Here is a 55,512-nt window from a genome sequence, read left to right on the forward strand (position 1 = left end):
AGACAGGCATTAGGGATGGTTACACCCTGATCCCTGCTTGAAGAGCACTCCCTATAACTAATTTACTAGACTCTTTGAGGGTTGTTTTTCGTACACGTCTGAATGCAATGGTTCTTATGTGCTAGAATCCGCTTAGAAAATCACACTCGACGTGGAAGTCTCTAGGGCGGAACGATGCCAGCGATTAAGAACGCGCCTCTTGTAGAAGCCATTTTTGAAATACGGTGGGGAAGCAAGGGGCAAAATAGCTTTGAGTTTTCTCAAGATGAGCAATCCCTGCTGCCAGGAAAAGTAGACGCCTTTGCTGCTGAAGCAGGTTTTCCTCTATCCGAGTCCATTGGATCCCCCGCCGGCCCAAACAATATTGGTCTACCACAAAGGATTTCTTACCGCTTCCGTCCTGGAGAAAACCAGTACCCATGTCTTCAGTTGGGAATGGGCATATTCACTGTGAATCAGTTGGAAGCCAGCTACAGCTGGAATAGTTTTTTATCTAGTATCAAAGACGGCGTTAAAATTCTTCTCAAAGCGAATCCTGGCCGCTTGGCTAGATTGCCAGACTCTGCCTGCCTAGCTCTTAGATATCAGGATGCGTTTTATCCCTCAGACGAAGGATGCACCTCTCAGGCATTTATCCGTAAGCACTTCAACGTCGACGCATCGCTGCCAGATAATTTTCTTGGCGATAATCGGCTTAATCCTTCAAAATCTGATTTAAGCTTTAAGATCTCTACGGATATTAAAGAGCCTGAAGGTCGCATAACAGTCTTCATCACCGACGCAATCATATCTGGAAAGCGGGGCTTGCTTATGGAGACCATTGTAGAAAGCCCAATTGGTAGCTTTTCACTTAATAGTATTTCGGAAGATCATTTATCCGATTGGTGCGAAAAGGCTCACCAGCTTCAAAAGCATGCATTTGAAACATTAATCAAGCCTTCAGCCTACAAGCATTAAGGAAGCGTCATGGAATACGCTATCGACCACAATGCGTATATAAGCACTGCGACGGCAGACATTCAGCGCATGTATGACACCCAAAGCTTTCAGCCAGAAAGCAAGTTAGAACAAGGGGTAGTCTTAGCCTTTAATTATCCCGATGACGAATTTAACTCGATCATCACTGTAAAGCCATCATCTTTCGACTATAAGATGCTTACAGAGAAATATGGCTGGGTAGAAGAGCTGTTTTCAAAATATGGTTCCCTTTCATCTGTAGCTAGCACAGCTCCGTTTTACAAAGAAATTACAAAACTGTTGATTGCTACAAACTTCTCTGATGTGGATGCCCTAATCCGATGTGTCGCCCCTCAAGAGTGTTCCGACCTTTTCTTGATCGGGTTGGCTAGGCTTACCCTCGGATATAAAGATGATCTGCCCAGTTGGAAGGGATACGTTCAGGATGTGGTTCGGGAAGCAACGAACCGGAAAATCGATCAAAGGGCACTCTCTGGTTTGGTTTAATGCACTTAGACTGCACTCATTACTCACAGTTTGAAGATATTGAGATATTGGCTGTAGCTATCTCTCGACCTCGACCAAGCCGCAAGCAACAACATGCAGGCATTATCTTTAGGGATGCCACTGGAGAGCTGAAGTTATTAGATCTCCAGTGGCATTATTCTCTGAGCCTTGCCCCTCCATCCGACTCCTTTATTTGGGTGGATGTCCCACTGGATGATATTTCAAAAACACACTTGGCCACCGTTTGCCAGGTAATCGCCGACCTCAATCAAGAAGAGGGCATTCCGTATTCGATCTCAACTGAGGGCGCATCAATCCTGCATACAGGAGAGTTTTTTGGCGAACACCTCCACTCAGGATTTACCTGTGCCACTTTCGTCCTCGCTATCTTTGAATCTCAAGGCTTTAAAGTTGTTGACTATAGGAACTGGATATCTCGGCCAAGCGACAAAAAATGGCAATTTCAAATAATCCAGAACCTCCAACGGTCTGGTGCAACTCCAGAGTACATCGCTGGACAGGTAAAGCAGCTCTCTGCGGGAGCGGACCGATTTAGGCCAGAAGAAGTCTGTGCTGCAATCAGCGTAGGTTCTTGGCCGGCAGGGTACGAAGAAACAAAAGAGCCAGCAGCAAAAGTGCTTGAGTATACAATCCAACACGCCACCAATACACACGCCTAGCCCTTGCAATCTTACAACTTCATATTCGAAATTTGAGCAAATAAAGCCCTATTTACGCATCGCCGGTTTTACGTCACAAAGAGAGGCAACAACACCCAAACAGGGGTATATCTGGGGGCATAAAAAAGCACACAGAATGAATTATTTATGACAAAAATATGTTAACAGCGCAACAAAATTGGACGCCGTCGACACCAAACGCTCTAAAAAAAGCCCCTGATTTCAGGGGCTTTTTTATGTCAGGATTTCTCCCCCCGCTCCTCCCCATCACTCACCACCTTCTGCACCTCTGCCACCTCACCGGTCACCGAGCGCACCAGGCGGCCCATGTAACGCAGGGTGAAGAAGTTCAGCGCGCTCAGGGCGATGGCGATCTCCAGGTGGTGGTAGGCGACGGCCACGCCGATGGCGCCGGTGTTCCAGATGCTGGCGGCGGTGGCGGTGCCGATGACGCGGCTATTGTCTTTGAGGATCGCGCCGCCGCCGATGAACCCGATGCCGGTGATGATGCCCTGCAGCACCCGGCCCTGTTCACCGGGGGAGTCGATCACGGCACGGCCTACGAGCATGAAGCCGCAGGAGACAACGGCCACCAGTGGGAAGGTTCTCAGGCCGATCCGCGGGCCCTGTTCCTCGCGGTCGAAGCCAATGGGGAACGCCAGCAAATAGGCGATGGCCATCAGTACCAGATGGTTGAGGGTGAGCATCCAGTCGACATCGAAATGGTTTTCCATCGGCGCTCCGGGGGTGGTGGAATGTGGTTTGCGTTGTCCGGAGACTAGACGGAGTCGCGGCTCACATCAACGTTTCCTGCTCCGGGTAAGGCCGACCGCCCCTGTCCTCCGGCCGCCAGAGATGGTAATTTCTGCCGATGCGCAACGGCGACGACCCAACCACCATGATCCAGCTTCTTGACCGCATCCGCGAATCCAGCGCGGGTGAGGAGCAGATGTCCGTGCGCGAGATTCTGGAAGCGGTCGGGGAACGTTCGTTCGGGCCGGTGGTGCTGCTGGCGGGTCTGATCACCCTGGCGCCGTTGATTGGCGACATTCCGGGTGTGCCGACCATCCTCGGGCTGGTGGTGCTGCTCACGCTGGGTCAGTTGCTGTTCCGCCGGCGTTCGATCTGGCTGCCGGACTGGATTGCCGGGCGGCGGATGCCGCAAGAGAAGCTGGTGAAAGGACTGGACTGGCTGCAGAAACCGGCGCGGTTTCTGGACCGGATAACCCGTCCGCGGCTGACGTTTCTGGTGCACGGCCCGGGGCTTTATGTGATGGCGCTGCTCTGCATGCTGGTGGCCGCGGCGATGCCGGCCATGGAGGTGGTGCCGTTCAGCGCCAACGGTGGCGGCGCTGCCCTGATGGCCTTCGGGCTGGCCATCATCGCCCGCGACGGGCTGGTGGCGTTGCTGGCCACCAGTGTCACCGGGCTGACCTTCTGGTTCATTCTCAACAATCTGCTATCCTGACCAGCCCTTCAGTTCTCAGAAGCCAGGCTGTCCTGCAGATCGCGGAAAAACTGTTCGGTTCGCTGGCGGATTTCCTGCAGTTTGGCGGCCCACTCCTGGCGGTTCCGCTCGAAGCTCTCGCTGCCGGTTTGTGCCAGCCGTTCACCGGCCTGCGCCAGGGACCGTGAGGCCTCGGCCAGTGTTTCCAGCGTCGGCTCGGCCAGCGCCTCGCTGCCGCGTTCCAGGTCGGCGGCGGCCTGCTCCAGAATTTCCCGATCCTCCGGCGGCGCCTGCTGGTTGTCCTCCAGCGCGCGGTCGACGGATTCCTCCAGCTCCTGCATGTAGTCTTGCAGAATCTCGCCGAAGTCGTTGATCGCCTCGTCCGCCCGGCGGGCCATCTCGTCGGAATAGGCCTCCAGCTCCCGTGCCATGTCGTTCAGGCGCTGCTCCATGTCACTGGAGGACGAGGAAAAGCGAGCGGTCAGCCGTTCACCCAGGTCACTTAGCTGATTCACCAGGCCGCTGAACGGCGACGGGTTAATCACCGCCTCGCCGGTGCGGGCGTAGTCCACCAGCCACTGACCGTCCCGCTCCACCAGGTAGGTGATGACCTCGAGGCGTTCGCTGGTGGCGCCATTTTCCGCCGGCAGGCGAGTCACGATGGTGGCCTCGGCGCTGTCGATCACCACCCGGCCGAAAGAGGGCACCACGTCGGCCCACTCGCGCTGGAAGCGGTCAACGTCGTCAGTGCGGGTCAGGGTGGAGTATTCAACCACATCGCCGGCGTCGTTCTCGGCCATGGCCTGCCAGAAGGCAGCGGCGACTTCCTGGGGGGTGTCGGGCCGGCTGCAGGCGGAGAGCGCCATCGCCAGGGAGACCCAAACAAGCACGTTCAATGCAGAGCGCAGCATGCAACCGTTCCTCTGATAACCGATGGGTTGCCGATCATACACCGGTTACAGGTTGCAGGTCAGCTCCGCCAGTTCCTCGTCAAACACCCGCCGGTTCTCGCTGTAATCCACCGGCACATCCACCAGATGTACGCCGCCGGCAGCCAGTGTCGCTTCAAGAACGGGCTTCAGATCCTCCGTCCGGGTCACCCGGTGGCCGGCTGCACCGTAGGATTCGGCGTATTGGACGAAATCCGGGTTGCGGTAATCCAGGCCGAACTCGGCAAACCCTTCCTGAGCCTGTTTCCATTTGATCATGCCGTAGGCGCTGTCGTTGATGATCAGCACCACCAGGTTCAGTTGCAGGCGCACGGCGGTTTCCAGCTCCTGGCTGTTCATCATGAAGCCGCCGTCGCCGCACACCGCCATCACCTTCTGGCGGGGATACAGCATGGCCGCCATCATCGCGCTGGGCAGGCCGGCTCCCATGGACGCCAGGGCGTTGTCCAGCAACACGGTGTTGTTGTCGTATGCGGGGTAGTTGCGGGCAAACCAGAGTTTGTACATGCCGTTGTCGAGCGCAATGATGCCGTCCTCCGGCATCACCTGGCGCACGTCGTGGACAATCCGCTGGGGGATCAGCGGAAACCGAGGGTCCTCGCTGCAGGAGGCAAGGTGCTCGTCCACCGACGCCTTCACTTCCATAAACCGGCTGAAATCGTGGTTCGGGCAGGGGCCACAGTGCTCCGCCAGGTATTCCACGCTGTTGGCGATATCGCCGACCACCTCGTGCTGGGGAAAGTACACCGGGTCCACGTCGGCGCCGCTGAAATTCACGTGGATCACCTGCTTGCCGCCGGGGTGCATGAAAAACGGCGGCTTCTCCACCACGTCGTGGCCCACGTTGATCACCAGATCGGCGTGATCAATGGCGCAATGGACAAAATCGCCGGCGGACAGAGCGGCATTGCCCAGATAGCGCGCGTGTCGCTCGTCCACCACGCCCTTGCCCATCTGGGTGGTAAAGAACGGAATCTTGCTGGTGTTCACCAGATGAATCAGCGCCTGGGATACCCGCTTACGGTTGGCGCCGGCACCAATCATGATCAGTGGGTGGCGGGCGCTGCGGATCATCTCGCAGGCTTTCTCCAGGCTCTTGTTGCTGGCGGTGGGGCGGCGGGCATCACTGGGCTCGAAGATATGGGTATCGGCAGCCGTATGTTCAGCCGCAATGTCCTCGGGCAGCTCCAGGTGGACCGCCCCGGGGCGCTCCTCGGAGGCCAGTCGAAAGGCTTCCCGCACTTTCGCCGGCACCGTGTTGGCGTTGCTGATCTGGCGAGTGTACTTGGTCAGCGGGCGCATGAGGTCCACCACATCCAGAATCTGGAACAGCCCCTGCTTCGACGACTTGATCGGTTTCTGGCCGGAGATCATCATCATCGGCATGCCGCCGAGCTGGGCGTAGGCGGCGGCCGTCACCGAGTTGGTGGCGCCTGGCCCGAGCGTGGACAAACATACCCCTACCCGACCGGTCAGCCGGCCATAGGTAGCGGCCATAAACCCGGCGGCCTGTTCATGGCGGTTCAGCACCAGCTTAATGCGGGATTGCCGCAGGGCCTCCAGAAAAGCGAGGTTTTCCTCTCCCGGAACCGCGAAAATGTATTCAACGCCCTCACTTTCCAGTGCCCGTACAAAGATTTCGGCACCGTTGAAACCGGTGCCTTCGTTGCTGTCTGCGCCGGACATACCCTCTCCTGATTCAGTAGAACGTTTACTATCGGTTACGCGTCGGACGGTGGCGGCTCAGCCTGCAACGAGGTGTTGGCGGGTACCCGGTCCCGTCCCCAGCTGTTATGTATTCGATCGATAACCCGTTGCAGTTCATCCTGATCCACGTCGGCCGGCTCGCCACGCTCAAGGGGGTCGTAGTGGTAGATGTACAGGCGCGAGGCAAACTGCTCAAACGGCAGCGACGCTTCCCCGAAGCGTTCGCCGTTGCGCGCAGTGCTGACCACAATGTCGCCACCCCAGTTCTGGCCGCTGTCGTTGTTGGGGTTGAAGAAATACACCCGCATCACGTCTTCCGGGTCCAGCGCCGCCCGCAGGATGGTGATGGCGTGCCAGCCGATGAACCGGGCCGCGCTGTCGGTCACTGCCACGCCGGCTGGCTGGGGATGAATCAGCGGCTGGTTGCCGTTGTAGAAGGGGTGGTAACTGGCATAGAAGTGGCGCAGAAAGCCTTCCGCATCCTGCAGGTTGCCGGTTTCCACATCCACGTTGATGGCAAAGCCGCGGCCGGCGGACCAGCCATGGAACTCCGGGTTGACCCACTTGTGAGGGTCACCAGGGCGGTCGGCACACAACCGACCCATCTCCGCATAAATACGGTCCAGATGCGGCACCACCACCAGGGATACCGGATCCAGATCGAGGGTGATTTCCGATGCAACGCCGCCCTCACTGCGGGCGGAGGACACCGGCTTGCCCTCGAAATGCATGATGATTTCGTTGTCCCGGGCGGCCCAGGCCACCATTTGCAGCAGGTAATCGGGATCGTTGTAGGCCCACATGGACAGCGCCCGGGCCGATTGGCAGGTGGGGTTGTTACCCTGGCCGACGCCCAGTGGCTGGCCGAGCATGTTCATCACGCCCTGGATCAACCAGGCGTTTGGCGCCGGCGAATACCCATAGGCCAGCTGGATCCGTTCACGGGCCGCGGGGCAGGTCGTCAGCAACACCTGACGCCACAGCGCCGGCGCCACCGGCGGCTGATAGAGAATGCCCCGTTCCAGCAACAGCGCGAGGCCGTAGAGCCCCTGCGCGGTTTCGGGGAATACGCCGGCGCTGATCAGCGCATGCACCAGCTCCTTGTAACAGAGCAGGCAATCCCGCCCGGTGCTGGACAGCCCCAGTGCTTCGGTCAGCAGACTGTCCTGCTTCTCGAGAATGTGGCGCACAAATGCCGCGTGGTAGGGCGACACCAGCCCGGTGTCGTGCATGGCGCGGGCAAAGCCGGTGGCCTCGCTCTGCAGCGCCATGGTGTCCATGGATAGCAACCGGTCTTCATACACCGCAATGCCCGGGTCCTCGCGGCAGGCCTGGGTGGGTCCGTACAGGCTGGATATCAAGCGCTCTGCGCCCTGCCCCGCGCCACCCAGATCAATCGCCGGATCAATACGGCACAGGGCGATCTGAGTGATCATCCGGCGCACGCTGGTGACCTGGATCGGCCGCTGCTGCAGGATGCGCCAGATCTCATCGATCAGCCGGTCGATCACATGTTCGTAGCCAATTTCCTGGGCGATATGCTGGATCACGCCGCGGCTGATCAACGCCAGCTTGCCCTGTTCGCGCTCAGCCTCCCCGCCCTCACCGAACAGCAGGCTCAGGTTGATGGCCAGCACCTGGGTCAGGTAGTGGTGGGCCTGTTCTGCTGACATGGAGGGGTGCAGAAATTCGCCCCTCGCAATCGCCAGCAGCCGCAGTTCGCTGATGGATTCGATCACCACGGTATCGGCGTTGGGGCTTTGCAGGGCGCTGGTGGTGAGAAACGGCAACAGAATGGACGGTTCCGCCCAGTCTGTGCCGATAAAAACCCCCGCCATTTCCAGCTGTTCCGCCCGCGCCTGGACAGCCGCAAAGCCTTCCGGCTGCAGCATCACGCGGCGCGCGGTATCGAACAGCCGCGGCAGCTTGCCCGCCTTGGCGAACGGGCGGCTGTCCGCCAGCGCCGCTATCGCTTCATCCAGTCGCTGTACCAGCTTGTCGAAATTGACCGCCGGTACGGCGCCGCCAGCGTCGGAGTCGCTCAAACTGTCTTCCTCAGGGCCTGGGCCAGGCCCGTGTTAGTGATTCCTGACGGAATTATACATAGAAATCCAGTTCTTCCTGATGCTTGAGAAGGTCCCTCATCACGTAAGGGTCTTCCCCGAAGAAGTAGATCAGGCCCCAGTGCGTGCCGAACGCCGTGCGTTTGGTGACGGTTTCCTCCACCGGCGGCGTCAGCTCGTGGCTCTCGAAGTACTCGTGGTTTTCGGTTTCCTCGGGCATCTCCAGTTTGCTGACCACCCGGCGGCGCGGGTAAACGCCGAAACAGCCAGCGTAGCCTTTCGCGTCCACCACCTCTTTCGGGAAGAACGCTTTGATCTCCTCCGCGGTGGTTTTCGGGTCGAACGACAGAATCAGGCCCTGATAGGCGTTGAAGCCATAGGCGCGCTCCAGCAGCTCGAACACCTTGAAGCCCGGCGGCCGATACGCCACTTCACCAAAGTACATGGTGCCGTCGCTGGTCACGAAGTACTCCGGGTGCACGAAGCCGAATTCAATGTCGAAGGTCTTGATCAGTTTTTCGATCTCGGCGGTGATCTGCGGCCGGTATTTCTCGAGGTCCGGCGTGGCCGGGACAAAGACCGAGTAACCCAGGGTGACGTATTCCGAGATGTTCAGGAACGCGATCTTGCCGTTGTGGACCCATGCCTCCACCGCGAACTCCCAGCCGTCCAGGTGGGATTCCATCAACACCGGGAATTCCTCCTCGGGAATGGTGTCCACTTCGTCGGGCGTGCGGATGACCCGGTGGCCCAGGCAGCCGGCTTTGTCGAAGGCCTTGAGATGGATAGGGTCGTTGGGGTCACCGTCCAGCTTCAGCAGCGTCTGGTTGACCCGTTTCAGGAAGCGCACCACGTCTTCCTTGTCGTGGGCTTCCTCGAAAATGCCCACGCGAATGCCGCCCAGCTGCGCCCGGCGTTTCATCAGTGCCTTGTCGCGCAGCAGCATGGCCTGACCGAACAGCCGCGGGCTGTCCATCAGTACCGAGTTGATGGCGCCGGCCCACTCTACGGTTTCTTCGAACAACGGAATGGAAACGTCCACCCCCATGTCTTTCAGGGTCTGGGCAATTTCGAAGGAGCGGTCGTTCAGGCGTTCGAAATTCCAGGGAACGTAGGGAATGTCGTGTTCTTTGCAGTAGGCTTCCGCCCAGTCGGGGGCCACGACCACGTAGCGGCGGTCGAACTTGTCGGCTGCCTCAATGGCATTGAGGCTCCATCCCAACAGAGCGATATATCCTTTGTCCGTATTGAACGTTTGCTCAGTCACAGCAGAACTCCTTTCAGGGGATGTCACTTCTAACCTATAGAGTTTGGTGCAAATCGCAAATATTCCGAGGCACAAGGCATAAAAAAACACCATGAACACAAGCGGTAAGGCCAGTACTCATGGTGCTTCCGGGGTTTTTATATCAATTTGAACTATGAGCCGAGTTTCAGGGTGCTCAGTGTTCGTTCGCGTACGCTCCGGAGCAATTGCTCATCGTCAACCAGGGACTGGCCGTAGGACGGCACCATCTCTTTCATGCGCTCCTGCCACTGGGGCGTGCTGATCTTGTCCGCGAAGCAGCGCTCGATGACATCGATCATCGCGTGAGCCGCTGTCGAGGCGCCTGGCGAGGCGCCCAGCAGGGCGGCCAGGGTGCCATCCTGCGCGGCAACGATCTCGGTACCGAACTCCAGTTTGCCGCCGCCTTCCGGGGTCTGCTTGATGATCTGTACCCGCTGACCGGCACTTTGCAGCTTCCAGTCTTCCTCCTGCGCGTCCGGAAAGAAGTTGCGCAGTGACGCCACCCGCTCGGCGTGACTCTGGAACACTTCCCCGATCAGATAACGGGTCAGGTCCATGTTGCTCTTGCTGACCGACAGCATCGGGCGCAGGTTGGTCGGTTTGACGGAGCCAAACAGATCAAACACCGAGCCCTGCTTCAGGAAGCGCGTGGTGAACCCGGCGAACGGGCCAAACAGCAGCGCCGGCTCGCCATTGATGATGCGGGTGTCCAGGTGCGGCACCGACATGGGGGGCGCGCCAATGGGCGCCTTGCCGTATACCTTGGAGTAATGCTGCTCGACAATTTCCGGCTTCTGGCACACCAGCCACTGGCCGCTGACCGGGAAGCCGCCATAACCGCGGGCCTCGTCAATGTTGGATTTCTGCAACATCGGCAGCGCACCGCCGCCGGCGCCGAGAAACACGAAACCGGCTTCCAGTTTTTTCACCACGCCGGTTTTCTGGTCCTTTACCCGCACCTTCCAGCGGCCGTTGTCGCGCTTCGCCAGATAGTGCACCGGGCTGCTAAGCATCAACTCGAAATTGGGGGTGCTTTCAAGATACTCGACCATGCTGCGGGTCAGCGAACCGAAGTCCACGTCGGAACCGTGGCGGATCCGCGTGGCGGCCACCGGCTGCATGGGATCACGGTGTTTGATCACCAGCGGCATCCACTCGGCCAGGTCGTCCGGCGATTCGGTGTATTCCATTTCCCGGAACAGGTGATGGGCACTGAGTTTCTGATACCGGCGCTTGAGGTACGCCACATCCTTCTCACCCCAGACAAAGCTCTGGTGCGGGGTGCGGTTGATGAAGGTCTTGGGTTCGGGCAACTTGCCCTGCTCCACCAGCCACGACCAGAACTGCAGAGAGACCTCGAACGAGGCATTGATCTTCAGCGCCCGATCGATGGTGACATCGCCATCCTCGGTTTCCGGGGTATAGTTCAGTTCGCAGTAGCCGGCGTGCCCGGTGCCTGCGTTGTTCCACCCATCGGTGCTTTCATGGGCAACGTGATCGAGACGTTCCACCATGACGATGTCCAGTGATGGGTCCAGCTGCCTGAGCATCATGCCGAGGGTAGCGCTCATGACGCCCCCGCCGACCAGCACTACATCTGCCTGTCTTACGGCCATAGGTTTTCACCCTGCTTGGTTTTGAGCCTGTTACCTCTCCACGATCAGCAGAAAGGCCTTTGGGAAGCCTGCAGAGCAAGTGAGGTTGAGGGCCCGGCAGTGGCTTCCTGTCCGAATGTGTGGCGCGATTATCCTTTTTTTTGCCTCAGGAATAAATTGCGATAGTCAACGGGTTGGTTTTGCGCCCCGTCTGCGGTATCGAAAACCCGTAACTGAACCTACGAGCGGTGGCTCTCGGCGGGTCAAAGGTCTAAAATCCGCCGGCAATAAAACCACCACCCGTTTTCAGGATGCCCTATGCTCAGTCTCGAGCCTGTGTTGATTATTCTGGCCCTGCTGGCGCTGCTCGGCGTGATTTTCGAGGAAGTCCTTCACGTCAACAAAGCGAAGATCACGCTGTTTTTCGGCACCCTGTGCTGGATTCTGCTGTTCCTGTTCAGCAACGATGCGGCACAGACCTCGGCGATCAATGCCGGCTTGTCCGAGAGCATTGCCGAGATTGCCGGCTTATGGCTGTTCCTGGTCGCGGCCATGACCTTTGTCGCCTACCTGAACAAGAAGGGTATGATCGAGAATGTGGTGTACCTGATCATGCCGAAGCAGGTAAGCGAGCGGAAATTACTGTTTCTGACTGGCCTTTTCTGTTTCATCTTCTCGTCTTTGGCGGACAATATCACCGCCACTTTAGTCTCATGTTCGCTGATCCTGTCGCTTGACCTTGAGCTGAAAAAACGCATTCAGTTCATCACCCTGGTGGTATTTGCGGTGAACTCGGGCGGGGTCTCGCTGATCACCGGCGACGTCACCACCCTGATGATTTTCCTGGCCGACAAAGTGGAAATCCTCACGCTGCTGACCCTCGCCATCCCCGCGTCCATCACCGTGTTCATCCTCGCGGTGCTGCTGTCCCGCGGGCTCGATGGCACGGTCACCCTGAAATCGACGGTGACTGAGGTCAGGCCGGTGGACGCCGTGATCGGCGTGCTGTTTCTGCTTACCATCATCGCCACCATCAGCGGCAACGCCCTGTTCAGTATCCCGCCAGTGCTGACCTTCCTGTTCGGCCTGTCGATCATGTTCCTGGTGTCGCGCTTCATGAGCGATGACACCGATCTGGATCCGATTCTGGAGTACATCCGCGTCATCGAGTTCGAAACGCTGCTGTTTTTCCTCGGCATCCTGCTGCTGGTGGGTATGCTCAAGGAAATTCAGGCGCTGCAGTCGCTGGTAGCCATCTACGACGTGCTGCCTCCGGTGACGGCCAATTACCTGATGGGGATCTTCTCGGCAGTCATCGATAACGTGCCCCTGACGGCGGCGTTACTGAAGTCCGGTATTGAAATGAGCGGCGGCGAATGGATGGGGCTGACCTACGCCGTTGGCGTGGGCGGCTCCCTGCTGGTGATCGGCTCCGCGGCGGGCATTGTCGCCATGAGCAAAATCCCCGGGCTGACCTTTGCCAAGTATATGCGTTATCTTGGCCACCTTTTACTGGCATACACCCTGGGCTACGCCGGGGTGATCATGCTGGGTCGTTTCATTCATTGAGGACATTCTATGTTGATGGCTATTACCGCCATTATTGCCGGGCTGGTATTGCTGGTCTGGAGTGCCGACCGCTTTATTGAGGGCGCCGCCGCGACCGCCAAACATCTGGGCATGCCTTCGCTGCTGATCGGCATGGTGATCATCGGTTTCGGCACCTCGGCGCCGGAACTGGCGGTGTCGGCCATGGCCGCGGCCGACGGCAATCCCGGGCTGGCGCTGGGCAACGGCTACGGCTCCAACATCACCAACATTGCGCTGATCGTCGGCCTGACCGCGCTGATTGCGCCGATCGCCGTGCACTCCCAGGTTATTCGCAAGGAACTGCCGCTGCTGCTGGTGCTGACCGCCATCGCCGGCGCGCAGCTTATCGATGGCGAACTGTCGCGGCTGGATGGCTGGGTGTTGCTGGGCGTATTCGCCGCAGTGATGGGCTGGTCGATTGTGCAGGGCATCCGCGGCAAGGGCGACAGCCTGGTCGGCGACACCGAGGCGGAACTGGTGGCACACCCCATGCCCCTGAAAACGGCGCTGGTCTGGCTGGTGGTGGGGCTGGTACTACTAATCGTCAGCTCCCGCATGCTGGTGTGGGGCGCGGTCACCATTGCCCAGAGCCTCGGCGTCAGTGACCTGATCATCGGGCTGACCATTGTCGCCATCGGCACGTCGCTGCCGGAGCTGGCGTCGGCGCTGGCGGCGGTCAAAAAGAACGAGCACGACCTGATTCTGGGTAACATCGTCGGATCGGGCATCTTCAACACCCTGGCGGTGGTGGGCCTGGCCGCCGCCATTGAGCCGCTGGCGGTGGACCCGGAAGTGCTGTACCGCGACTGGACCCTGATGGCCGCGCTGACACTGGGGCTGCTGCTGATGGCGGTGGGGATCACCGGCAAACGCAAGGTGGTCAGCCGGCGCGATGGCGCCCTTCTGGTGCTGGTGTACGCCGGCTACACCGGATATCTGGCATCCACGATCGTGGGTTGATGGCGCTTAGACGGGCCACTCGCAGAGTGATGCAGAGTGATTATGCGTCGGTGAAGCCGCCGATCAGGCGGCTTCACCATCCCCCAGCAGGTCTTCAAGCCGCAGGCGCACCTGCGCCATTACATCGGCAAGATCGTCCTTGGTTTTTCCGGCGGTCTCGATGGGCGTGCCCACCCGCACATCCACCGGCTGGCCCAGATTAATCTGCCAGGTGCGCGCCGGCAGCACCCGGTGGATACCGCGAACCGCCACCGGAACGATCACCGCCTGGGTATCCAGGGCCAGGTGAAAACAGCCCTTCTTGAACGGCAGCAATTTGCCATCCGGCGACCGCGTGCCCTCCGGGGCGGCCCACAGCACGATACCGCTTTCCATCATCGCCCGCGCCCTGGCCAGGTCCTGCACCGCGCGCTGGCGATTGGCCCGGTCGATGGCGGGAAATTCCGCCGCTTTCATGGCCTGCCCCAGCAGCGGAATACCAAACAGCTCTTTTTTCGCCAGCATTCTTACCGAACCGGGCATGGACACGAAGGTCACCGGGATATCGTAATGACTGGCGTGGGTACACATGATGATGTAGCGCCGGCCGTCACCGAAATCGGGCACCGCACCGCGCACGGTCAGGCTCACCCGCACCAGTCGCAGCAGGGCGGCCGACCACTCGCGGCAGTACTTGTCGACAATGGTCCGGTTCAACCGCCCGAACAAAGCCCGCAACAACACCAGCAGCGAAAACAGCGCCGTCAGACCAACCGACCCGAGCACCACGCCGGCCCGTCGCAACAGCGTGGCGGATTCGGTTAACGGGTTCATCTTCAGTCGAATCATGTGGCTTTCACTCCCAATCCCAACCTCAACCCAGCTTGATCAATTTTTAACCAGGCTCTATAAGTAATAAAGATATAACCCGGACATTCCCGGGGACCTGCGCACGCCCGCATCATGCAGCCAAGGAGACGGATCATGACCCTCACACCTCACATACAGCGCGGCCCGAATGACCCCGGGCTCGAGAACCCCGATCGCCGCCGCCTGCTCCTCGGCAGCGCTGGCGCCATGGCCGCCGTTAGTGTACTGGGCTTTACGCCACTGGCGAAGGCCGAAGAACCAAAATCCCTGCCCGACTTTGCTGCCTGGAAAGAACGCAATGCCCTGATCATCCACAGCGCCAACACCATGGAAACTGAACGGGGCGCGATTGGCAGCGGCGTGGTCACCCCCAGCGACCGGCTGTTCGTGCGCAATAACCTGCCAGCCCCCCCGGAGCAGATCGCAGCCGACCCCGACGCCTGGGAGGTTCGCATCGAGGGCGTTAAAAACCCGAAAACCCTGACCGTCGGTGAGCTCAAGCAGATGGGCATTACCACCGTGGCCTCCGTGTTGCAGTGTTCCGGCAACGGTCGTGCCTTCTTCCCCCACGGCGCCAGTGGCACCCAGTGGAGCGTCGGCGCCGCCGGCTGTGTGCTGTGGACCGGCGTACCGCTAAAAGATGTGGTTGACGCCCTGGGCGGGCCCGCCGAAGGTGCCCGCTATATTACCGGCACCGGCGGTGAAACCCTGCCCGACGGCCTCGACCCGAAAACGGTCATTGTCGAACGCTCGGTGCCTACCCGCGCCATGGACAGTGCCCTGCTGGCCTGGGAGATGAACGACGAACCGCTGCCGGTGACCCACGGTGGTCCGCTGCGCATGGTTGTCCCGGGCTACTACGGCGTCAACAACGTCAAATACGTGAAAAACGTCGCGTTCACCGAAAGCCAGACCGATGCCAAGATCCAGGCCTCCGGCTACCGCATCCGCGATGTCGGCGTCTCCGGCGCGCCAGATCAGCCGTCGATGTGGGAAATGAACGTCAAATCCTGGGTGACCGCGCCGCTGCAGCGTGGGCGCAAAGGCCGCAACATGATCTACGGCGTGGCCTTTGGCGGCACCGTGGCACTGGACAAGGTCGAGGTGTCGGTGGACGGTGGCGAGAGCTGGAAGCAGGCCCGCTTCCTGGGGCCGGATCTCGGCCCTTATGCCTGGCGGCCGTTTGTGCTGGCGGCAGACCTGGACGCCGGTGAGCACCGCATTGTCAGCCGCGCCACGGATGCCGAGGGCAACACCCAGCCGGAGGGCCGCACTGACAACGAACGGGGCTACGGACACAACGGCTGGAAAGACCACGGCGTGACGGTGGCGGTTAGCTGAACATGAAAACAACCGCTCTGCTCGCGTCAACCCTGCTGGCCATCGCTGTTCCGGTGGCCAGCGCCGATGAAGGCAGAATGGCCCAGGGCAAGAAGGTTTTTTCCGAAACCGCCCAACCATCCTGCACCATCTGCCATACCCTGAACGATGCCGGCTCGTCCGGCGCCATTGGCCCCGATCTGGATGAGCTGAAGCCCAGCCAGAAACAGGTTCGCGAGGCAGTGCGTTCGGGTGTTGGCGTGATGCCCGCGTTCGGCGAAAGCCTGTCTGAGGACGATATTGATGCGGTCGCGTTCTATGTCGCCAGCATCACCGGTGGCGCGACGGAGTAACCGGCCGCCACCGCTGCCTCAGCCGTTTTCCCGAAACACCATGGCGATGGAATTCAGGCAGTATCGCTGCCCGGTGGGTGGTGGACCGTCCGGAAACACATGGCCAAGATGACTGTCGCAGCGGGGGCAGCGGATCTCGGTGCGAGTCATGCCCATGCTGCTGTCTTCCAGATACCGGATATGGTCGGTATCGAAGGGCTGGAAGAAACTGGGCCAGCCAGTGCCGGAATCGAATTTGGAGTCGGAACTGAATAACGGCAGGTCGCACAGCCGGCAGTGGTAGACACCGGCTTTCTTGTTGTCGAGCAGCGTGCCGCAGAACGGATGCTCGGTGCCGTGATCCAGCAGAACCCGCCGTTCTTCCTCTGACAGATCGGCCGCCATCTCATCCACCTGGGTCGGTGTCAGCGGGGTCAGATCATATCCTGCTGCAGAAACACTCATGGCAACCTCCTCACGCTGTGTCGTCATTTCGGTATTCGGGTTTGAGATACTCACCATAGGAGGACACCAGCTTGTCCACCTTGGGCGCCGCCACCGCCATGATGTATGGCTGGTACGGGTTCTGTGCGGCGAAATTCTGGTGGTAGGCCTCCGCCGGATAAAAACGGCTCAGCGGTTCCAGCGACGTCACGATCGGGTCCGGGTAGACCCCCGCGCTGTCCAGCTGGCGAATGTACGCTTCCGCAACGCGCTTCTGTTCCGGGGTTTCGTAAAACACCGCGGAACGGTACTGGGTTCCCCGGTCATTGCCCTGGCGATTGAGCTGGGTCGGATCGTGCGCCACCGAGAAGAAAACCTTCAACAGCTGTCCGAAACTGACCTTCGCAGGATCGTAGTGAACGTCCACCACCTCGGCGTGGCCGGTCTGGCCGCCGCACACGGCGTCGTAGTTGGCGGTGTCGGGGCTGCCGCCGGCGTAGCCGGACTCAACCCGGGTGACCCCCTCCATGGCCAGGAACACCGCCTCCACACACCAGAAACAGCCACCGGCCAGCACCACGTGGGCCGTAGCCGACGTATCGTCAAGATCCTGCTGCGGGTCGGGAAAGCGGCTTCGCGGCACTTCAAGCCCCGGCACATTGCATGATTGCGTCATCGTTTGCCCCTACCTGTCAATTTTGCAGTGAATCGATTGCGCAGTGAATCCCTCTAGTGTGGCCATCGCGCCGCCATTTTGCCAACCCGCTTGTCGGCGCAACGGCTGTCAGAACAGCAGCTGGCCGGCCAGCGCACTGGCCGGCGCCAGCAACCACACCGGTACCCGCCACTGCGCCAGGCATACCCACAACAGCAATACCAGCGCACACCAGCGGAAGAATGTACGGCTGACGTCCACACGGGATCATAGAGCGCCGCCAGCAGCAGCCCCACCACCCCGGCGTTAACGCCGGTCAGCGCTGCCCGTACCCGGCTGTGGGAACGCACCCAGGACCACAGGGGAAGACCGGCGAACACCAGCAGAGTTCCCGGCAGAAACACCGCGACCACGGCAACGCCTGCCCCCGACCAGCCGCCCTCGGCGGCGCCCAGAAAAGCGGAGAAGCTGAACAGCGGCCCCGGCATCGCCTGCGCCACCCCGTAGCCGGCCAGAAAGGTGTCCGCCGGCATTGGCCCGGAGGCAACAAACCCTTCCTGCAACCAGGACAACACCACATGCCCGCCACCAAACACCAGCGCTCCGGCGCGGTAGAGTTCTGCGCCGATCCAGCTCAGCGATGGCGCCGCCTGGGGCAAAAACGAGGCCGCCAGCAACACCGCGAATACCGTTGCAAACAGCATCGGCCTGCGGGATTGCACCGGTACTGACAGCGCCTCTGCAGCTGGCTGTGCCGGCAATTTAAGGAGCACACCGGCAAGGCCGGCGGCCACCAGCACCAACACCTGAATCCATACCGCGCCCGCGGTCAGCAGCACCACTGCCACCACAACGGCGATGGACAGCCGCGGCGCATCCGGACACAGGCTCTTGCCCATCTGCCAGACGGCCTGGGCCACCACCGCCACCACAAACAGTTTGAGACCGGCAATCCAGCCTCCGGCGGCGGCCGACGGCCAGACCCGCAGGCCCAGCGCAAACAGCGTCATGATCAGCGCCGACGGCAGCGTAAACCCGAGCCAGGCGGCTGCGGCCCCGCGGTAATGCCCGCGGAGGTACCCCACTGTCAGCCCCACCTGGCTGGACGCGGGCCCCGGCAATAGCTGACACAGCGCTACCACCTCGCCGTAGGCAGAGGCAGAGAGCCAGCGCCGGCGTTTGACGAATTCGTCGTGGAAAAAGCCCAGATGCGCTGCGGGACCACCGAATGAGGTCAGCCCCAGCCGGAGAAACAGCAGGAAAATACGCCAAGGGGAGTCTGGGCTGTCGGCGGGTCGGCCTGAAGTCATCACACAAAGATTCCGTTGGTCCAGTGGGTGAACAATCGCGGTTGCCATGACATGAAACATGAACATAGTGTCAATCCGGTTGCATCACTGCCAGACCCAACCATAATGAAGACAGGGGTTTGCCAACGCGTGCAATGCAGGATCAGTCATGACCGCCAGGGCACATACACCAGAAAGTCAGGACGAGTTGCTGGAGTACCGCCTGAGCCTGAGGCTCGGTCCCGTTCATGCCCGCCAGCGGCTGGGCATCGAACAGGAAGCCGAAGCCCGGCTGTTCGGAAAGGACCACGATTCGTTCCACCTCGAGAACTGGACATCAGCGCCCGGGGTCATCCGCTTTTGCCTGCAACTGGTGGGCCTGTTCCGGCGCGCACAGAATAACAGCCGCCAGCTGACCACCGCCAGCAACCACTTCCACGTACCGAACCTGCCGGCGGCGTTCGAGGGTTTCCGCATTCTGCATCTGACCGACCTGCATGTGGACATGGACGAAGCCAACCTGCAGGCGGTGATCGACCAGATCACCCCGCTGGAATACGACCTGTGCGTGCTGACCGGGGATTACCGGCGCCTGACCTGGGGGCCGGTGGATGCGGCCCTGGACGGCATGGCGACCCTGCGCGATGCCATCCGGGGAGACGCCTACGCAGTACTTGGCAACCACGACAGCATCCGCATGGTGCCCGCCCTGGAAGACATGGGCTATCGCCTGCTGATGAACGAGCACAAAGCCATCACCCGCGGGGGTGACACCCTCTATCTGGCCGGTGTCGACGACGCCCATTTCTACAAGGTTCACAATCTTCACCGGGCCGGAGACGCGATTCCGGTAGGGGCGGTGAGCGTTCTGCTCAGTCATACACCGGAGATCTTCCATGAAGCGGCCCACGCCGGTTACGACCTGTTTCTGTGCGGTCACACCCACGGCGGCCAGATTTGCCTTCCCGGCGGCATTCCGGTAACACTGGATGCCGACTGCCCCCGGGCCATCGGTCGCGGTTACTGGCGCAAGAACGGCATGCAAGGCTATACCTCACCGGGGTCGGGCACCTCGGTGCTCAACGTGCGCCTGAACTGCCCGCCGGAAGTGACCGTTCATACCCTGACCCGGGGACCGGTCTAGCGGTCAGTGGGGCTGCCGCCGGATACCCAGCCGGTAGAGCAGCGGCGACAACAAAATGTTCGACAGGGTGAACAGAACCACCACGCCGAGAGCCTTCCACACCCCCAGAGGCAACCAGAACACCGCCAGGACCATCGGCAGTAGGGCTTCGGGTATCTGGTCCAGTCCCAGAGCCCGCGCGCTGGAAGCCAGCCCCCGCCGCCGCTTGATAAAACTGCTCAGCATGTCGCCGGCCAGTCCCAGCGCCGCGAACAGGCACCCGAACACGAACCCGAGGCCAACCAGCAGCGCGAACAGCCCACAGACCAGGGTACCGCTGACCAGGCCGCGCCAGGTCTTGCTTCTGCCCAGCAGCGGCTGACCATCACGCCACAACCGGCCGCCATCCACGGGCGCCGACCAGCGCGCGCCAAACAGCTTTCGGGCGACCACCGGCGCACCGTTGGCCAGCACCAACATCACAAACAGCTCCAGCGCCAGGATCACCTTGGTCTGCCTCCGCTCAGGAAACGCCACCACGGGTCAGTTTGAGAGGGTCCATCAGCCGTTCCAGGTGATCCCGGTCCAGGCCGCTGCGCTCCTCGGCTACATCGATCACCGGGCGGCCGGTGCGGTAGGCTTCCTTGGCGATGTCCGCCGCCAGTGCGTAGCCGATTTCCGGATTCAGCGCCGTCACCAGCACCGGGTTCTTCCCGACCCCCTGATTCAGATTCTCCGCATTCACCGTGAACCCGCGGATGGCCTTGTCCGCCAGCATACGGGCGGCATTGCTCAGCAGCTCCACCATATCCAGCAGATTGGCCCCCACCAGTGGCAACATCACATTGAGCTGGAAATTTCCGGACTGACCGGCCACGGCCACCGCGCTGTCCAGCCCCATGACCTGGGCGCTGACCATCGCCACCGACTCCGGAATCACCGGATTGACCTTGCCAGGCATGATACTGCTGCCCGGCTGCAGGGCCGGCAGACTGATCTCCGCCAGGCCGTGAATGGGGCCGCTGTTCATCCAGCGCAGATCGTTGGCAATCTTGGTCAGCACAATAGCCACGCCGCGCAGCTGGGCCGACAGCGCCACGGGCGCATCCACCGCACTCTGGCCGACAAACTTGTGTTCCAGCGAGCGGAAGGGATAACCGGTATTGCCACGCAGGAACTTGACGAACTGTTCGGGGAATTCGTGCAGGGCGTTGACCCCGGTGCCCACCGCGGTGCCGCCCTGCGGGAGCGATAGCAGGTCATCGCTGGCACCCTCCACCCGGGCCTGTGCCGCCAGCAGCTGTTCCCGCCAGGTGCGCAGTTCCTGCCCCAGCGTCACCGGCATGGCGTCCATCAGGTGGGTGCGGCCGGTCTTGACCTGCTCCGAGTACATCGCCTCGCGCTCGTAGATCATGCCGCACAGGTGCGACAGCGCCGGCAACAGCCGGCTGTGCACCGCGGTCACCGCACTGACGTGAATGGCGGTGGGAATGACATCGTTGGAGCTCTGGCTCATGTTGACGTGATCGTTGGCGTTCACCTCCACCCCGGCGCGACCTGCCAGGGCGGCAATCACTTCGTTGACGTTCATGTTGGTGCTGGTGCCGGAGCCGGTCTGGTAGCGGTCGACGGGGAACTGGTCCGCGTGCTCACCGTCCACCAGTTGCAGGCAGGCTTCCACGATGGCATCCCGCAGGTCATTGTCGAGCAGACCGAGGCTGGTGTTGGCCTCCGCCGCTGCCTGCTTGACCCGGGCAACGGCCGCGATAAACGCCGGCGGCATGGGCTGGCCACTGACCGGGAAGTTCTCCACCGCCCGCTGGGTCTGTGCGCCCCAGAGCGCGTCCGCCGGCACGTGAACGTCCCCGAGGCTGTCTTTTTCCGTCCTGAATTCACTCATGGCATCCTCCCCTGTGCAGCCGGCCGTTCAACCAGCCACGGTGTTACTGGCTCCCTGCGTGGGATCGTAGCCTTACATGGTCGCAAACACCGGTAACCTGTTCAAAATTAAGGATCAGCGTCTGAACCGTATTGGTGTAGGTGTCGTGCAGATGAAACTTGAAACGACGCTGTTTTTCGCCCTGAAGGTAAGCGTCGTATTCTTTCACCAGTTCCCGCACGTCGCCCCCGGAATCCTGGCTCCAGGTAGCGTTGAACGGCCCCAGCACGGCACCGCCGGCCAGGCAGATGGTCACTTCGTGGTTGGTAAGACTGTTCTCGGTGACACTCATGGCCTCTCTCCCTCTCAGTAGGTCTCAATAAGTGTAGTCGGTACTGCCAAGGCCATCACAAAAGCAGCATCGGGTGATGAACGGAACATCATTTGTAGGAATTTCCTACACGATTCCTTGCCCGCCCTTGCTACGCTGCCCAAAGACCAACTTCAGCAGCAGGACACAGCCACATCATGGCCAGTACCGGAGCACCGGAGGTCATTCTCCGTTACGACCACGAACAGGATCGGGACCAGTTCACCGAACTGTTCGCCAGGGATTTCACCGTGCGGCCCTTTGCCACCGATGCCGCTGCCCTGGCGTTTCTCACCCAGGCCAGCATTGCGCCAGCGGCGATCATTATTTTGCCCCGCCACCCCAACGAGCACGTCGACTCGGCCCTGCTCGCCGAAGCGCGGGACCGGCACCCGCGGCTGCTGAAAATCCTGCTGGGCGAGACCATTGCCCTCAATCTGCTGGTGTCTATGCTGGATACCCAGCTGATTGACCGCTGTTTCGAACAGCCGGCGAATCCGGACCTGATCCGCTCCCACATACTCACCGCAGCGCTCACTCCCACGGCGACACCACCATCCCGCCTTTCACAAACCGTGGTCGGTGACTACAAACCGGCGGTGTTGATCGTCGATGATGAGCCCACTGCCACCCGGTACCTGGCCAGACAACTTGAGCGCCTGCAGGGAGAGTTCCGTGTGCTGTGCGCGGTGAATGCGCAAGACGCGCTCCTGCGCATAAGCGAAGAGGGCGACTCCATTGCCGTGGTGATGACGGATCAACGGATGCCGGGTGTGCAGGGCAAGGAACTGTTGGATGAACTCCGGCAGTCACACCCGGCCATCGTACGCATCCTGACCTCGGCCTGGGGCGAAGTGGACGTGGCACTGGATGCGGTCAATGAAGGCCGCATCTTCCGTTACCAGAAAAAGCCCTGGCAGGCGGGGGACCTGCTGACACTCTTCCGCAAGGCCCTGAACCACCACCACGCTCTGGTGGCAGCCCGTGACAGTTCCCGCTGCGAGGCGGAGAGGCACTTTGCCGAACTGCGGCAGCAGCGCCATGCACGGCTGATCGAGGCGCTCTCGGCCCCGCTGGAGCAGGTTATCCATGGGCCGGTGATGGCGGACTTCCTGGATGCACTGGCACGCATCCGCACCCTGCCCGCCAACGCATCGCATCTGAGGGCCAGCCGGGAAACGCATTTGGAGCAGGAACTGGTGCGCGGTTTTGCAAACACAGTACGCCAGCAGCTGGCGCTCCTGACCATGCCCCCGAACCGCGGTCCCCTGCACCCATCAGAACTGGAGTCCGCTCTGGCAGAGATGGCCACCGATGACCCGGTGGCCAGCGAGGGGGATCAGCCACCCCTGGCGATGTTCTGCCGCTCACTGGCCACCTTGCTTGCTGCCTCGGGATTGGATCACCGTCACCTGGTGCTGGACCGCGCCGATGGCAGCTTGCGGCTCGAAACCACCGCACCGCTGAAGATGTACAGCCACTTGCTGGCACCGCTGACCCGCCTCTCCCGACCGCTGCTGGAGCAACAGACCGCCTTGCTCATGCTCCACCTCACCAGCCGGCTGCTCGCCGGCGAGCTCACTTTGGAAGGCGGCGAGCAAAGCTACTGGGTCACGCTGCAGTTTTCCGCTACCGCGAGCCGGTGGGGCTGACGATGAGTGAATTGCGCCGGGTGCGGCTCTATGTCACCGTCGGTCAGCGCCTGCTGCGTGACAGCCTGCTCTTCCAGATCCTGCTGCACGATGACGTCGAGCTGGTTGGCGAATCGGAAACCGGGGTCGATACCCTGAACCGGCTCAACCTGGCACGGCCAGGGGTTCTGCTGATTGAAGAGAATCTGCGGGACAACGACGGCCTGACGATTGCTGAAAGCGCCCTGAGCGTACATCCTTCGCTGTCGGTGCTGCTGATCTCGGATACGCCGGTCAGCAGTGCGCGCATGGCGATTTACCTGGAAGCCGGCATCAAAGCCGTGGTTTCCAAGGATCAGCCGATCCAGGAACTGATCAAGACGCTGTTCTACATCCGCAACGGTCAGGTGTACGTCGGCAACTGGCAGCAGCCGCCGGCATCCGCCCCCGCGGCACTGGAAGCCTACCAGGGGCTGTCAGGCCGTGAGCGGGAAGTCGCGCAACTGATGGCCAGGCGCGTGCCGGTGCGGGAGATTGCCGGGCAACTTGGCGTGTCCTGCAAGACCGTGCACTCCTACAAGGACAGGATCTTCGTCAAGCTGGGCTTTGAGCGCCTGCCCGAACTCATTCTGTTCATGCAAAGACACCATCACGGAGCCGCCGCTTGAAACTGCTTTCCGGCATCGACCAGATCCGCCAGCTACCGGCGCACCGCCAGCAACGGTTTGAACGATTTTACCAGCTCCAGTATCGCTATCACGTGCTGCCGCTGCTTGCCGACGTGTTCCTGATACTGGCCTTTATCGGCACCCTGCTGTTGCTCGCGGGGCTGGCACTGAATCAGGATGCTCCGGCGGTCCTGGCCACCTACGTACTCTACACCCTGATCCTCACCGCGCTGATTGTCGCCCACCGGCTCACCGCGCTGCGCCGCGCCGCCCCGCTGATTGTCTATCTGGTGTTCTTCAATATGGCGGCATTCAGCTACCTCGGCTACGTCGCCACCGGCGCGACACTTGCCCCCATCGTCGGGCTGTTCTTCTTTATCAGCTCGGTGGGCATCATCACCCTGTCGCTGCTGCACACCTGCGTCATTCTGGCGATCAACCTGGTGCTGCTGGTATTGGCCACCGCGGTGGCGGTACCGCCTCCGGACATGGCAGGCACGCTGGCTGCCATTCTCGGTAACTGGCTGATCCTGATGTGCCTGTTGGTCGCGCCCCTGTCGGCCTGGTTCTTCGCCCGGTTTCTGCGCAATCTGCTGGCCCTGCAGTTCCTGCTGAGGGATCGCAACCGCCAGCTTTCGCGCACCCTGAAAACCCTTGAATCCACCGAACAGCGCCTGGCCCGGGAGCAGAAACATCAGGCCCTCAGCCACATGGCCAAGGGGCTGTTGCACGAGATCATGAACCCTCTGAACTGCGCCAGTCAGGCCATCGATTTTGCCGCGGCCATCAACCGTGACCCGGAGCTGGCGGAAGCCCTCGACGACGCCGGCGTGCACCAGAAGCGCATCGCCGACATCGTCTCCGACCTGATCGAATTCTCCCGGCCGGCGCCGGATCACGACCGCGAGGTGGCCGAGCTTTCCCGGCTGGTAGCAACGGCTACCCGGTTCTGCAAACACCAGCTGCGGGGCATCGACGTCACCGTCGATATTCCCGCCGGTACCTCGCTGGCGTGTTATCCAACAGCGCTGCTTCAGGTTTTCGTGAACCTGTTGCTGAACTCGGCGTCGGCCCTCACCGAGTCGGCCCGGCAAACGCCGGAAATTGTCGTATCAGCCACGCTCCAGGGCACTGACGTTGTTGTGGTGGTTGCGGATAATGGCCGCGGCATTGCACCGGACGACATCAAACGCCTGACCGACCCTTTCTATTCGACCAGTGACACGCCGGACAATCTGGGCCTGGGACTGAGCATCTGCCAGACCATTATGCGTCACCACAACGGCAGTATGACCATCGCCAGCGACCCCGGGGAACGGACCCGGGTGACCCTGACGCTGCCCCGGCAAACGGCGCAGGGACCGGCCGCAGCGGCGGTGAGCTAGAAGCTCAGCACCGCCCGCAGGGTCACGGCGTCGCCATCGGGGTTCGCCATCAGGCTGTTGCCGCTGATATCCGGCCACAGGTAATTCAGCCGTACCTGGAACTGGTCGCCCAGGTAGTAATTCAGCCCCAGCAACATCACCTGCGCCTCCGCCCCGATGCCGCGATCTCTGAGGTCCACGGTGCTGTGGCGGGCCACCACTTCCACCGCCCCGGCCGCGTGCTGCGGCTTGACACCCTTGAACTCCCCACGACCGTAGCGGCGCTGGTCCGGAGTCAGGAACAGGCTGGCCTGCAGGTAGGCACCCTGGAACTGCCACCGCTCGCCATTGCTGCGTTGCACGCTCTGCATCATGGCCTCACCTGCCAGTGTCAGCCGGCCAGCCAGCCAGGCCGCCTCCAGGCCTGCCAGCCAGGCATCTCGGGCATCGAACCGCGGGCTGCGGATGATGTTGTCGGCGCTGAACACCTCGCCCTCATCGCGGATCTGAAAGCGCTGATGGTCCAGATCCCGCCAGGACGCCGCCAGCCCCAGGTGCAGCACACGGGCGTGCGAGCGAACGGGGGCGGCCGTCACGCGCCCGGTGACCGCACGGGTGGAGCCACCGTCGGGTTCCTCAGTGAACACCCCCAACGCCCAGGTGGCCGATTTGCGGAACTGCCCGGCCATGATGCCGGTCGAGCGACCCGGCGCAAACGCGGAGGTCGCCACCGATCGTTCGCTGGTGTTCAGATCGGTATAGCTGGTAAGCCTCTCCAGACCGAATGGCTCCTTGAACCGCCCCGCGGTGACACGGAACCGGCGGGCGCCGTTGAACTGAAGAAACGCATCGCCCAGGTCCAGCTCCTTTTTGTCACCGGCAATCTGGTAGCTGCCATCCAGCTCCGCTTGCCACTGCTCGCCCCAGGCCAGTTCCAGCTGCAGCTTGGCGTTGCGCAGCACCGCGCGGGTGGTGTCCGATTCGCCATCCTGGTCATAGAAGCTGCCGTAATGGTCCACACCGCCCGCCAGATAACCACCCCACTCTCCACCCCACTCTCCACTCCACTCTCCATTCCACTCGGTCTCCGGCGGCGCGGCCAGCACCGTCAGCGGCTGTAACATGAACGCCAGTGTCAGCCCGACGACCAGCAGCGCCCATCGGAGTTCACCGATCATGATGACCCTCCTGGCGGAAATGCATCCGTACCATGGCGGTGTCGCGCAGATAGCTGATGGACACCACATCGACCCGGAACACATCCAGTCCGGTCCGTTGCCGCAGATCCTCGATGAGCGCGCCCTGCTTCTCGTGATGGACGTTCTCGATTTTCTCGTATTCCACCTCTTTCTCGCCGTGGCGGGGCAGCAATACCCGGGTTTCCAGCACCAGCGCCAGCGCAATGATCAGGCCGTTCAGGAGCACCAGTTCCAGATGCTGCATGGTGCCGACGGCGGCCAGCAGCGCCATGGCAATGACCAGGAACAGGTAGGTCATTTCCTTGATACCCAGGGCTTCGGTGCGATAGCGGAGCATGGAGAACACCGCAAACAGACCGAAGGCAAACCCCATGGTCACGGTGACCGAGTGCAGCAAGGCGGTGACCAGGAACACCCCGACACCAAACAGAATGAAAGAGGCGGCGTTCTCCCGGTGCCGGGAATACGCGTAATAACAGCGGATCAACACAAACACCGACAGGGTGTTGATCACCAGACGGGTCGCAAAATGGAAATCAACAGCCGATTCCATGAAGGCTCCTTAACAGCGGTTTGAAACGATTGGTTTTCAGTTGGTGGCCGAACAGCAACCCGGTGCCCACGCAGTATTTGCTGAACGGCACCGGCCGGCAGCCAAGCGCACCGAGGCGCTCGGCAAAGGCCGAGGCTGGCGTCTTGCGGTGGTACTTGATTTCAATAACAGCGACGTCAGGCAGATTCACCGCCTGCTCGCCGTCCGGCGATCGGAAAGACAGCCCGGTATCCAGCGTTATGCGTTCGGTGCCCCGGCGATTCATCAGGGTTACCCGTTGATAGCAGACAAAAAGAGCCGGCAGCATCCGTGCCACCGGTAGGCCCAATTGCTCTTCCAGAAACGCCGGCACCTGCCTGTCCGCACAGGTATGCGGGGTAAGCGGCACGCGATTCTTGACCGTGCGCTGCCGGTTGTTCTTTTTCTTCACCTCCAGAAAGCTCTCGCCGGTTTCCCGGTAATGCCGGATGCGCAGCTTGAAACGGTTGAGCTTGCCGTTGTGATGGTCGAGGTAAAGCCGCCGCTCCGGCGTGTCGAAATACAGGGTGTCGTAGGTGAATCGCCGGCACCCATCCAGCTCCAGTACGGTGTAGTTGCTTTCCAGCCCCCGCAGACAAGGTTCCAGCATCCGAACCGGCACCAGGTACTTGGTGTCCACCCGGTTCATCAGTGGGGCCGCCATCTGATCGGCCAGCGTGTGCCCGCGGAACGCTGCCAGCGGGCTGCCAACCGCCATGTTCATCGCACGTCGGAGCTGTATTCGAGAGTGGCGTCCAGGCTCAGGGCGACGTCGCCGGCACTGGCGCCCGACCCCACGCGGCTGATGGTGATACTGCCCTCGGCACCCAGCGCCAGCGTGCGAACATCACCGGGGAGGCTTTCATCCACCTCGAACAGCAGGGCGTTGGTGGCGAAGCCGTGGAAGCGATGGGTTCCCGGCACATAGTCCGATGCCTCGATAAACAGCTGCAGCACATAAGGCTTGAAGTCGTCGCTCGCATCCACGCCAATCAGCAGCAGGCTGATGACCGGCGGCTTGCTCTCCCGATCCACGGAATACTCCAGGCTGTCGACTTCGAAGGCCGCGAAGGTCAGGCTCGCAGCGACCGCGCGACCGTCGGGCAGGGTAAAGCGGAAAGCGCCGTTATCGGTGCCGTTGCGCGCTTCGATCGAACCCGTGAGGCTGGTGGTGACCGGTGCACTGCAGTCCGGCTCACGATCGGGCAGCAGGTACACCGTGCCCGACGGAACCTCTTCCGCAATCGCCTGTTCTATCGCGGTGCGCCGTGATGGCCGGTAATTCGCCTCACCGGGGGCTCCCCGACCGCTGACGAAGGCTTCCACACTGGCCACCGCAGACGAACCGGTGCCGGTGAGCTGGCGAATCCGCTCCAGTTCTGCCAGCAACGCCGCCTCATCCCACTGGGTGGCGAGCAGATTCTCAAGTTCCGCCTCGTATCGGGCACGGTAGTCGGGCATCTCGAATAACCGGTTGGCGAGGGAGAAGTTGCGGTACAGCACCCCGGTCAGGGGTTTCAGAGGGTGCTCGCCACGAAAGGCGGTGTCCGGGCCCCAGGGTATGAAATGAAACCGGCCATCCTCCGGGTTGCGGTAGATGTGGAAATTGTTGGCGTTACCGGTGGCGGAATCCCAGGCGCCCAGCAGGGTCTCGACCGCCCAGAAACGGATGAATTCGTCCACATCCAGCAACTGCGGCAACACGTTCATCATCTGCTCATCCGGGAGCGCCAGGGCGTCGTTCAATGCCTGCAGATCCGACCGGTCGTTCTCTTCTTCGTTGGTCTTTTTCTCGAAGCGCCGGCTTCGCCAGGTCCCGAAATCGGCGGTCTGGGCCTCGTACTGGTTGCCGTCGTCATCGCCGAACACCCGCGCCAGGAACGGCTTTTTGATGGGCTCAACGTTGGTAAAGATGCCCAGATCCTGTCCGTTCACCGTCACCCTGGCGTAGTTGCATCGGGGGGCGGCGATACCGGCTTTGCGGAACTGATCGTAGGCCAGACACTGGCGGGCGTTGGACGGGTCCTGGCGATTGTTGTTCAGGGTCATCCGGCTCATGTTCTGATAAGTACGCCCCGGCCACAGATCATCGAAGTCCAGCTTCAATGAGGGCACGCTCGGACTGAGCGACCCCATGTAGCCCTTCTTGCGCACGATCACGTTCGCCATCTCGCTGCCATCAATGGTGACGCTGGCCTTGAATTCCGAGTACTCGAATTCGGGCACGCACTCACGGTCGGTACTGGCAAGGGTGCGGGCTTCCGCCTGCAGGGTGCTGAATTCCCCGGCATCCATGGTCAGATCCACTTGCACCACCCGTTCGGGATCGTACAAATTCCCGTTGCCACCGATATTGACCGGTTCGGTCGGCGCGTCGAAGTCGGAAGGGCTGGAAGCGTCGCTGCCGCCCCCACCACAGCCGGTCAGCAAAACCGTCAGTGCTAAGGCTGTACCGATGGAAGCTTTCGACCCGCGAAGGGGCCAGGGCAAGTTTATTGTTGTCATCTGTTACTCCCTCAGATGGTTTTCAGATACCGGAGTCACGCCGGTTACAGGGAGTATCGAGGGCACGGAGCAGAGGTGTATGTAAGACGGTCTTACGCGGCAAGATCACGGGCGGACACGAAAAGGCCCGCCGAAGCGGGCCTGGTGGCTCAGGGGGGCAGATCAGAAGAACCCCAGCGGATTGGTGTCGTAACTTACCAGCATGCACTTGGTTTGCTGGTAATGATCGAGGGTCATCTTGTGGTTCTCACGACCAACCCCGGATTTCTTGTAGCCGCCAAACGCGGCGTGGGCCGGGTACTGGTGGTAACAGTTGGTCCAGACGCGCCCGGCCTGGATGGCCCGCCCCATGCGATAGGCCCGATTGATGTCGCGGGTCCACAGCCCGGCGCCCAGGCCGAACTCGGTGTCGTTGGCAATGGCCAACGCCTCCTCCTCGTCCCTGAAGGTAGTCACGCCCACCACCGGGCCGAAGATTTCCTCCTGGAACACCCGCATGTCGTTCTTGCCCTTCAGCAGCGTGGGCTGGACATAGAAGCCGTTATTGTACTCACCTTCCATTTCCTCACGACCACCCCCGGTGAGGACTTCCGCCCCTTCCTGCTTGCCGATGTCGAGATAGGACATGATCTTGTCGAACTGTTCCTTACTGGCCTGGGCACCCACCTGCACGTCGGTGTCCAGTGGATTGCCACGCTTAATGGCCTTGGTGCGCTCAATGACCTTCGCCATGAACTCATCGTACATGTCTTCCTGCACCAGGGCGCGGGACGGGCAGGTACAGACTTCCCCCTGATTGAAGAAGGCCAGCACCAGCCCTTCCACACACTTGTCGATGAACTCCGGCTCGGCCTGCATCACGTCAGAGAAGTAGATGTTGGGGGACTTGCCGCCAAGCTCCACGGTGGACGGGATGATGTTCTCGGCCGCGCACTTGAGAATGTGGGAGCCCACCGGGGTAGAGCCGGTGAAGGCGATCTTGGCGATGCGTTTACTGGTCGCCAGCGCCTGGCCGGCCTCGTTGCCATAGCCGTTGACAATGTTGATCACCCCCGGCGGCAACAGGTCACCGATCAGGTCCATCAGGATCAGGATGCTGGCCGGCGTCTGTTCGGCGGGTTTCATCACCGTGCAGTTGCCGGCCGCCAGGCAGGGCGCCAGCTTCCACACCGCCATCAGCAGCGGGAAGTTCCAGGGGATGATCTGGCCGACCACCCCCAGGGGCTCGTGGTAGTGGTAGGCCACGGTGTTGTTGTCGATGGCGCTGGAGGTGTCTTCCTGGGCCCGGATACTGCCGGCAAAGTAGCGGAAATGGTCGACCGCCAGCGGCAGGTCGGCATTGAGGGTTTCCCGCACCGCCTTGCCGTTGTCCCAGGTTTCCGCCACCGCCAGCATCTCGATGTTCTGCTCGATGCGGTCGGCAATTTTCAGCAGAATGTTGGCGCGCTCGGTGGTGGACGTTTTGCCCCAGGCCGGCGCGGCCTTGTGGGCAGCATCCAGGGCCAGATCAATGTCGTCCGCACCGGAACGGGGGATCTCGCAGATCAGTTCCCCGGTAACTGGCGTGATGTTCTCGAAATACTGGCCCTTGACCGGCGCTACCCAGTCACCGCCAATGTAATTTTCGTATCGACTTTTGAATGAAACAACGGAACCTTCCTTTCCTGGTTGTGCGTAAATCATCGTCGTGACCTCGTCTTTTTTATAGGAGTACACCGCGGCTTTCGCGTGTTACTCCTACAATGTAGACCTCGCACACCATTAGTCGAATGAGGCCTTGGCCGACTAGCGGGCGGCCATCGTCCGTTCGGCGTCGAGCAAACGCTGTTTGCGGGTGAGACCCCAACGATACCCTCCGAGCGTGCCGTCGCTTCGCAACACCCGGTGACAAGGCACCAGCACGGCAATACGGTTGCGCCCGCAGGCTGAGGCAACCGCTCGCACCGCTCTCGGTGCGTTCATTCGTCGGGCCAGTTCACTGTAGCTGATGACTTCCCCCTCGCGAACGCTCAGCAAAAGTTTCCATACGCGGATCTGAAAAGTAGTGCCACGCATGTCCAGCGGTAACTCGGGGCGTGGCTGGCTGTGACTCAGGTGGGCGTCGAGCGCGTCGATCCAGGCGTCCAGGTGGGGTGCTCCCCGCGCCTGGGAAAGGGTCAGTTCAGCACGCGGGAACTCGTGCCGCAGTTGCGCGCGCAGACTGTCTTCATGATCACCGAATTCGGCAAAGCATACGCCGGTATCTGTTGCCCCCATCATCAGCAAGCCATGGGCTGTTTGTCGGCAGGCATAGGCAATACGCTCACCCTCGCCGCCCTTGCGGTAGATACCGGGCGCCATTCCCACCTGTCGCTCTGCCTGGCCATAAACCCGGCTGACAGAACCGAAGCCAGCCTCGTAGATTGCGTCAGTAACGGAGTGACCGGTTTGCAACGCCCCCTTGAATGTCTGCATTCGCAGGCCATCCTGATACGCTTTGGGGGATACCCCGAAGGTGTCTATGAACGCGCGATGGAGGCGGGAGACCGACAGCCCGGCAACGGCGGCGAGGTCCGCCAGCCGAAGCGGCTCCTGCGCCCGCGCCTCGATGTAGCGAGCCAGGGCCACCATCCGATCCGCGAGGGTGGCAGTGCCTTCGGATTGACCGGCAGCCTCAGACTGCCGGGGGCGCGATGAACTGGGCATAAGCTGAGTCCTGTCTTTGCGTTTCCCCTTTCCTTTGTACTTTGCCCCGATCCGCCGCCGGCTGCTATCCGTTTTTTGCGCCCCGAGGCAAGTTCAGCCGCGCATCAGCTGCCAAGGGCGGCCAACTCCTCAAGACAATCCGTCAGGAACTGTGAAGGCGCCCCCAACACCGCCTCGTCGGCCACCACGCCGAACTGGACACGACCGGCGTAGCTGACGATGCTCACGCCGAGCCCGATGTCGCCCGCCTGGGGTACCCAGAACATCTGCTCGGTGATGCGGCAGCCAGCCAGGAACCGCTCCTCACGGGAACCCGGCACGTTCGATACCACCGCACTGGCTTTGCGATAAAACACATCCGCCACGGGCTCACGCCAGGGCTCGGGCACCAGCGAGGCGCTGGCGGTCAGCCCCCAGGCGATGCCCGGTTGCCAGCTTTTTTTCAGGCGGCGGGTTTCGTGTTTGATGCGGAACAGCCGCTCAAGCGAACTTTCACCGTCCACCGGCAAGGGCACAAAGACCGTACCGAAACAGTTTCCGAGAGCGCCGGGCTCAGGTTTGATGCCGGCCGGCAGCTGCCCGCGGATATCCACCGGAACCGCGGCATGCAGCACCGCCTCGTCCAGATCGGTCGGCCCGGCGGCAAGCTGCTTGCGTACCGCCGCCGCAACGCAGCTGAGCAAGACATCGTTGATGGTGACGCCGGTGGCGCTGGCAACCTGCCGAAAGCGCTCCAGCGCTATGGGTTCCGACCAGCAACATTGCCGCCGCCCCAACAGCGGACGCCGGAGCGACGACGGACTGTCTTCCGGTTCGATCAGAAACTGACTGACTTCATTCACCAGCTTCAGACCCGACTGGGCAAACCGCTCCAGCACACGTCCAGCACCCTCACGACTGCCCGACGCGCCCTCTGCGGGGCCGTCTGTGCTGCCCGCGCGCGCGCCGGACGCGGCCGCCACTTCCTCACCGATCAGCTCTTTCAGCCACGCGCCGGCGGCCATACCCCAGCGCTTGACGTCCGCCTGCTCGGCGCTGCCATAAATAGCGGGCAACTGGCGGGGCGATGGCGGGCAGATACGCTCGAACACCCCCAGCAGTGACAATCCGTCGGCGTAACAGTGATGCATGCGCAGGATCAGCGCCGCGCCGCCTTCGGCATGGGGCGCAAGCCAGAACTTCCAGAGCGGGCGATAGGCCGGCAGCGGCTGATTGAGGCGGGCGGACACCCAGTCCTGCAGCTGCGCGTGCGTGAAGGGCTCACGGGCCACCTGCAGGTGATGGCGCAGATCGAACACGGTATCTTCTTGCCACCACCAGCCCGGCGAACGCTGGACCGGCACATAGCGGAAGCGCTGCCAGGCCAGCCAGTACACCGCCAGAAATTCCCGCAGACGGGGTTCCGTCAGCCCGTCCACCCGCAGCATGACCGTGATGGTCATGGGGTTTTCGGGTCTTTCCAGGGCCAGCCATGCCGAATCCACAGGCAACAGGAGATGTGAGTCCTCTTGATTCAAATCTGACTGTCCCCGGGGTGATTGGATCAAACAAAGTTTCAGGCGAATCCAGCATTGTGCCAGACAACCGGAATCGCCTCCACAAGGCGACCGGGCGCGCAGGGTTACAAAAAATTACACGCGTGTAACCCTTCACCCCTATACTGGTTATAAGCGTTAGTGAAATGGTTATGACTGAAGGCCGGCGGGATGGTTTATTCAGCAAACCAAGCAGACTATTGGCCGTGGACCTTCGTAAATAAGGTAGCCAGCGCCAATAACCAGGGCCGGCAATCGCGATACAACAGTCACTATCAGCACAGACCAATACCGACAACAGTCTTACACGGTGCTGACAGGAGAACGGTTATGAAAGCGAGCCACGTTCGCAAACTGATAAAACCGATTGAAAGCGCCTACTCAGAAATGTTTTCGGGCAGGGTCTACCGCGTCGGCAAAGGCGCCGTGTCTGTCCGCAATCACAGCGGCGAGGCGCAGCAGACGGTCATCGGTGTGCACGGTTTCCTGGAAAATCACTGCTACTTTACCCAGGCCTATGAAGAACCCACCACCGAACTGATCCTGCTGACCTGCAGCAATTACCACATTCCGGTCAACGGCGTAACGCCCGAGACACCGGACTGGGAAGTGCCGATCAAACACCTTGAGGGCACCATCGAGTACGACGCCTGTATCCTGAACCAGGCGGTCGCCAATCTGCCCGGCACCGACAACATTCGCATTCACGGTCATTCCCGCGGTGGCGCGGTCATCCTCGAGGCCATTCGCCAGTGGCCGGAACTGTACGAGAACGTGGAAGTGGTTCTGGAAGCGCCGGTACTGCCCCAGGCCAGCCTGCACGCCCTGGTAACCACGATCCTGGAGCCGGTCAGCCACGGCATGTGGCCCTGGCTGATCCGTCTGATCAACACGGCGCCGTCGTCGGCCTACGGCCAGACTTTCTTCGGGCGCATGAACCCGCGCAAGAAACAGCTGCTGAGCAAACTGTTCTCCGCCACCAAGGACCACCTGACCATCGTTCGCAACATCGAGAACATCATGGACTGGATGGAGCGCACCGACACCAGCGTCTACAACAACGTTCGCCACGGCACCTTCCTGATCCCCGCGGTGGACCGCATCCTGGACCGTTCCGCGATGCTGGCCAGCGCGCGGCAGAGCCCGACCACCATGCGGATTGTGGAAACCCAGGCGCCCAGCCACTTCATCACCCTGGACAGCAAGGAGTGGGTACCCGGGTTTGAGACCCTGCCGACCGCCGTCCAGGGCTGACACTGCCATCCTGAACCACGCTCCGGTAAACTCTCAGCTTTGCTGATACGGCTTACCGGAGCACCCCCGCATGTATCGTGAGCGCCTCGTCGCCACCAACGTCCAGTCAGACAATGCCCGCCGGCTTCAGAGCCTGCTGCTGGACTATCACGATTTTCGCCAGCACAAGATTCGCCATCCTCGCTGTGAGGACACCTTCCGCGTGGCTGAGTGGCAGGCCGAGCGGCTGCGCCAGACCCATCAGGACCTCTACCAGCATCCGGGCTACCACACCGGGCTGGAGTTTCTGCTGACCGACCTGTACGCCCCCGCCAGCATGACCCGCCGCGATGACAACATCGACCGGGTTTTTCCCAGGATGGTGAAATGGTTGCCCGACCACTTGCTAGGGACCTTCGCCGGCCTGGTAGAGCTCAATCTGATCACCCAGCAGCTGGATCTCGAGCTGGCGGATATTCTCGCGCGCCGGGGCGTTGCCATGGAGCAGATATCGACGGACGAGTACTGCGCCGCGTTCCGCGCCAGCGGCCAACTGGCACATCGTGAGCGCCAGATCGCCCTGGTTGCCGATGTGGGTCGCCAGCTTGATCGCTATGTGCGCAACCGCACTCTGGGTTGGCTGCTGAGCATGACCCGCAGTCCGGCGGAAATGGCCGACCTGAGCGACCTGCACAGCTTCCTGCACCGCGGTTATACGGCGTTTCGGGAAATGGATGAGGTGGACACCCTGATCGAGCGGCTGGTTACCCGCGAGCAGCGGGTGATGGAGAATATCCTCCGCGGCCACCCGGAGCCTTTTCGCCTGCCCGAAGCAATGTAATGCGATACCTCGGCATCGGGCCCGTCAGGCAGTAATGATCTGGTCGAGCTGAGAGTGGATTTCCTGCTCGATGCGGGACTTGAACGGCCGCAGCAGCATGCCCAGCTCCAGATGAACGTGCAGGTCGTCGGCGGTAATGTTGAGCTGGCCTTTCACACCGCTGCGTTTGAAACGCAGCACATCGCCCTCCCACTGGTAGTTGACATCAAACTGTCGGGACAGGTCCTCGGCGAGGGTTTCGGCGGCCTGGCGGGCATGTTCCTTATCCATGGAATGGGCGCGATGAACATCAATGACAGACATGTATCAGCTTTCTCTTCAAAAGTGGGCGGTTTTATAGTTTAAGGGGGTAATAAACTTGTAGCCACCCCCTTAACCGTTAGAATACGGGGTTCAGATTCTGACAGGACACCCCCATGAGCGAGCAACCAACGCCAGCCAGCGACAACGCCACCGGCACACCGCAGGATGATGTCACCCATTTCGGCTTCCGCAACGTGCCGAAAAGCCAGAAAGCCGGGCAGGTCGCCGAGGTTTTCCACAGCGTGGCCGGCAAGTACGACATGATGAACGACCTCATGTCCATGGGCATCCACCGTCTCTGGAAGCGTTTCACCATCGAGCTCAGCGGCGTGCGCCCGGGTCATCAGGTGCTCGATATCGCCGGCGGTACCGGCGACCTGACGATGAAATTTTCCGATCTGGTGGGGCCCCGCGGCAAGGTGGTACTGGCGGACATCAACGCCTCGATGCTGCAAGTGGGCCGTGGACGCCTGGTGGATCGCGGCTATGCCGGTAATATCGAGTACGTTCAGGCCGACGCCGAACACCTGCCCTTCCCCGACAACACCTTCAACGCCGTGTCCATTGCCTTTGGCCTGCGCAACGTCACCGACAAGGACCAGGCGCTGCGGGATATGGCGCGGGTGCTCAAGCCGGGCGGCAAGCTGATGGTGCTGGAATTCTCCAAACCGACCAACCCGCTGCTGAACAAGGCCTACGACATGTACTCCTTCAACGCTCTGCCGTTGATGGGGCAGCTGATCGCAGGCGACAGTGAAAGCTACAAGTACCTGGCCGAGTCCATCCGCATGCACCCGGATCAGGACACCCTCAGGGGTATGATGGAGCAGGCCGGCCTGGTGAACTGCAAGTACTACAACATGACCGGCGGTATCGTCGCCCTGCACGTGGGAATCAAGCCCTGATGTTTCCCGGCCCCACCCTGCTTTCCGCTGTGACGGCCGTGGTCGAGGGCGCACTGAACCGCGCCCTCGAGCTCGACCCGGCCGGCCGCCAGGCATTGTTGGGCGCCCTTACCGGGCCGGTGCAGTTCTCGCTGACCGCGCCCGTGCCACTGACCTTCACCCTTCAGCCTGCCGGTGAGCGTGTCCAGGTCGGCAGCCAGCCGGCAGACCACCCGGCGCTGACGCTGGCCGGCAAACCGATGGCCTTTGCAGCACTGGCCAGCGGAGACGATCAGGTGTTCGCCCAGGGGCGCATCGACGTCACCGGCGACACCGCGCTGGCCCATCAGTTCCAGCGTGCGCTGAATCAGTTGCAGCCGGACTGGGAAGCCGCTCTGGCCGACCACCTCGGGGATGTGCCGGCGCACTTCATCGGCCAGCGGGTTCGCGGCGCGGTGAAATGGAGCCGGCAGGCCGTCACGGCCCTCAACGCCAACATTGAAGAGTATGTGCACGAAGAGAGCCGCGCCCTGCCCGGTCGCCGCGAACTGGAAGCCACCTTCGATGACATCGACCAGCTGAACCTGCGCACCGAGCGCCTGGCGGCCCGGGTTGATCTGCTGCAACGTAACACCCAACCAGAGCCCCCGGAGACATCGTGACCCGCCTGCAACGCCTGTTTCGAATTGCCTGGGTATTCTGCCGCTACCGGCTGGACACGTTTCTGCCGCTGGCGGAATTGCCGGCGCCGCTCAAGGTGTTTTTCCTGCTGGCGCCCTGGCACCTGTTTCCGAAACCCAAGCTGAGCCGCGGTGACCGCCTGCGCCTGGCGATGGAGGAACTCGGGCCGGTGTTTGTGAAGTTTGGCCAGATTCTCTCCACCCGCCGTGACCTGCTGCCGGACGATATGGCCGAGGCCCTGAAACACCTGCAGGACCGGGTGCCACCGTTCCCCAGCGACACCGCCCGGGAGATCATCGAACGCTCACTCGGTGCGCCGGTCTCCGAGCTGTTCACCGAGTTTTCTGCCGATCCGATGGCGTCGGCGTCCGTCGCCCAGGTGCACGCTGCAACCCTGCCCAGCGGCCAGAAAGTGGTGGTGAAAGTGCTGCGCCCGGGCATCCAGCGGGTCATCAAGCAGGACCTGGCGCTGATGTACATGATGGCGGGCCTGCTGGAACGCTACTGGGCCGAAGGCAAACGCCTGCACCCGGTTGAGGTGGTCGCGGATTACGACGCCACCATTCACGACGAGCTCGACCTGCAGCGGGAAGCCGCCAACGCCAGTCAACTGCGCCGCAACTTCGACCATTCGTCTCTGATCTACATTCCGTTTATTGACTGGGATTACACCCGCCAGACCGTGCTGGTGATGGAGCGCATTCATGGCATCCCGATCGCCGATGTCGCCGCGCTGAAGGCCGCCGGGGTGGACATGAAGGTACTGGCAGAAAAGGGGGTGGAGATTTTCTTCACTCAGGTGTTCCGCGACAGCTTCTTCCACGCCGACATGCACCCCGGCAACATTTTCGTGGATGTCAGCAATCCCGCAGACCCGAAGTACATCGCCATCGACTTTGGCATTGTCGGCACGCTGGCACCGGACGATCAGAGCTATCTGGCCCGCAACCTGCTGGCGTTCTTCCGTCGTGACTACCGTCAGGTGGCGCAGTTGCACATTCAATCAGGCTGGGTGCCGCCGGATACCCGGGTTAACGAGTTCGAAGCTGCGATCCGCACCGTCTGTGAGCCGATCTTCGAGAAGCCGCTGAAGGACATCTCCTTCGGCCATTTCCTGCTGCGGTTATTCCAGACCGCCCGGCGCTTCAACATGGAAGTCCAGCCACAGCTGGTGCTGCTGCAGAAAACCCTGCTGAACGTCGAGGGCCTTGGCCGCCAGCTGTACCCGGACCTTGATCTGTGGAGCACCGCCCAGCCTTTCCTGGAAAGCTGGATGCGCAAGCGCATCGGCCCGTCGGGGCTGATCAAGTCGCTGCAGACGCATCTGCCCGCCTGGCTTGAACAGTCCCCGGAAATGCCGCAGTTGGTTCACGATACGCTGGTCCAGTTGCGCAGTGCCGGTCCCACCGAGGAGCAGAATCGCGCTACACTGGCGTTGCTGCGTGACAGCCAGACGCGGGCCGAAAAACGCTGGCGCCGAACCCTCATTGCGGCCGCTCTCGTGGGCGCCGCCTGGGTCAGTGCCCATTACGAACTGCCCGAGCTGGCGCAATCCATGCCGCCGTGGGGCTGGGCCATGCTCGCCGCCGCTGCCGGGCTGGTGGCGCGGGGCAGCCGGTAACATTGTCAGGATTCACAGAAATGCAAGATTCATCATCTAAAGTCCATACCCCTGACTGGCTCGACGCCATTCGCTGGAACGCAGACGGGCTGGTGCCCGCCATCGCCCAGGACGCCGCCAGCGGCGACATTCTGATGATGGCCTGGATGAACCCGGAATCCCTTCAGCTCACGGTGACGGAAGGCCAGGCAGTGTACTGGTCCCGTTCCCGGGGACAGCTGTGGCGCAAGGGCGAAACGTCGGGGCACCAACAGCTGGTGTCGGAGATCCGCCTCGACTGCGACGAAGACGTGATTCTGCTGAAGGTGGAACAAAAAGGCGGCATCGCCTGCCATACCGGAAGGCGCAGCTGTTTTTACCGCAAACTGCAGGACGGCGCGTGGGTGACCACGGCTCCTGTCGTCAAGGATCCGGGCAGCATCTACGGCAAGACCAAAGGGAGCACACACAGTGAGTGATGTACTGGAGCAGCTCGCACAGGTACTGGAAGCCAGAAAGGACGCGGACCCGGAGAAGTCTTACGTGGCCAGCCTGCACGCCAGGGGCTTAAACAAGATTCTCGAAAAAGTCGGCGAGGAATGCACCGAAACCCTGCTGGCCGCGAAAGACGCCGAGCACAACGGCGATACCCGGGAAGTCGTCTATGAGACTGCGGATCTGTGGTTCCACACCATGGTCATGCTGTCGCGGCTGGGTCTGGGGCCGAAGGATGTGGTTGACGAGCTGGCACGCCGGTTTGACCTCTCCGGCCTGGAAGAAAAAGCGTCGCGGGGCGAGTGACCCATGGGTACCCCCAACGGGGGTTTCCGCTACACTGGCCCGGTAACGTACAATGCTTTGTGACAGAAACATTTAAATGAGGATCCCGTCATGGGTATCAGTATCTGGCAACTCCTGATTGTACTTGGCATCGTTATCCTGTTGTTCGGAACCAAGAAACTGCGCAACATCGGCAGTGATCTGGGTGGTGCCATCCGTGGCTTCAAGAAGTCGATGAACGACGAGGACACCAAGCCCGCCGATCAGGATTCCCTGGAAGACAAGGACCAGACCGCGGCCTACAGGGCCCCGGCGGAAGAAAAGCCCCGGGACAAAACCACTGGCTGAGACCAAGCTGAATGTTTGATATCGGCTTTCTCGAGCTGTTGATCTGCGGTGTCATTGCGCTGCTGGTGCTGGGCCCGGAGCGCCTGCCTACGGCCGCCCGCGCCGCCGGCCGCTGGGTGGGCGGCGCTCGCCGCATGGTCAGCCAGTTCACCACCGAGCTCGACCGTCAGCTCAAGGCGGAGGAGTTGCGGGAGCAACTGCGCAAAGCCGGCGATATTGGCCTGGACGACGTCGAAAAGAGTGTGCGCGGCGCACTCGATGAGGCGAAAAAATACGAGCACATGATCCTGCCTGACGACCAGACCACCAGGTCCAGCCCGGCACCGGCCACCCGCAAGCCCGTCGACAGTCAGGACAGTTCCCGGGAAAGCTCTGAGAACAACGAGTCGGATACCCGTTCATGACCCAAACGCCTGACGGCAACCGCCCGGACGCCACCTCCCAGCCGGACATGCCGCTGATCGAGCACTTGCTGGAGCTGCGCAACCGTTTGCTGAAAATGGTACTGGCGGTGGTCATCTGTTTTGCCGCCATCTACCCGTTCGCCAACGAACTCTACCTGCTGCTGTCGCAACCGCTGCGGGACCTGCTGCCGGTGGGTCAGACCATGATCGCCACCGACATCACCTCGCCCTTTTTCGCCCCCCTGAAACTGGCGCTGGTGCTGGCGGTGTTCGCCGCCATTCCGGTCATTCTGTATCAGCTATGGAGCTTTGTGGCCCCGGGCCTGTACGCCCATGAGAAACGGCTGGCGTTCCCGCTGCTGTTCACCTCCGTGATCCTGTTCTATATGGGCGCCGCGTTCGCCTATTTCGTGGTGTTTCCACTGGTGTTCGGGTTTTTCACGGCGATCGGTCCGGAAGGGATCGTCGAGTTGCCGGACATCACCAGCTACCTCAATTTCGTACTTAAGATGTTCTTTGCCTTCGGCGTGGCGTTCGAAATCCCCATCGCCACCATCCTGCTGGTGCTGACCGGGGCCACCACACCGGCGGACCTGGCCGCAAAGCGCCCCTACATCGTGGTCGGCTGCTTCATCATCGGGATGCTGCTGACACCACCGGACATCATTTCCCAGACGCTGCTGGCGGTGCCCATGTGGCTGCTGTTCGAGCTGGGCATCATCTTCAGCAAGCTTGCGGTGCGCAAACCCGGGCACGCGGATTCCGGTGAAGCGACGGGCGAATGAATCTGGCACTGCTGTTTGAGGAAGATTTCGCTGCTGCCGACCGCGCCGTACTCACCGGCCGCCGGCTGACTCATCTTCACGAGGTTCTGAAAGTCGCCGAGGGGGATCTGATTCCCGTCGGCCGGGTCGATGGCAACATCGGCAGCGGCCGGGTTCTCAGTCTGACCGACAGCCAGGCCGACATACTGGTGGAGCTGACGGAAGCACCGCCGCCGCCGCTACCGTTGACGCTGATTCTGGCCATGCCGCGGCCAAAAATGTTCCGGCGGGTTCTGCAGACCTGCGCCACCCTCGGGGTGAAGGATCTCTGGTTGATCCACAGCTACAAGGTGGAAAAAAGTTTCTGGCAAACGCCCTGGCTGTCCGCTGAGCACCTGCGGGAGAACATGACCCTGGGTCTGGAGCAGGCGCGGGACACGGTGCTGCCGCAGGTGAACATCCGCAAACTGTTCAAACCGTTCGTGGAGGACGAGCTACCGGGCCTGTTGCAGGGCAAACGGGCGCTGGTGGCTCACCCCGGCACGACGACACCCTGCCCTACCCATCTGGATCAGCCCACAGTACTGTGCGTGGGGCCGGAAGGCGGGTTTACCCCCTATGAGGTTGGCAAGCTGGAGTCGGCCGGTTGCGAGGGTGTGCACCTCGGACCGCGCATCCTCAGGGTGGAAACGGCAGTGCCAGTGCTGGTCAGCCGCCTGTTTGACGCCTGCCGCTGACTCAGGCAGTTCGTGCCTGCCACCATTTCAGTACGGGCGTGATGATCGCCACCAGCAACCCGCCCGCAACGACACCAAACAAACCGTTAGCCACCGTTGGCAGCAACGCAGCAGTAACGCCGCTGAAGCTCTCTGCCAGGTGATGGATGGCGTCATAAACCGGGGGCAGGCCGTGGGTGAGAATGCCGCCGCCCACCAGGAACATGGCGATGGTTCCCAGCACCGACAGGGTTTTCATCATCCAGGGGGCAAGCCAGAGAATGCCCTCGCCTGCTTTGCGGGCAATCACGCTGTCCTTGCGGCTGAGGTAAAGGCCGCCGTCATCCAGCTTCACAACGCCCGCGACCAGGCCATACACGACGACCGTGATCATCACCGCCACAACGGTCAGTACCATGAACTGCATGCCAATGGTCTGCATGCTGACGGTGCCCAGGGTGATGGCGATGATCTCCGCCGACAGGATAAAGTCGGTGCGAATCGCACCCTTGATCTTGTCCTTCTCCACGGATTTCAGATCAACGTCGGGATTCTTCAGGGCTTCGTCGAGCTCCGCCTTGTGTTTTTCGTCTTCCTGCCGGTGCAGGAATTTGTGAACCAGCTTCTCGAAACCTTCATAGCACAGGAAAGCACCCCCCAGCATCAGCAACGGCGTCACCAGCCAGGGCACGAAGAAACTGATGGCCAGGGCTGCCGGAACCAGGATCGCCTTGTTGATCATCGAGCCCTTGGCGACCGCCCACACCACCGGCAACTCCCGTGCCGGCTTCACCCCGGCAACCTGCTGCGCGTTCAGCGCCAGATCATCCCCCAGCACGCCGGCGGTTTTCTTGGTGGCGGTTTTGGTCATCAGCGCAACATCGTCCAGTACGGTGGCGATGTCGTCGATCAGCACAAGCAGGCTACTTCCAGCCATGGGACGTTCCTATGTCAAATGATGGTCAGATGATTCAGCGGCTGGGGGCTGAACTCGTTTCAGATATCCAGCCCCATGGCCTCGGCGGCAATGCGGTTTTTCACCGGGCCGAGCTGGTTCAGCCATCGCAGGCCGGTGTTTCGCACCCAGCGCAGCGGCAACTCATCGCGGGCAAAGAGCTGTTTGAACCCCTCCATGGCTGCCATCATGGTGAGATTCTCACCCTTGCGGCGGCGCTGGTAACGGGCCAGCATCAGCTCGTCGGCGGCTCCGAGCCCGGCTTTTCTGGCCCGCGACAACTCGTCGAGCAGCGCCCGCACATCGCTGTAGCCCAGGTTGGCACCCTGCCCGGCCAGCGGGTGGATAGTATGGGCGGCATCGCCAATCAGTGCAAAGCCCGGCGCCACGTACTCCTTGGCGTGGCGCTGGCGCAGCGGGAATGCAAAGCGGCGGGAAACCAACTCGACGGCGCCCAGTTCGCGCTCGATGGCGCGCTCCAGTTCGCTGGCGAAGGCTGCCTCATCCAGCGCCATCAGCCGGCGCGCTTCTTCGGTGTCCTGTGACCAGACGATGGAGCAGAAATGCTCGTCGCCGCTTTCACTCAACAGTGGCAGAAAGGCCAGTGGCCCGCTCGGCGAGAACCGTTGCCAGGCAGTAAAGCGGTGGCTCTGAGCGGTTCTTACGGTGCACACGATGGCCTGCTGATCGTAGTCCCACTCGCGGGTGGCCAGGCCAACCCATTGTCGCAGCCGGGAGTGGGCACCGTCGGCTGCCACCACCAGATCGGCCGCCAACACGCGGCCATCTGCGAGCCGCACGCCCTGCCGCCCGGCCCCCTCGGGGTTGTCCTGCCACCAGCCACTGACCTGCACCCCACTTATCAGCTCAACCGGGCTGTCCAACAGGGCGGCAAACAGACCGCGCACAATGTGCCGGTTCTCGATGATGGTGCCAAGGGACCGTGCCTGCAGTTCCGCGGCCTCAAACTGAATCCGGCCGGTGCCGTCGCCATCCCACACGGTCATGGTCTGGTACGGACAATGACGGGCGGCCACGATGTTAGCCCACACGCCCAGGTCTTCCAGCAGCCGCTGACTGGCCACGGAAATGGCGCTGACCCGGGGTTCAAAATCTTCCACGCCGAGGGCCGCAGCCGGGGGTTGCACCAGTGCCTGGCACTCACTGGCTTCCACCAGTGCCACCTGCCAGCCCTGTTGTGACAGCCCCAACGCCAGCGCGGAACCGACCATGCCGCCGCCGACCACCAGAATGTCAAAGTCCCGCGGCTCAGTCATCGTTCATCCGCTCCCGATTAGCACCGACCGGATGGTCAATCATCGCGCGGCGCCCGCCAAGGCCCATGGCTTTGCGCGCGAACCAGCGCTTGGCCCCCGGCAACAGATCCAGACCCACCAGCCCCGCATCCCGGGCAACGGCCAGCGGCGTCACCGACGGACCGAACAGGCGGATCAGCGAGTCCGAGAACTGCACCGTCTGCTGCCAGTCCTGCCGGTGCAGGGTGTGATAACCCGCGAGCACCTGCAGATCGCCGATGGACACTCCCTGCGCCACCGCCAGACGGAACTGCTCCACCAGCGTCATCAAGCCGCGCAGGGCCAGATTGAACCCCTGGCCGGCGACCGGGTGAAGGGCGTGGGCGGCATTGCCCACCAGCGCGACGCCGGGGCGAACCGGCTCCTCCACAGTGGTCAGCTTGAGGGGGTAATGGTTACAGGCGCCGATACGGGTGAACCGCCCGAGTCGCCAGCCGAAACGATCCTGCAATCGGCGGCACTTGTCGTCATCGGGCAGGGACAGGAGTTCTTCCAGCGCCTGATCAGTCAGGGTCCACACCAGAGCCGACTGACGACCGGCTTGATGTGCTGAGCCGTGAGGCAACAGCGCCATGGGGCCGGCGTCGGTGAAACGCTCGTAGGCACAGAATCGATGACTTTCGGCGGTGGACACATTGGCAATCAGCGCGTGCTGGCCATAATCATGGATGCGCGTCTGGAAACCCAGAGCTTCCCGCAGACCGGAACGTCCGCCGTCGGCCACCACCAGGCACTGGGCGGTCAGTTCGCGGGTCTCGTCGCCGGAGCGGACGGCCACCCGGACCCCCTGCGGCATCGGCGTCATATCCACCACCTCGGCCGGCGCTTCCCACTGTACCCGGGTGTCGAGCAACGCCCGCATCAGGCACAGCCCCATCCAGCGGTTGTCGACCACATAGCCCAGTGCCGGCTGACCGTGCTCCGAGGCGCTCAGACGGGTGGCGCCAAAGTGTCCCCGGTCAGAGACGTGAATACGCTCGATCGGCGTGGCGTGCTGCGCCAGCCGCGACCACAGCCCCAGCTCCTCGAAGATTCGACGGGACCCCCAGGCCAGTGCGGTGGAACGGGCATCGTAACTGGGCTGGTAGCTGTCCGGGAGGGCCTGCGGCGACAGTGGAAATGCTTCCACCACGGTTACCCGCAAGTCAGGGACCGACTTCGCCAGCGCCAGCGCCAGGGCGGCACCGGCAAGGCCGCCGCCGGCGATGATCAGATCGGTGTCAAGCTGCGCCACCGGGTCAGTCCGCCATCAGTGCTTCGATCTCGGCAATGGATTTCGGTACCGCGTCGGTCAGTACGCGGCAACCGTCTTTGGTAACCACCACGTCGTCTTCAATACGAATGCCGATACCGCGCCATTTCTCGTCCACGTCGGTGTTGTCCGGCGCAATGTAAAGGCCCGGCTCCACGGTGAGGGCCATGCCCGGCTCCAGCTGGCGCCAGGCATCGCCGACCTTGTAATCACCCACGTCGTGGACGTCCAGCCCCAGCCAGTGGCCGGTGCGGTGCATGAAAAACGGCTTGTAGGCTTCGCTGGCGATAGCGTCATCCAGGGTGCCGGACAGCAGGCCATGGTCGATCAGCCCCTGGGTCAGCACTTGCAGGGCGGCTTCGTGGGGGTGGTTCCAGTGATTACCCGGTCGCACCGCCTCGATGGCCGCATACTGGGCCGACAACACCACTTCATACAGGGCTCTCTGCTCTGCACTGAAACGGCCGCTGACCGGGAAGGTGCGGGTGATGTCCGAGGCGTAGCATTCCAGCTCGCAACCGGCGTCGATCAGCACCAGATCGCCCTCCTTCAGCGGCGCACTGTTTTCGATGTAGTGCAGAATGCAGCCGTTCGTGCCGGAGCCGACAATGGACGGGTAGGCGGTGGACCGGGCGCCGTGCTCCATGAAGGTATGGATCAACTCGGCTTCCAGGCTGTACTCGAAACCGCCTTTACGCGCGCGTTTCATGGCGCGGCAATGGGCTTCGGCACTGATTTCGCCGGCTTTTGCCATCACCTTGATCTCGTTGGCGCTCTTGTAGAGTCGCAGATCGTGCAACAGGTGCTCAAGGGCAACAAACTCGCCCGGGGGATGAGCACCGGCCCGCACCTTGCTGCGGATGACCTTGATCCAGTCCATCACCCGGGCGTCGAAGCTGTGATCCTTGCCCAGCGGATAGTAGACCCGGCTGCGGCCTTCAATCATGCCGGGCAGGATGTCGTCTATATCAGAGATGGGGAAGGCGTCGTCCAGACCGAACGTTTCAATGGCCCCTTCCGGGCCCGCCAGGAACCCATCCCACAATTCTTTCTCCGGATTGCGTTCCTTACAGAACAGCACCGATTCACCGTGGTCACGGCCCGGGATCAGCACCAGCACCGCTTCTGGCTCGCCAAATCCGGACAGGTACTGGAAGTCGCTGTCCTGGCGGAAGGGATGCAGCACATCCCGGTTGCGGACGCATTCCGGCGCCGCCGGGACAATCGCAATGCTGTCAGGCGCCATCAGCTCCATCAGCTTGCGACGGCGTTCGGCAAATTCTTTCACGGGTATCATAGACGACATAACCTCTCCCGCAGGCTACTGCCTGCTCAGTGCAGTGTCGGAGTATTGGCGGCCGGCTTTTCCGGCGGGTTGAATTCGGTGAATACCGCCAGCGCCCCAAGGCGCACGTATTCCACGATTTCCATCAGCTGCTGCTCACTGTCGTCGTCCGGCTCCTCATCTTCGGACACCTGGCTGATGGCAACCATATCCTCGATCAGTTCGCGAATCTCATCCGGCGCCTGGCCGAGAGACTCACCTGCCGCCAACGCCATCCCTTCGAGAAATCCCCGCACCCAGGAGGTCAGGGCCTCAAGACGCTGGTCGATGGCGTAATCGTCATCCGGCAGCAGTGGATGGAAGCTCATGTCCGTGGCTTTCAGCAACGCCAGGGTCTGGTCATAGGCCGCCTGCATGAATTCCCGGAGCTCGTCGGACTCCGCAGTCGCCGAATCCGGTAAGCCCATGTGCTCGCAGACCATGGCCAGCCACTCCGTTTCATCTATACGTGCGCCGGCGGCAAGCCGGCCACACAGAACACCGTGTAGCTCGGACGGATGACTGAAGGCCTTGTGTGCGGTGAAGATGTTTGCCCAGCGCTCGAAAGCCGCGGCGCGGGCTGCACCGGTGGTGTCGGTTTGTGACATGAAAAAGCGCAATCCTGTATCACGGTATTTTAAGGTCTGTCCAAGCGTCTATCGTAGCATCGAGGCGGATCGAAGGCACTCGCGCTCTTGATTGCCACGGGGAACTGGTAGATTATGTTATAACATATCATTCACAGCACGGAGCCTTGCCCCATGAGTCACACACCAGAACGCCGCCGCTCGCTGCGTGCCGCCGGCAGCGTCCTTGCCATCAGCCTGCTGTCACCTGCGGCCTTCGGTGCGGATAACCCCGGCGCCCACCAGCACGGCCATTCGCAACTTCAGGTGGCCGTCGAGGGCGACCGCCTTGATCTGATCTTCACGTCCCCGGCCCAGAACCTGGCCGGCTTTGAGCGGGATGCCCGCACGCCGGAAGAAGAGGCCCGACTGGAAACCATCCGCAAATGGCTGGAAACGAACCCGCTGATCGATACCGCTTCGGCCTCCTGCTCCGTCATTGACGCCGTGGCCAGGCAGTCAGGTTCCGACGGCGACCAGCAGCACCAAGAACACCATCACGATCATGACGACCACAAAGACGAGGGTCATCGGGAGTATGAAGTATCCCAGCAGCTCAACTGCCAGGACCTGACCGCCGAGGACCGATTCAATGCGGCGGTTATGGCGCAGTTCCCCGGCATTGAGGTGCTGTCGGTGCAGTGGGTCAGCGAAGAGGGACAGGGCAGCGTGCGACTGGAAGGCAGCCAGACCGGCTTCTCACTGCAACGCTGAAGCCGGTGCTGCCACCGCTATTGCTCGTAGGGTTCAACCTTGTCGGCGATCAGGGAATAGGACGATTTGGCGATGTCGTTCTCGGTGCGCTCCACCACCAGCTCGCCCTCGATCCAGACCGGATCGTAGAGCGCTTCCAGGGTAAAGCCCTCTTTGTACTTGACGTGGATGATCTGGTTCGGCGGCGGTGGCGGAACATGAATGCAGGCGCCGTAATAAGGCACCAGGAAAAACTCCAGGATGCGCATGTCCTCGGTGGTTTTCAGCGGCACGACAAAACCGGGAATCCGCCCGGAGACGCCGTCCATCTCCGGTACCACCCGTCCGGTCATGATCTCATCGGGCAGCAGCGGCGCACCGTCTCCATCGTGGTCGATTTCTGGCATACTCTCGAGCAAATTCAGATCCTCTTCGGGCATCAGCTCAAGCCAGTCAATTTCCCGCTCGGCGGCGTTTGCGCTACCAAGAAAAGCGGCGACAACAAGCGCCAGCATGCCGACAAAGCGCCGGATGGCGGACACGGAAACGGTAGAAGAGGAAAACGACATCATCGCCAACAACATAACACTGCCTGCCAGAAAATGGGTGGGCAAATCATACACCGAATGAGCGTACGCGCACATGACACCTGAGACATCCCGGCACGCCGACAGTTCCGCCCCCGCCCCCCTCGCGGCCTGCACCCGGGCCCTCACTTACCAGTGGCCGGCAGGTCGAACTTCCCTGCACTTCCCCGACCTCAGCGTGCCCGCGGGCGAGCACCTGTTCGTCAAGGGTGCCAGCGGCAGCGGCAAAAGCACCCTGCTGAGCCTGCTGGGGGGCATCCTGCGACCAACATCGGGCTCACTGGCCCTGCTCGGCGAGGAGCTTGGCCCGCTCAGCAACGGCCAGAGAGACCGCTTCCGCGCGGATCATATGGGCGTCATTTTTCAGCAGTTCAATCTGGTGCCCTACCTTTCGACCCTCGCGAACGTCACGCTCCCCTGCCGCCTGTCGGCCAGACGCCAGCGCCGGGCCAGCCCGGACGCACACGGGCAGGCGCGGGCGCTGTTGCAGGACCTGGCCATTCCCGAGAGCCACTGGCATCAGCAGGTCAGCCGCCTGAGCGTGGGCCAGCAGCAACGGGTGGCCGCAGCCCGGGCGCTGATTGGCCAGCCGCAACTGATTCTGGCGGATGAGCCGACATCGGCACTGGATGCGGACAACCGCGACCGGTTTATCGAGTTGCTGCTGACCCTGGCCCAGCGCTCCAGTTCGTCGGTGATCTTCGTCAGCCATGACCAGAGCCTGGCCAGTCATTTTGACCAGCAACTGGTTCTGGAGGCCACGCCATGAAAATACGCCTCGCCCTGTCACTGGCCTGGGCCAGCCTCTGGCACCGCCGCCGGGTGCTGACCCTGGCGACCCTCACCCTGACCCTCAGCGTTACCCTGCTGCTGGGCGTGCAGTACCTGCGCACCGAGGTAAGACAGTCCTTCACCAACACCATTTCCGGTACGGACCTGATTGTCGGCGCCCGCAGCGGACAACTGAACCTGCTGCTGTACACGGTTTTTCACATCGGCGATGCCACCAATAATATCCGCTGGTCGACCTATCAGGACCTGGCCGGTGACGACCGCATTGACTGGATCGTGCCGCTTTCGCTGGGAGACAGTTATCGCGGGCATCGGGTGGTGGGTACGGATACCGGATTTTTCGACCACTTCCGCTTCGGCCGCGGCGAGGCACTGTCCCTGACAGAGGGCCAGTGGTTTGGCGATGTATTTGATGTGGTGCTCGGCGCCGAGGTGGCCCGCAAGCATCAACACGCACCGGGAGACGAACTGATTCTCTCCCACGGCGGTGGCCGCACCAGCTTTTCCAATCACCAGGACACGCCGTTCCGGGTAACCGGCATCCTAGCCCCCACCGGCACGCCGGTGGACCAGGCGGTGTACATCAGCCTCGCGGGCATGGAAGCCATGCACATCGGCTGGGAATCAGGCATCGCCATCCCGGGGCGCACGGTAACCCCGGATCAGGCCCGCGCGCGGGACCTGACACCGACCTCTGTCACCGCCGCACTGGTCGGCATTGAGCGCAAGGTGATGACGTTCCAGGTTCAGCGCCAGATCAACCAGTATCAGGGCGAACCGCTGTCGGCCGTGCTCCCTGGCGTCGCTCTCAGTGAGCTCTGGCGCATCATGGGGCAGTTCGAGAGGGCCCTGCTGGGCATCACCGGCCTTGTGGTGATCACCAGCCTGCTGGGCCTGGTGGCGGTCTTGCTCACCCTGCAGGCCCAGCGCAACCGGGAAATCGCCATCCTCCGCGCCACCGGGGCCTCACCGTCGTTGGTGGCGGCCTTGCAGGTGATCGAGTGTGTCACCCTTGCCTCAATTGCCTGCCTGCTGGCCCTGGCACTCAGTGCCGGAGGGCTGGCCGTGGTCAGCCCCTGGTTGCTGGAACAACACGGCATCCAGATCGGCCTGCGACCACTGGCCGCTGCGGAGTGGCTGCTGCTGGCCTGCGTGCCAGCCACCGCCGCCCTCGTGGGCCTGCTCCCGGCCTTACTAGCCTGGCGCCAAAGCCGGACACATGGACTCAGTCACGGTATGGGGGAATGACATCGCCGTAAATTGACCGACCTGCAGTCCGCACTTATAGTTACGGGCATCGATAACAACAGGCGTTGACGCAATCATGGAACAGTCCGAACTACAGGCATTGGCGGACAAACTGGACAGACTCATCGAGCGCTGTCGCAAACTGGAACGCGACAATGCTGCGCTCAGGGAACTGCAGGACGACTGGAACCGGGAACGGGCCCAGTTGATGCATAAGAACGATCTCGCCAAAAACAAGATTGAAGCCATGATCGGACGCCTGCGGGCCCTGGAGCATCACTGATGGCCAAACAGCAGCCCACCACCGTTGAAGTCAAAATCCTCGACAAGGAATACCTGGTTGCCTGCCCGCCGGAAGCCCGCGATGCGCTGATGCAGTCCGCCCGCCACCTGGACAGCAAGATGCGGGAGATCCGCGCCAGCGGCAAGGTCTTCGGCACCGAGCGCATTGCCGTGATGGCGGCCCTCAACATTACCCACGATCTGCTCGAGCAGGACACCATGTCAGGCGCCGCCACCGCTATTCTCGAGGAAATGGACACCAAGCTGGACAATGCCCTGAGTGATACCGCGAGCGAATAGCCGGTTACATTCCGACAGGATACAGGTGTTGCAATTGGCCCCTCGGGTACCCTTATAATGGAATTAACTTCCTGGGCTGTTCGCTGGTCGGAGACGTCCTCGAGCCGATGCGCACTACCCAGGTGGCTACTTCAGGGCATTGTGAGCACGTCCCCCACGGGGGAAAGCCTAATATGTCACAGCGGCCACCGACCTTGAACTTTGGGTTCAAGGGCCACATCCGATAACGGCAGCCCGGGAAGCTTTATCTTGACCCAGTTTATTCCCCCTCAACCGTTTCCTCCGCTTGACGATGACCTGCCGCGCAACGAATTGCGGAAACGACTCCGCCGACGCCGTCAGGCTCTGAGTTTCGAGCAGCAGCAAGAAGCTTCCGAATACCTTGCGATCAACCTGCTGAACAACCCCGATCTGCACCGGGCCCGACACATTGCGCTGTATTTGCCCAATGACGGTGAAATCGACCCCAACCTCTACATGGATCTTGCCCGACGCAGGCACGTACAGTTCTATCTGCCGGTATTGCACCCGATTCTGCCCGGCCGGCTGGTTTTCAGCCCCTATCATGACGGCGTGGAGCTCACCGCCAACCGCTTCGGCATTCCGGAACCGGCGTTCAGCAAGGGCCTGAAACGGCCGGCGTGGGCACTGGACGCGGTACTGTTCCCACTGGTGGGATTCGACGAATCAGGCGGGCGCCTGGGGATGGGGGGCGGCTTTTATGACCGGACCTTTGCCTTTACCCGGAGCCGGCCGCGGCTGGCCCCCAAGCTGATTGGCATTGCCCATGAATTTCAGAAAGTGGCGAGGCTACCGACAGAAGCCTGGGACGTGCCGCTGCACAGCATCGTGACGGATCGGCACTGTTACCGCGTGAGGTAGCTACCGCGTGATTTAGCGGGCGTCGCTGCGTGCAAGACTCATCAAGGCGATGTCGTCCGCCGCGGCACGAGTGCTTGCCCTTGCCCCGCTGCGCTCTTCTTCGGAAGCCTGGAGCGACGTAAACCCCGTTATTACAAGGCCAACGGCAAAAACCAGTACGATGGCCCGAATGCTGTCAGGCTTGCGTTCCACGATGCGCTTCTCCAACTCCCGCGAGCGTAAAAGCTCACCAAATCAGCGAGCTATTATTGTTTCTTAATAATTGGACGAAAGACTAACACGCATCTGAAATTTTACAATTTTTGACAGGTTAACATTCTGTAAGGCAAGAAATTGCCCGGCTCTGGCAGTTATCCGCCCGGGGCTTGCGGGGGCCTCCTTCCGAAACACGCTCAAGCACATCCATGTGGCGCTTGGGCTCCGCCATCCATGGCTCCGCACAGTTTCGTAAGGAGGCCCCCCCAATCCCCTGACTGTGGAGGTTAGCCCTGGCCATTCCCCGCACCGAGGAACAACTGGTACGCCTCATCATCGGTCATGTTCTCGTAGCGGAAACCGACCTTGTCCAGCATCGCCTCGAAAGCCGGCAAATCCCCGTCGTCCACTTGCGCTCCCAGCAGCACCCGGCTGTAGGCGGCGCCGTGATTGCGGTAATGGAACATGGAGATATTCCAACGGGTTCCCAGTGACATCAGGAACTTCAGCAGCGCACCCGGACGTTCGGGAAACTCGAACTGGAACACCTTTTCATTGGAAATAGCGGGGGCATGTCCGCCCACCATGTGGCGCACGTGCTGTTTGGCGAACTCACTGTCAGTCAGATCCACCACACCGTAGCCCGATTCCCGCAGATCCTGCACCAGCTCGTCGCGGCCCAGACCACCGGCCTGGATCTGGATACCGACGAAAATCGTCGCGTTCCTGCTGTCGGCGTAGCGGTAATTGAACTCGGTGATGCTGCGCTTGTGCAGGGCGTTGATGAACGTCTTGAACGCCCCCGGCTTTTCCGGAATGGTGACCGCCAGAATCGCTTCGCGTTTCTCGCCGATTTCCGTGCGTTCCGAGATGTAGCGCAGGCGGTCGAAGTTCATGTTGGCGCCGCTGAGCGTGGCCGCCAGGTTCTCGCCCTCGATCTGCTCGCGCTCAATGTACTTTTTCATGCCCGCCACGCCCAGGGCGCCAGCCGGCTCGGCAATGGAGCGGGTATCCTCGAAGATGTCCTTGATCGCCGCGCAGATTTCGTCGGTGGAGACAGTGATGACTTCGTCCACGAGGTCCTTGCAGATTTCCCAGGGGTACTCACCAATCTGCTTGACCGCCACCCCGTCGGCGAAGATGCCGACCTCGTCCAGCACTACCCGCTCGCCGGCTTTCAACGCCGCCTGCAGGCAGTTGGAATCTTCCGGCTCTACACCGATTACCTTGATCTCCGGGCGCAGGTACTTGATGTAGGCCGCCATGCCGGCGATCAGGCCACCGCCACCGACGCAGATGAACACCGCATGCAACGGCCGGGTAAACTGCCACATCAGTTCCATGGCCACGGTGCCCTGCCCGGCAATCACATCAGGGTCATCGTAAGGCGGGATGTAGGTGTAGCCGTACTTCTGGATCAGCTCCTGGGCATGGGCCGCCGCTTCATCAAAGGCGTCGCCCCTGAGCACCACTTTCGCGCCATGGTCCCGCACCGAACGAACCTTGATGTCCGGCGTGGTCTGGGGCATGACAATCACCGCTTTGATCCCCAGATTCTTCGCCGCCAGCGCCACGCCCTGGGCGTGATTGCCGGCAGAAGCGCAGATAACCCCTTTCGCCTTCTGCTCTTCGGAGAGCTGGGCGATGCGGTTATACGCCCCGCGAATCTTGAAAGAAAACACCGGCTGAAGGTCCTCACGCTTGAGGTACATGTTATTTCGGAAGCGTTTGGAGAGGCTGCGCGCCTCGGTCAGCGGCGTCTCGATGGCCACGTCATAGACACGGGCATCGAGAATTTTCTTGATATAGCGTTGCGGCATGGGTCCGTCCGGAGATTGCATGGATAGTTGGAGATTCGTCGGAAAAACCAACAGTGTAGAAACTTTGGCCGCCTGCCGTCTATAAGCAGATGGCCGCTAAAGGCTATAATGGCGCGAAACCCGTTTACTTCCCCGACCGGAGCTCCCCATGACCCAGGATGAACTGAAAAAAGCCGTGGCCAAGGCTGCACTGGATTACATTGCCCCCCATCTGGAGCGCAGCAGCATCATTGGCGTGGGCACCGGCAGTACCGCGAACTTTTTCATCGACATGCTGGCAGACATTCGCAACGAGTTCGACGGCGCGGTGGCCAGTTCCGACGCCACCGCCGAGCGTCTGAAAGGTCACGGTATTCCGGTGTATGACCTCAACAGCGTGGGCGAAATCGAGTTCTACGTGGACGGCGCCGATGAAACCAACGAGCACCTGGAACTGATCAAGGGCGGCGGTGGCGCACTGACGCGGGAGAAAATTGTGGCGGCGGTGGCCAAGACCTTCATCTGCATCGCCGACGAATCGAAA

General features: G+C 61.5%; 58 protein-coding genes, 1 other RNA gene and 1 pseudogene (1 of these 60 only partly in view). 31 read left to right on the forward strand and 29 right to left on the reverse strand.

Annotated features, from left to right (window positions below):
- Nucleotides 1-174 precede the first annotated feature (174 nt).
- The 3 genes from DYI22_RS06875 to DYI22_RS06885 are packed head-to-tail and all read left to right on the forward strand — an operon-like array spanning nt 175 to nt 2,144.
- Nucleotides 175-957, forward strand: a complete 783-nt coding sequence (locus tag DYI22_RS06875) for a TIGR04255 family protein (protein WP_213477326.1) — start codon at nt 175-177, stop codon at nt 955-957.
- A 9-nt stretch (nt 958-966) separates the two neighbouring features.
- Nucleotides 967-1,464 carry a hypothetical protein gene (locus DYI22_RS06880; protein WP_213477327.1) on the forward strand — a complete coding sequence of 166 codons (498 nt, stop codon included), beginning with the start codon at nt 967-969 and terminating at the stop codon, nt 1,462-1,464.
- Nucleotides 1,464-2,144 (forward strand): hypothetical protein, encoded by a 681-nt coding sequence (locus DYI22_RS06885; RefSeq protein ID WP_213477328.1) that lies wholly within the window; start codon nt 1,464-1,466, stop codon nt 2,142-2,144. The genes DYI22_RS06880 and DYI22_RS06885 overlap by 1 nt, the downstream gene beginning before the upstream one ends.
- A 239-nt stretch (nt 2,145-2,383) precedes the next feature.
- Here the strand turns inward: DYI22_RS06885 and DYI22_RS06890 are convergent, their stop codons facing one another.
- Nucleotides 2,384-2,878: an MgtC/SapB family protein gene (locus DYI22_RS06890; protein WP_213477329.1), complete on the reverse strand. Its 495-nt coding sequence runs from the start codon at nt 2,876-2,878 to the stop codon at nt 2,384-2,386.
- Nucleotides 2,879-3,015: 137 nt separating this feature from the next.
- Here DYI22_RS06890 and DYI22_RS06895 point away from each other — a divergent pair, with 137 nt between their 5' ends.
- Nucleotides 3,016-3,612: an exopolysaccharide biosynthesis protein gene (locus tag DYI22_RS06895; protein WP_213477330.1), complete on the forward strand. Its 597-nt coding sequence runs from the start codon at nt 3,016-3,018 to the stop codon at nt 3,610-3,612.
- Nucleotides 3,613-3,620: 8 nt separating this feature from the next.
- Here DYI22_RS06895 and DYI22_RS06900 read toward each other — a convergent pair whose 3' ends face one another.
- From DYI22_RS06900 to mqo, 5 genes are all read right to left on the reverse strand, one after another.
- Complete coding sequence (locus tag DYI22_RS06900) at nt 3,621-4,502, reverse strand: hypothetical protein (protein ID WP_213477331.1); 882 nt, start codon at nt 4,500-4,502, stop codon at nt 3,621-3,623.
- Between the two features lie 45 nt (nt 4,503-4,547).
- Nucleotides 4,548-6,227 carry an acetolactate synthase large subunit gene (locus DYI22_RS06905; protein WP_213477332.1) on the reverse strand — a complete coding sequence of 560 codons (1,680 nt, stop codon included), beginning with the start codon at nt 6,225-6,227 and terminating at the stop codon, nt 4,548-4,550.
- 35 nt (nt 6,228-6,262) lie between these two features.
- On the reverse strand, nt 6,263-8,293 hold the full coding sequence (locus tag DYI22_RS06910; protein WP_213477333.1) for a hypothetical protein: 2,031 nt from the start codon (nt 8,291-8,293) through the stop codon (nt 6,263-6,265).
- Between the two features lie 52 nt (nt 8,294-8,345).
- Nucleotides 8,346-9,578: an ATP-grasp domain-containing protein gene (locus DYI22_RS06915; RefSeq protein WP_213477334.1), complete on the reverse strand. Its 1,233-nt coding sequence runs from the start codon at nt 9,576-9,578 to the stop codon at nt 8,346-8,348.
- A gap of 152 nt (nt 9,579-9,730) precedes the next feature.
- A complete protein-coding gene (gene mqo, locus DYI22_RS06920) occupies nt 9,731-11,215 on the reverse strand; it encodes a malate dehydrogenase (quinone) (protein WP_213477335.1) in 1,485 nt (494 codons plus the stop codon).
- A gap of 297 nt (nt 11,216-11,512) precedes the next feature.
- On the opposite strand from mqo, the gene nhaD reads away from it, so the two are divergent.
- Together nhaD and DYI22_RS06930 are read left to right on the forward strand one after the other, a co-directional pair.
- A complete protein-coding gene (nhaD, locus tag DYI22_RS06925) occupies nt 11,513-12,763 on the forward strand; it encodes a sodium:proton antiporter NhaD (RefSeq protein WP_213477336.1) in 1,251 nt (416 codons plus the stop codon).
- Nucleotides 12,764-12,772: 9 nt separating this feature from the next.
- Nucleotides 12,773-13,744 (forward strand): calcium/sodium antiporter, encoded by a 972-nt coding sequence (locus tag DYI22_RS06930; protein WP_213477337.1) that lies wholly within the window; start codon nt 12,773-12,775, stop codon nt 13,742-13,744.
- 63 nt (nt 13,745-13,807) lie between these two features.
- On the opposite strand, the gene DYI22_RS06935 is transcribed toward DYI22_RS06930, so the two are convergent.
- Nucleotides 13,808-14,572 (reverse strand): lysophospholipid acyltransferase family protein, encoded by a 765-nt coding sequence (locus tag DYI22_RS06935; RefSeq protein WP_213477338.1) that lies wholly within the window; start codon nt 14,570-14,572, stop codon nt 13,808-13,810.
- Nucleotides 14,573-14,707: 135 nt separating this feature from the next.
- On the opposite strand from DYI22_RS06935, the gene DYI22_RS06940 reads away from it, so the two are divergent.
- Nucleotides 14,708-15,934, forward strand: coding sequence for a sulfite oxidase (locus DYI22_RS06940; RefSeq protein WP_213477339.1), 1,227 nt, complete (start codon nt 14,708-14,710; stop codon nt 15,932-15,934).
- A 2-nt stretch (nt 15,935-15,936) separates the two neighbouring features.
- Nucleotides 15,937-16,266, forward strand: coding sequence for a c-type cytochrome (locus tag DYI22_RS06945; protein WP_213477340.1), 330 nt, complete (start codon nt 15,937-15,939; stop codon nt 16,264-16,266).
- A gap of 18 nt (nt 16,267-16,284) precedes the next feature.
- On the opposite strand, the gene msrB is transcribed toward DYI22_RS06945, so the two are convergent.
- The 3 genes and pseudogenes from msrB to chrA form a co-directional block, all read right to left on the reverse strand.
- Nucleotides 16,285-16,710, reverse strand: a complete 426-nt coding sequence (msrB, locus tag DYI22_RS06950; RefSeq protein ID WP_213477341.1) for a peptide-methionine (R)-S-oxide reductase MsrB — start codon at nt 16,708-16,710, stop codon at nt 16,285-16,287.
- 10 nt (nt 16,711-16,720) lie between these two features.
- Nucleotides 16,721-17,365 (reverse strand): peptide-methionine (S)-S-oxide reductase MsrA, encoded by a 645-nt coding sequence (gene msrA, locus DYI22_RS06955; protein WP_213477342.1) that lies wholly within the window; start codon nt 17,363-17,365, stop codon nt 16,721-16,723.
- A 108-nt stretch (nt 17,366-17,473) separates the two neighbouring features.
- Nucleotides 17,474-18,654 (reverse strand): annotated as a pseudogene (gene chrA / locus DYI22_RS06960) (chromate efflux transporter).
- Between the two features lie 148 nt (nt 18,655-18,802).
- On the opposite strand from chrA, the gene DYI22_RS06965 reads away from it, so the two are divergent.
- Nucleotides 18,803-19,777, forward strand: a complete 975-nt coding sequence (locus tag DYI22_RS06965; protein ID WP_213477343.1) for a metallophosphoesterase — start codon at nt 18,803-18,805, stop codon at nt 19,775-19,777.
- A 3-nt stretch (nt 19,778-19,780) separates the two neighbouring features.
- Here the strand turns inward: DYI22_RS06965 and DYI22_RS06970 are convergent, their stop codons facing one another.
- The 3 genes from DYI22_RS06970 to DYI22_RS06980 are packed head-to-tail and all read right to left on the reverse strand — an operon-like array spanning nt 19,781 to nt 21,987.
- A complete protein-coding gene (locus DYI22_RS06970; protein WP_323132887.1) occupies nt 19,781-20,293 on the reverse strand; it encodes a CDP-archaeol synthase in 513 nt (170 codons plus the stop codon).
- The gene (locus DYI22_RS06975; protein WP_213477344.1) at nt 20,280-21,656 is read right to left on the reverse strand and encodes a class II fumarate hydratase; all 1,377 of its coding nucleotides are present in this window, start codon (nt 21,654-21,656) and stop codon (nt 20,280-20,282) included. Before DYI22_RS06975 ends, DYI22_RS06970 begins: the two co-directional genes overlap by 14 nt.
- Before the next feature lie 43 nt (nt 21,657-21,699).
- A complete protein-coding gene (locus DYI22_RS06980) occupies nt 21,700-21,987 on the reverse strand; it encodes a hypothetical protein (protein ID WP_213477345.1) in 288 nt (95 codons plus the stop codon).
- 176 nt (nt 21,988-22,163) lie between these two features.
- Here DYI22_RS06980 and DYI22_RS06985 point away from each other — a divergent pair, with 176 nt between their 5' ends.
- Genes DYI22_RS06985 through DYI22_RS06995 form a run of 3 tightly spaced genes read left to right on the forward strand, consistent with a single transcriptional unit; the run spans nt 22,164 to nt 25,689 of the window.
- Nucleotides 22,164-23,657 (forward strand): response regulator, encoded by a 1,494-nt coding sequence (locus DYI22_RS06985; protein WP_213477346.1) that lies wholly within the window; start codon nt 22,164-22,166, stop codon nt 23,655-23,657.
- Nucleotides 23,658-23,659: 2 nt separating this feature from the next.
- Nucleotides 23,660-24,304: a response regulator transcription factor gene (locus tag DYI22_RS06990; protein ID WP_213477347.1), complete on the forward strand. Its 645-nt coding sequence runs from the start codon at nt 23,660-23,662 to the stop codon at nt 24,302-24,304.
- On the forward strand, nt 24,301-25,689 hold the full coding sequence (locus tag DYI22_RS06995) for a sensor histidine kinase (RefSeq protein WP_213477348.1): 1,389 nt from the start codon (nt 24,301-24,303) through the stop codon (nt 25,687-25,689). The genes DYI22_RS06990 and DYI22_RS06995 overlap by 4 nt, the downstream gene beginning before the upstream one ends.
- Here DYI22_RS06995 and DYI22_RS07000 read toward each other — a convergent pair.
- The 7 genes from DYI22_RS07000 to DYI22_RS07030 form a co-directional block, all read right to left on the reverse strand.
- Entirely contained in the window at nt 25,686-26,846 is a 1,161-nt protein-coding gene (locus DYI22_RS07000) for an OprO/OprP family phosphate-selective porin (RefSeq protein ID WP_213477349.1), read from the reverse strand. The genes DYI22_RS06995 and DYI22_RS07000 overlap by 4 nt on opposite strands.
- A complete protein-coding gene (locus DYI22_RS07005) occupies nt 26,836-27,420 on the reverse strand; it encodes a DUF4956 domain-containing protein (RefSeq protein ID WP_213477350.1) in 585 nt (194 codons plus the stop codon). The genes DYI22_RS07000 and DYI22_RS07005 overlap by 11 nt, the downstream gene beginning before the upstream one ends.
- The gene (locus DYI22_RS07010; RefSeq protein ID WP_228300877.1) at nt 27,404-28,156 is read right to left on the reverse strand and encodes a polyphosphate polymerase domain-containing protein; all 753 of its coding nucleotides are present in this window, start codon (nt 28,154-28,156) and stop codon (nt 27,404-27,406) included. The genes DYI22_RS07005 and DYI22_RS07010 overlap by 17 nt, the downstream gene beginning before the upstream one ends.
- Before the next feature lie 2 nt (nt 28,157-28,158).
- Nucleotides 28,159-29,943, reverse strand: coding sequence for a CotH kinase family protein (locus DYI22_RS07015; RefSeq protein ID WP_213477352.1), 1,785 nt, complete (start codon nt 29,941-29,943; stop codon nt 28,159-28,161).
- A gap of 162 nt (nt 29,944-30,105) precedes the next feature.
- A complete protein-coding gene (locus DYI22_RS07020) occupies nt 30,106-31,626 on the reverse strand; it encodes an aldehyde dehydrogenase family protein (RefSeq protein WP_213477353.1) in 1,521 nt (506 codons plus the stop codon).
- Nucleotides 31,627-31,728: 102 nt separating this feature from the next.
- A complete protein-coding gene (locus DYI22_RS07025) occupies nt 31,729-32,628 on the reverse strand; it encodes a bifunctional transcriptional activator/DNA repair enzyme AdaA (protein WP_213477354.1) in 900 nt (299 codons plus the stop codon).
- A gap of 104 nt (nt 32,629-32,732) precedes the next feature.
- Entirely contained in the window at nt 32,733-34,145 is a 1,413-nt protein-coding gene (locus DYI22_RS07030; protein WP_213477355.1) for a WS/DGAT domain-containing protein, read from the reverse strand.
- Between the two features lie 348 nt (nt 34,146-34,493).
- Between DYI22_RS07030 and DYI22_RS07035 the strand changes: the two genes are divergently transcribed.
- Nucleotides 34,494-35,417, forward strand: coding sequence for an alpha/beta hydrolase (locus DYI22_RS07035; RefSeq protein ID WP_213477356.1), 924 nt, complete (start codon nt 34,494-34,496; stop codon nt 35,415-35,417).
- A 70-nt stretch (nt 35,418-35,487) separates the two neighbouring features.
- Nucleotides 35,488-36,237, forward strand: a complete 750-nt coding sequence (locus DYI22_RS07040; protein ID WP_213477357.1) for an FFLEELY motif protein — start codon at nt 35,488-35,490, stop codon at nt 36,235-36,237.
- Between the two features lie 24 nt (nt 36,238-36,261).
- Here the strand turns inward: DYI22_RS07040 and DYI22_RS07045 are convergent, their stop codons facing one another.
- Nucleotides 36,262-36,540 (reverse strand): polyhydroxyalkanoic acid system family protein, encoded by a 279-nt coding sequence (locus tag DYI22_RS07045; protein WP_213477358.1) that lies wholly within the window; start codon nt 36,538-36,540, stop codon nt 36,262-36,264.
- 113 nt (nt 36,541-36,653) lie between these two features.
- Here DYI22_RS07045 and ubiE point away from each other — a divergent pair, with 113 nt between their 5' ends.
- The 9 genes from ubiE (at nt 36,654) to DYI22_RS07090 (ending at nt 42,738) form a co-directional block, all read left to right on the forward strand.
- The gene (gene ubiE, locus DYI22_RS07050) at nt 36,654-37,445 is read left to right on the forward strand and encodes a bifunctional demethylmenaquinone methyltransferase/2-methoxy-6-polyprenyl-1,4-benzoquinol methylase UbiE (RefSeq protein WP_213477359.1); all 792 of its coding nucleotides are present in this window, start codon (nt 36,654-36,656) and stop codon (nt 37,443-37,445) included.
- Nucleotides 37,445-38,086, forward strand: a complete 642-nt coding sequence (locus DYI22_RS07055) for a ubiquinone biosynthesis accessory factor UbiJ (protein ID WP_213477360.1) — start codon at nt 37,445-37,447, stop codon at nt 38,084-38,086. The genes ubiE and DYI22_RS07055 overlap by 1 nt, the downstream gene beginning before the upstream one ends.
- Nucleotides 38,083-39,726 carry a ubiquinone biosynthesis regulatory protein kinase UbiB gene (gene ubiB / locus DYI22_RS07060; RefSeq protein WP_213477361.1) on the forward strand — a complete coding sequence of 548 codons (1,644 nt, stop codon included), beginning with the start codon at nt 38,083-38,085 and terminating at the stop codon, nt 39,724-39,726. Before DYI22_RS07055 ends, ubiB begins: the two co-directional genes overlap by 4 nt.
- A gap of 20 nt (nt 39,727-39,746) precedes the next feature.
- Nucleotides 39,747-40,184: a phosphoribosyl-AMP cyclohydrolase gene (gene hisI, locus DYI22_RS07065; RefSeq protein ID WP_213477362.1), complete on the forward strand. Its 438-nt coding sequence runs from the start codon at nt 39,747-39,749 to the stop codon at nt 40,182-40,184.
- Nucleotides 40,177-40,506: a phosphoribosyl-ATP diphosphatase gene (locus DYI22_RS07070; protein ID WP_213477363.1), complete on the forward strand. Its 330-nt coding sequence runs from the start codon at nt 40,177-40,179 to the stop codon at nt 40,504-40,506. The genes hisI and DYI22_RS07070 overlap by 8 nt, the downstream gene beginning before the upstream one ends.
- A 90-nt stretch (nt 40,507-40,596) precedes the next feature.
- A complete protein-coding gene (gene tatA, locus DYI22_RS07075) occupies nt 40,597-40,833 on the forward strand; it encodes a Sec-independent protein translocase subunit TatA (RefSeq protein ID WP_213477364.1) in 237 nt (78 codons plus the stop codon).
- 11 nt (nt 40,834-40,844) lie between these two features.
- A complete protein-coding gene (tatB, locus tag DYI22_RS07080) occupies nt 40,845-41,237 on the forward strand; it encodes a Sec-independent protein translocase protein TatB (protein WP_213477365.1) in 393 nt (130 codons plus the stop codon).
- Nucleotides 41,234-42,022 (forward strand): twin-arginine translocase subunit TatC, encoded by a 789-nt coding sequence (gene tatC / locus DYI22_RS07085; RefSeq protein WP_213477366.1) that lies wholly within the window; start codon nt 41,234-41,236, stop codon nt 42,020-42,022. The genes tatB and tatC overlap by 4 nt, the downstream gene beginning before the upstream one ends.
- Complete coding sequence (locus DYI22_RS07090) at nt 42,019-42,738, forward strand: 16S rRNA (uracil(1498)-N(3))-methyltransferase (protein ID WP_213477367.1); 720 nt, start codon at nt 42,019-42,021, stop codon at nt 42,736-42,738. Before tatC ends, DYI22_RS07090 begins: the two co-directional genes overlap by 4 nt.
- A 1-nt stretch (nt 42,739) precedes the next feature.
- Here the strand turns inward: DYI22_RS07090 and DYI22_RS07095 are convergent, their stop codons facing one another.
- Genes DYI22_RS07095 through DYI22_RS07115 form a run of 5 tightly spaced genes read right to left on the reverse strand, consistent with a single transcriptional unit; the run spans nt 42,740 to nt 48,172 of the window.
- A complete protein-coding gene (locus DYI22_RS07095; RefSeq protein ID WP_213477368.1) occupies nt 42,740-43,654 on the reverse strand; it encodes a DUF808 domain-containing protein in 915 nt (304 codons plus the stop codon).
- 59 nt (nt 43,655-43,713) lie between these two features.
- Nucleotides 43,714-44,949: a UbiH/UbiF/VisC/COQ6 family ubiquinone biosynthesis hydroxylase gene (locus DYI22_RS07100; protein WP_213477369.1), complete on the reverse strand. Its 1,236-nt coding sequence runs from the start codon at nt 44,947-44,949 to the stop codon at nt 43,714-43,716.
- On the reverse strand, nt 44,942-46,222 hold the full coding sequence (ubiH, locus tag DYI22_RS07105) for a 2-octaprenyl-6-methoxyphenyl hydroxylase (protein ID WP_213477370.1): 1,281 nt from the start codon (nt 46,220-46,222) through the stop codon (nt 44,942-44,944). Before ubiH ends, DYI22_RS07100 begins: the two co-directional genes overlap by 8 nt.
- Before the next feature lie 4 nt (nt 46,223-46,226).
- Entirely contained in the window at nt 46,227-47,546 is a 1,320-nt protein-coding gene (gene pepP / locus DYI22_RS07110; RefSeq protein ID WP_213477371.1) for a Xaa-Pro aminopeptidase, read from the reverse strand.
- Nucleotides 47,547-47,572: 26 nt separating this feature from the next.
- The gene (locus tag DYI22_RS07115; RefSeq protein ID WP_213477372.1) at nt 47,573-48,172 is read right to left on the reverse strand and encodes a UPF0149 family protein; all 600 of its coding nucleotides are present in this window, start codon (nt 48,170-48,172) and stop codon (nt 47,573-47,575) included.
- A gap of 153 nt (nt 48,173-48,325) precedes the next feature.
- On the opposite strand from DYI22_RS07115, the gene DYI22_RS07120 reads away from it, so the two are divergent.
- Nucleotides 48,326-48,904, forward strand: a complete 579-nt coding sequence (locus DYI22_RS07120) for a ZrgA family zinc uptake protein (protein WP_213477373.1) — start codon at nt 48,326-48,328, stop codon at nt 48,902-48,904.
- Between the two features lie 17 nt (nt 48,905-48,921).
- Here the strand turns inward: DYI22_RS07120 and DYI22_RS07125 are convergent, their stop codons facing one another.
- A complete protein-coding gene (locus tag DYI22_RS07125) occupies nt 48,922-49,398 on the reverse strand; it encodes a DUF3299 domain-containing protein (protein ID WP_213477630.1) in 477 nt (158 codons plus the stop codon).
- Nucleotides 49,399-49,525: 127 nt separating this feature from the next.
- Between DYI22_RS07125 and DYI22_RS07130 the strand changes: the two genes are divergently transcribed.
- The 6 genes from DYI22_RS07130 to DYI22_RS07155 all read left to right on the forward strand — a co-directional run bounded on the left by DYI22_RS07130 (nt 49,526) and on the right by DYI22_RS07155 (nt 52,974).
- Entirely contained in the window at nt 49,526-50,239 is a 714-nt protein-coding gene (locus DYI22_RS07130; RefSeq protein ID WP_213477374.1) for an ABC transporter ATP-binding protein, read from the forward strand.
- Entirely contained in the window at nt 50,236-51,510 is a 1,275-nt protein-coding gene (locus DYI22_RS07135; protein WP_213477375.1) for an ABC transporter permease, read from the forward strand. Before DYI22_RS07130 ends, DYI22_RS07135 begins: the two co-directional genes overlap by 4 nt.
- A 76-nt stretch (nt 51,511-51,586) precedes the next feature.
- Entirely contained in the window at nt 51,587-51,793 is a 207-nt protein-coding gene (locus tag DYI22_RS07140; RefSeq protein ID WP_213477376.1) for a TIGR02449 family protein, read from the forward strand.
- The gene (locus DYI22_RS07145; RefSeq protein ID WP_213477377.1) at nt 51,793-52,092 is read left to right on the forward strand and encodes a cell division protein ZapA; all 300 of its coding nucleotides are present in this window, start codon (nt 51,793-51,795) and stop codon (nt 52,090-52,092) included. Before DYI22_RS07140 ends, DYI22_RS07145 begins: the two co-directional genes overlap by 1 nt.
- Nucleotides 52,093-52,157: 65 nt before the next feature.
- Nucleotides 52,158-52,337: non-coding RNA, 6S RNA (gene ssrS, locus DYI22_RS07150), on the forward strand.
- A gap of 4 nt (nt 52,338-52,341) precedes the next feature.
- Entirely contained in the window at nt 52,342-52,974 is a 633-nt protein-coding gene (locus DYI22_RS07155) for a 5-formyltetrahydrofolate cyclo-ligase (protein WP_213477378.1), read from the forward strand.
- Between the two features lie 12 nt (nt 52,975-52,986).
- Here DYI22_RS07155 and DYI22_RS07160 read toward each other — a convergent pair whose 3' ends face one another.
- Both DYI22_RS07160 and ilvA read right to left on the reverse strand, forming a co-directional pair.
- Nucleotides 52,987-53,166: a hypothetical protein gene (locus tag DYI22_RS07160; RefSeq protein ID WP_213477379.1), complete on the reverse strand. Its 180-nt coding sequence runs from the start codon at nt 53,164-53,166 to the stop codon at nt 52,987-52,989.
- Between the two features lie 290 nt (nt 53,167-53,456).
- Nucleotides 53,457-54,989 (reverse strand): threonine ammonia-lyase, biosynthetic, encoded by a 1,533-nt coding sequence (ilvA, locus tag DYI22_RS07165; RefSeq protein ID WP_416234562.1) that lies wholly within the window; start codon nt 54,987-54,989, stop codon nt 53,457-53,459.
- A 148-nt stretch (nt 54,990-55,137) separates the two neighbouring features.
- Between ilvA and rpiA the strand changes: the two genes are divergently transcribed.
- A protein-coding gene (gene rpiA / locus DYI22_RS07170; protein WP_213477381.1) for a ribose-5-phosphate isomerase RpiA crosses the window boundary here: on the forward strand, nt 55,138-55,512 show its 5' portion. The gene runs 297 nt beyond the window's last position; 375 of the gene's 672 nt are visible here — the first part of the coding sequence; it begins with the start codon at nt 55,138-55,140; its stop codon lies beyond the right edge, outside the window.

Origin of the sequence: Marinobacter lipolyticus (assembly GCF_018424605.1) — a bacterium.
Classification (GTDB): Bacteria; Pseudomonadota; Gammaproteobacteria; order Pseudomonadales; family Oleiphilaceae; genus Marinobacter; species Marinobacter lipolyticus_B.

Excerpts from the sequence above, each read along its gene's own strand:
- tatA (WP_213477364.1), top strand. The coding sequence starts at position 40,597 with ATGGGTATCAGTATCTGGCAACTCCTGATTGTACTTGGCATCGTTATC.
- ubiE (WP_213477359.1), top strand. The coding sequence starts at position 36,654 with ATGAGCGAGCAACCAACGCCAGCCAGCGACAACGCCACCGGCACACCG.
- DYI22_RS06890 (WP_213477329.1), bottom strand. The coding sequence starts at position 2,878 with ATGGAAAACCATTTCGATGTCGACTGGATGCTCACCCTCAACCATCTG.
- DYI22_RS07100 (WP_213477369.1), bottom strand. The coding sequence starts at position 44,949 with ATGACTGAGCCGCGGGACTTTGACATTCTGGTGGTCGGCGGCGGCATG.
- DYI22_RS06905 (WP_213477332.1), bottom strand. The coding sequence starts at position 6,227 with ATGTCCGGCGCAGACAGCAACGAAGGCACCGGTTTCAACGGTGCCGAA.
- DYI22_RS07130 (WP_213477374.1), top strand. The coding sequence starts at position 49,526 with ATGACACCTGAGACATCCCGGCACGCCGACAGTTCCGCCCCCGCCCCC.
- msrB (WP_213477341.1), bottom strand. The coding sequence starts at position 16,710 with ATGAGTGTTTCTGCAGCAGGATATGATCTGACCCCGCTGACACCGACC.
- DYI22_RS06940 (WP_213477339.1), top strand. The coding sequence starts at position 14,708 with ATGACCCTCACACCTCACATACAGCGCGGCCCGAATGACCCCGGGCTC.
- DYI22_RS07010 (WP_228300877.1), bottom strand. The coding sequence starts at position 28,156 with ATGGCGGTTGGCAGCCCGCTGGCAGCGTTCCGCGGGCACACGCTGGCC.
- DYI22_RS07020 (WP_213477353.1), bottom strand. The coding sequence starts at position 31,626 with ATGATTTACGCACAACCAGGAAAGGAAGGTTCCGTTGTTTCATTCAAA.
- DYI22_RS07045 (WP_213477358.1), bottom strand. The coding sequence starts at position 36,540 with ATGTCTGTCATTGATGTTCATCGCGCCCATTCCATGGATAAGGAACAT.
- DYI22_RS07140 (WP_213477376.1), top strand. The coding sequence starts at position 51,587 with ATGGAACAGTCCGAACTACAGGCATTGGCGGACAAACTGGACAGACTC.
- DYI22_RS07125 (WP_213477630.1), bottom strand. The coding sequence starts at position 49,398 with ATGCTGGCGCTTGTTGTCGCCGCTTTTCTTGGTAGCGCAAACGCCGCC.
- DYI22_RS06935 (WP_213477338.1), bottom strand. The coding sequence starts at position 14,572 with ATGATTCGACTGAAGATGAACCCGTTAACCGAATCCGCCACGCTGTTG.
- msrA (WP_213477342.1), bottom strand. The coding sequence starts at position 17,365 with ATGACGCAATCATGCAATGTGCCGGGGCTTGAAGTGCCGCGAAGCCGC.
- DYI22_RS06885 (WP_213477328.1), top strand. The coding sequence starts at position 1,464 with ATGCACTTAGACTGCACTCATTACTCACAGTTTGAAGATATTGAGATA.
- hisI (WP_213477362.1), top strand. The coding sequence starts at position 39,747 with ATGCAAGATTCATCATCTAAAGTCCATACCCCTGACTGGCTCGACGCC.
- DYI22_RS07135 (WP_213477375.1), top strand. The coding sequence starts at position 50,236 with ATGAAAATACGCCTCGCCCTGTCACTGGCCTGGGCCAGCCTCTGGCAC.
- DYI22_RS07035 (WP_213477356.1), top strand. The coding sequence starts at position 34,494 with ATGAAAGCGAGCCACGTTCGCAAACTGATAAAACCGATTGAAAGCGCC.
- DYI22_RS06945 (WP_213477340.1), top strand. The coding sequence starts at position 15,937 with ATGAAAACAACCGCTCTGCTCGCGTCAACCCTGCTGGCCATCGCTGTT.
- DYI22_RS06975 (WP_213477344.1), bottom strand. The coding sequence starts at position 21,656 with ATGAGTGAATTCAGGACGGAAAAAGACAGCCTCGGGGACGTTCACGTG.
- pepP (WP_213477371.1), bottom strand. The coding sequence starts at position 47,546 with ATGTCGTCTATGATACCCGTGAAAGAATTTGCCGAACGCCGTCGCAAG.
- DYI22_RS07015 (WP_213477352.1), bottom strand. The coding sequence starts at position 29,943 with ATGACAACAATAAACTTGCCCTGGCCCCTTCGCGGGTCGAAAGCTTCC.
- DYI22_RS07000 (WP_213477349.1), bottom strand. The coding sequence starts at position 26,846 with ATGATCGGTGAACTCCGATGGGCGCTGCTGGTCGTCGGGCTGACACTG.
- nhaD (WP_213477336.1), top strand. The coding sequence starts at position 11,513 with ATGCTCAGTCTCGAGCCTGTGTTGATTATTCTGGCCCTGCTGGCGCTG.
- tatC (WP_213477366.1), top strand. The coding sequence starts at position 41,234 with ATGACCCAAACGCCTGACGGCAACCGCCCGGACGCCACCTCCCAGCCG.
- DYI22_RS07115 (WP_213477372.1), bottom strand. The coding sequence starts at position 48,172 with ATGTCACAAACCGACACCACCGGTGCAGCCCGCGCCGCGGCTTTCGAG.
- ilvA (WP_416234562.1), bottom strand. The coding sequence starts at position 54,989 with ATGCCGCAACGCTATATCAAGAAAATTCTCGATGCCCGTGTCTATGAC.
- DYI22_RS06930 (WP_213477337.1), top strand. The coding sequence starts at position 12,773 with ATGTTGATGGCTATTACCGCCATTATTGCCGGGCTGGTATTGCTGGTC.
- DYI22_RS07025 (WP_213477354.1), bottom strand. The coding sequence starts at position 32,628 with ATGCCCAGTTCATCGCGCCCCCGGCAGTCTGAGGCTGCCGGTCAATCC.
- DYI22_RS07040 (WP_213477357.1), top strand. The coding sequence starts at position 35,488 with ATGTATCGTGAGCGCCTCGTCGCCACCAACGTCCAGTCAGACAATGCC.
- DYI22_RS06965 (WP_213477343.1), top strand. The coding sequence starts at position 18,803 with ATGACCGCCAGGGCACATACACCAGAAAGTCAGGACGAGTTGCTGGAG.
- DYI22_RS06895 (WP_213477330.1), top strand. The coding sequence starts at position 3,016 with ATGCGCAACGGCGACGACCCAACCACCATGATCCAGCTTCTTGACCGC.
- DYI22_RS06985 (WP_213477346.1), top strand. The coding sequence starts at position 22,164 with ATGGCCAGTACCGGAGCACCGGAGGTCATTCTCCGTTACGACCACGAA.
- DYI22_RS06900 (WP_213477331.1), bottom strand. The coding sequence starts at position 4,502 with ATGCTGCGCTCTGCATTGAACGTGCTTGTTTGGGTCTCCCTGGCGATG.
- DYI22_RS07120 (WP_213477373.1), top strand. The coding sequence starts at position 48,326 with ATGAGTCACACACCAGAACGCCGCCGCTCGCTGCGTGCCGCCGGCAGC.
- DYI22_RS07145 (WP_213477377.1), top strand. The coding sequence starts at position 51,793 with ATGGCCAAACAGCAGCCCACCACCGTTGAAGTCAAAATCCTCGACAAG.
- DYI22_RS06880 (WP_213477327.1), top strand. The coding sequence starts at position 967 with ATGGAATACGCTATCGACCACAATGCGTATATAAGCACTGCGACGGCA.
- DYI22_RS07005 (WP_213477350.1), bottom strand. The coding sequence starts at position 27,420 with ATGGAATCGGCTGTTGATTTCCATTTTGCGACCCGTCTGGTGATCAAC.
- DYI22_RS06875 (WP_213477326.1), top strand. The coding sequence starts at position 175 with ATGCCAGCGATTAAGAACGCGCCTCTTGTAGAAGCCATTTTTGAAATA.
- DYI22_RS07095 (WP_213477368.1), bottom strand. The coding sequence starts at position 43,654 with ATGGCTGGAAGTAGCCTGCTTGTGCTGATCGACGACATCGCCACCGTA.
- DYI22_RS06980 (WP_213477345.1), bottom strand. The coding sequence starts at position 21,987 with ATGAGTGTCACCGAGAACAGTCTTACCAACCACGAAGTGACCATCTGC.
- mqo (WP_213477335.1), bottom strand. The coding sequence starts at position 11,215 with ATGGCCGTAAGACAGGCAGATGTAGTGCTGGTCGGCGGGGGCGTCATG.
- DYI22_RS07090 (WP_213477367.1), top strand. The coding sequence starts at position 42,019 with ATGAATCTGGCACTGCTGTTTGAGGAAGATTTCGCTGCTGCCGACCGC.
- DYI22_RS07055 (WP_213477360.1), top strand. The coding sequence starts at position 37,445 with ATGTTTCCCGGCCCCACCCTGCTTTCCGCTGTGACGGCCGTGGTCGAG.
- DYI22_RS06990 (WP_213477347.1), top strand. The coding sequence starts at position 23,660 with ATGAGTGAATTGCGCCGGGTGCGGCTCTATGTCACCGTCGGTCAGCGC.
- tatB (WP_213477365.1), top strand. The coding sequence starts at position 40,845 with ATGTTTGATATCGGCTTTCTCGAGCTGTTGATCTGCGGTGTCATTGCG.